Origin of the sequence: Pseudoduganella aquatica (assembly GCF_009857595.1) — a bacterium.
In the GTDB taxonomy this organism is placed as follows: Bacteria; Pseudomonadota; Gammaproteobacteria; order Burkholderiales; family Burkholderiaceae_D; genus Rugamonas; species Rugamonas aquatica_A.
In genome coordinates this window covers 1-57,671 of the sequence record NZ_WWCU01000015.1, presented here as the reverse complement: position 1 = coordinate 57,671, position 57,671 = coordinate 1, and the positions used below count along the sequence as shown (strand labels likewise).

Genomic DNA, 57,671 nt, shown 5'->3' with positions numbered 1-57,671 from the left:
CGTTTTCAGGGCGGAAGCCAGATCGCCCTGGCGAAGATGATTCACGCGCAGATCCATCAGTTGCACCCTGCCTTCTTCCGCTGCAGCGTCCGCTGCATCAAGCGCGTCGTCGATCTTTTTCTGAACCGCGTCGTCTTTCGGCAACTCGGCCTTGATACTTTGGAAGCGAAGGCTTAGGCCGTGCACGCTTTGCAGGAAAGTGTCGTGCAGGGTGCGGGCAATGCGTTCCCGCTCCTCGATGCGCGTGCTTACGCGTTCGATCACGCGTGCAGTCATCCGTTCCAACCGTCGCAGGTATAGCAGGTAGACGCCAGCAGCCAGCATGGACAAACACAGCAGTTTGAACCACGTGGTCTCGTAAAATGCTGGCGCAATCTGAAAGCTCAGACTGGCGGGGGCATCGCTCCAGACACCGTCTTCATTGGCAGCCATGACTTCAAAGCGGTAATCGCCCGGGCCAAGATTCGTATAAAAGGACTGGCGCAAGCCGCCCGCGTCGCGCCATTCATGGTCCTGGCCTATCAGTCGCGTGCGGAAGCGCGCCCGTTCCGGAATCGACAGTACGGCGGCGGTAAAATCGATATGCAGGTTATGGGTATGTTCCGGGAGCTGAAGGCCGTTGCTGGCGCGGTGCCGCTCAGAGGGAGTGCTAAGCCAGGTGATGAGCGGCGTTGGCGCCACCAGATTGCGGGCGATGCGGCGGGGATCGATGAAACCGACGCTGCTGGAGGTGGCGTACCACAGCCGGCCATCATTCGACTCGACCAGTGTATTCAGCGGACGTAGCTGTGGGCCGGCACCAGCATAGCCGTCCAGATAATCGAAGCGTTCGACAGCTGCACGGCCAGTGCCGCTGCGGACAGCGGCCAACTGTGGGGCGCTAATTCGGACCAGTCCTTTGGCGCAATGCATCCACAGCTCGCCTTGCGCCGTCTCGACAATCCCGGTAACACCGGCAAACGGGCGTCCGGCATCGTCGTTGACAGCGATAAAGCGCCCTTGGTGAAAACGCGCCAGGCCTTGGTCGCCACCAATCCAGAGTGTGCCGCGTCGACTGTACATTGCAAGCACGTTGCCGACCGCCAATCCGTCGTCGGAGCCGAAGTGCTGAACTTTATCGTGCAGCAGCATTGCCATTCTATTGCCGGTGTAGCCGAGCCAGAGCCGAGCCTGTTCGTCGGCATGAAGCGATAATGCGGTACGATCGGCCAACTCCGCGTGGCCGCCGCCTGCCACCCAGGCGCCATTACTGAAAGTGTGCACCCCGCGGCGCGCAATCGACACCCACAGCAGACCATCAGCAGCGACCGCGAGGGCTTGCGTCGCTTGATTCTTCAACTCCGCCGGCCGCAACCAGCGGCGCACCTTGCCGTCGCGCCGGGACCATATGTAATGAGGATCACCGAACCACAGGGTGCCATCCGCCGCGCGCGCGCCGGCGGTGGCAGACTCCATGTCGCTGGCGATGCGCCGGCCATCGGGCGCGATGGCGAATGTCGGGGGAGAGATCGGATCCTTGGAGGAGTGGCTGCTGATCCAAACTTCGCCGTCCGGACCAGGCATGATACTGAAATCCGTGCTGCCGGCAGGCATGTCCTGCACTAACAAACGTGTTTCCCGTATGCGGTCAACCCCATTCTCGGTGATGAACCAGAGATTGCCTTCACGGTCGTTAACCGGCGGCCGATAGATGCGCACAGCGCTGAAGTCGTGCGGCGCCAGAAATTGCTTCTTCAGTTGCAGGTCCGGGGTGTACAAGCGCATGCCGTCCCCCTGGCCTATCCACCATGCGTTACGGTTATCGCGATGAACGCTGTACGGCATGCCGCCGTTCGTGGGGAGCGTCTGCGGCATCAGGCTTTCGGTCGCGGGGTCATACACGCGTAGCGTCTCGCCAAATTTGAATATATTCAGTTTGCCGTCAGCCTGGACCTGGCTGGGCTGCATGCTACCAAAGTCACCTACGCGGAGGAAGCGGTGCGTACCGCGGACGTTGCGATACAGGCCGGCCATGTGCGTGACCATGAGCCCGCCATCTTGGAGCACGTTGAGGGTGGACTGATCACCTTGCGGCAAACCATCAGCCGGCAAAACTTGTCGCCAGCGTTGGCCATCCAGCCAATATATGCCGGCAGAACTGGAAAACCACGTCATGCCATCGCTGGTTCTCCCAAACTGCGAGATCGCGCTGGGGGGAACGCCCTCCGCTTCGCGGTAGTGCCGCACCGCGCCATGATCGAACACCGAGATTCCACCATGTTCGTACCCCACCCATAGCGCGTCATCGAACAAGGCCAGCGAATACACATTAGGGGACAGCAATTGATGACCGGCGATATTGTCCATGCGTTCAAACCGCACGCCATCGAAGCGGAACAAACCATCGACTGCACCAAACCACAGCATGCCAGTGCGGTCCTGCACCATGGCTTTGGCATCGGACGGTGCTCCGTCGCGGTCGATCCAGGCCTGGTGCGACAGGGCGGATCGCCAGAAAGGCAGCGGCTCAGCTGCCGATATGGCGGACGCAGGAAATGCACAAAGTACCCCCAACATACGGAGCAAGACTAGCCATGGCTTAGGCAAACGGAAAACCAAATAGCCGGTGCGGCGTGGAACAAATGCATAGTTCAATAACAAAGACCGCATCCTTTCATGCAATTATAAAAATGATTATAGCTACATTTTTGATAATGAATGAAAGCAGGCGATGGCGGCATGCCATCGCCACCCAAGACAAGCTTAGGCAGCGAGTTACATGATCTCCTATCCCGGTGGCGCGCCTCCAGGGCCAAATCTCGCCTGCAATGCGGCGTTTTCCCGCTCCAACTGCGCAATGCGCTCACGGAGCGGTTGAGCCACGGCGGCAATCTGCGTTTCGGTGTAACGCCTGGTGATGTGCTGGGGGCAGTTCCAATCGAATGCCTGCAGCCGCAATCTGAATAGCCGTTCCGGCTTCGCCCCGTAACCCTTGTCTAGCACGCGTTCTGTCAATTGCGGTTCGGCATCCAGCGCCAACGTCTCCGCGTGGACGTAAATTTTAAGCCGGGCACGCCGGGCGTAGTCGACCAGTATCATGCAGGCACGGTCATGGGCTTTGACATTCCCCGTGCTGATGTATTGCCGGTTGCCCCGGTAATCGGCGAAGGCCAGGGTCTGGTTGTCGATCATCTTCAAGAAACCGGGAGGGCCGCCGCGGTGCTGGACGTAAGGCCAGCCGGTTTCCGAGACCGATGCCAGGTACAAGGTATCCTGCTGCGCGATGAACCCGGCTTCCTGCTCGGTGAAGCGATCGAAGTCGCGGTGTCCTTCGAAGTCCGCCCAGAGGTGATCCGCACCCATCTCGGCCTGCGCAGCACGCACCGCCGGCGTGCGCGCGATATCCATAAATCCGTATGCCATGGCGGCCGCCTCCCTAAGCATTGTCTCTGGCGGCTTGCTGCGCGCGCGCATAGCTCTCCATCACGGCCGCATAATTGGGCGCGGCCAGCGCGTACAACTGCGCCAGCTCGGCCGCCTCCGGACGCGCCCAGGTACGATGCATTTCAGACAGCAGGGCGTTGGTACTGGTTGGCTTGACGCCGCCCTGTACGAAGCGGGCCAGCGAGACGCGGGACGCCATCTCGCTGGGGTCGCCGGAGGCGTCGATGACGGCGTATACATCGTAGCCCGCAGCGACGGCGTCGAGCGCGGGAAACATCACGCAGACACTGGTCCATACGCCCGCCATGACCAGCGTCTTGCAGCCGGTCGAGCGGACCCGTTCAACGAAGTCTTCATTGTCCCAGGCGTTCACTTCGCACTTGCGCGGTACGTAGACGGCGTGCGGCGCCAGCTCGTGGATCTCCGGCATCAGCGGGCCGTTGCTGCCTGCGGGCTCCGAAGCGGTGGTGATGACCGGGATCTTCAGCAAAGTGCACAGCCGGGCGATCATTGCCACGTTGCGCCGCAAGTCGGCCACCGGGATATCCTTGACGGTCTGGAACAGGCCGGACTGGTGGTCGAGCAACAGCACCACCGTATCGGCGGGATTGAGGAGGCGGGCGCCGCCGCCAGTGGCCCGCACGCTGGTTTTTTCGGTTGAAATAGCTTGCATGTGATTCTCCTTAGTTGGGTAAGTGCCTGTGTAAGTGCCGTCCGAGGAATTGGCGGATGAGCGGTACCATCTCGTCCGCCTTGTCTTCCAGGGCGAAATGCCCGGTGTCGAGGCGATGCAGTTCCGCCTGCGGCAAATCGCGCCGGAAGGCTTGCGCCCCTTCCGGCAGAAAGATGGGATCGTTGATTCCCCATAAAATCAGCGCGGGCGGTTGAAAGTTCCGGAAGTAGTCGTGGAACGCGGGATACAAGGCGACGTTGGTCCGGTAGTCGTACATGATGGCGAACTGGATCTCCTCGTTACCCGGACGGTCAAGGAAAAACTGGTCATGTATCCAGGCCGCTGGATCGATGCGGGCCACGTCCCGCACCCCCGCCACATACTGGAAGCGGGTGGCCGCCAGCTTCAGGAAGGGCCGCATCGCGTCGCGATTCGCCGCGCTGTTGTCGGCCCACAGCGCACGTGTCGTGGCCCAGAAATCTCCCATGCCGGCCTCATACGCGTTGCCGTTCTGTATCACCAGCGCCGACACGCGTTCGGGATGCAGGAGTGCCAACCGAAAGCCGACCGGCGCACCGTAATCCATCACGTACAGGGCGTACTGCCCGGCGCCCAGCTGCACCAGCAGCTGATCGATAATGTCCGCGAAGGCTGCGAAACTGTACGGGAACTCCGCCGGCGGCGGCATGTCCGACAGGCCGAAGCCTGGCAGATCCGGCGCAATCACGCGATATTGGTCGGCCAGCGCCGGGATCAGGCGACGGAACATATGCGACGAACTTGGGAAGCCATGCAGCAGGACCACGACCGGCGCATCGGCAGCCCCGGCTTCACGGTAGAAGACCGTGAGGTCGCCGACCTTGTTCGAGCGGTGGTAAGTCACTGGAGGGAAGTCCGGGGAGGCGCTCATATCAGGCCTCCGGCTTGGTGGCGCACTCGATGAACGCCGCCACTTCGCTTGGCCGCGCCAGCATCACCGCGTGACTGCTCTCCAGCTCCACCACCCGGGCACCGGCCCTGTCGGCCATCCGGCGCTGCGCGCTGGGCGGTATCATCAGGTCATCCGTGGCGATCAGATAATGGACCGGCTTATTGCGCCACGCCGCAAGCGTCACTTGCCCGGTGACGGCGCCGAGTCCCCACGGCACTTGCGAGGCCGCCATGAAGCGCGTGCGCTCCACACCGACGTCCGCGCCAAAGGCCGCTGGAAAGCGCGCGGGGTCGACCATCAGGAAGCCATCCTGCGGCGCCAGCACCGGCGCCGTGGCCTCGCCAGCCTCGACCGGATGCTGGTTCAGTGACGCCACCGACTCGCCCACGTCCGGGACGAACGCCGCGAGGTACACCAGCGCCAACACGCTCGGATTGGCGCCGGCCTGGGTGATGACGGCGCCACCGTAACTATGGCCAACGAGCACCACCGGGTGGCGCGCCTGTCCAATGACGCGCTCGGTCGCGGCCACGTCGCCCTCCAGTGTGATCGTCGGGTTTTGCACCACCAGCACCTCGTAGCCGCGCGCCGAAAGGATCGCGTGGACCGCCTGCCAGCCGGAGCCATCGACGAAGGCGCCGTGCACCAGCACGATCGACACAGGTGCCGCCGGCGTTACGCCGGGCGATGAATTAATCGCGCCGCCCTGGCTCATTTCGCATCCTTGCAGACCTTGCGGTCGAGGAAATTGTGGATCAGCGGCGCCATTACGTGCAGCTGGTCTTCCAGTGCAAAGTGGCCACTGTCCAGGATGTGCATTTCAGCCGCGGGCAAGTCGCGCAAGTAGGGATGGGCGCCTGCTTCGGGGAATATCTTGTCGTTCTTGCCCCAGACGATCAAGGTCGGCGGCTTGCGCGCACGGAAGAAGGCCTGGAAGTCCGGATACAGCGGCAGGTTGGTGCCGTAGTCGAGGAACAGGTCGAGCTGGATCTCGCGGTTGCCGGGCCGGTCCAGCAACGCTTGGTCCACCATCCAGTTGTCGGGGCTGATGCGGGAGACATCGCTCATGCCGTCGGTGTACTGGAACTTGGTGATCGGCAGCGTCACCAGGTTAGCGATCGCCTCGCGGCGGGACTGCGAGCCATCGGCCCAGTAGGCCTTGATCGGATCCCAGAATGCACCCAGGCCCTCGACGTAGGCATTGCCATTCTGGACGACCAGCGTCTGCACGCGCTCGGGATGCTTGATCGCCATCCGGTAGCCGACCGGGGCGCCGTAGTCCATCATATACATGCTGTATTTCTTGACGCCGAGTGCCACCGTCAGCTTATCGGTAACATCCGCCAGGTTGGCGAAGGTGTATTTGAACTTCGAGCGGTCGGGCGAGTCGCTTTGGCCAAATCCGGGAAAGTCCGGCGCGATTACGTGGTAGCGGTCGGCCAGCAGCGGGATCAGGTTGCGGAACATGTGCGACGATGTCGGGAAGCCATGCAGCAACAGCAGCACCGGTGCGCCGGCTGGCCCGGCTTCACGGTAGAACACATTGATACCGTCGATATTTGCCGTCTTGTAGTGAATCACGGGCACCGCCCGCGCAGCCGTAGCCGACGCTACTTTTGGGCAGGCGTCCTGTGCAAATACCGGGTTGCCCGATACCAGGCAAACAAGGGCCAACAAGCTGAGTTTGTTCATGATTTCTCCAAAGTGGGGTGGGGGAGTAGTGCACGAAAGCAGGCAGCGGGAGCCGCTTTCAGATAATCAGCTTGCCTGATTTAATTGCCGCCGGACCGTGCCGGGGAAAAGATTGCGCCGCGTTTCCCCCCCGAAAAGGGGGGCCTTCGGCGCAGGGCGCGCAGCGCTACCTCGATGGAGGTAGGTGCGCCTACCGCATTGTGCAGAGGCACGCGGTCAGAGGCTGAGGATGCCCCGTTCCAGGGCGATCATCACCGCATGCGCGCGGTCGCGCGCCTCCAGTTTAAAAAGGATGCTACTCATGTGGCCCTTGACCGTTTCGCAGGATAAGCCCAGCGCCGCAGCAATCATTGGATTGGAGTTGCCACGTGCCACCAGCTTGATGACATCGACTTCGCGCGAAGTGATTGCATTGCCGCCGCGCGTGCCGGTCAGCGCGTCCTGCAGCGACTGCGGAATGCAACGCCCGCCACGGTGGACGCTACGTAGCGTTTCAAGCAGGTTCTTGCGTACCGTGCTCTTGTAGATGACGCCGACCGCGCCGGCCTTGATGGCGCGTGTCGCATGCATATCGCCGTCCAGCGTGGTCAGCACCACGATGCGCGCGGCCGGAAATTCAGCACGGATGGCGGAAATGACTTCGACCCCGCCCATGTCTGGCATTTGCAAGTCCATTAGCGTGACAGCAGGGCGCAACTGGCGGTACATTGCGATCGCGTCGGCACCGCTGCCGGCTTGCCCGACCAGATAAAGATCGGGTTCGGCGTTAATAACGCTGGCGATACCCTGTTGGAACAGCGGGTGGTCGTCCACGGTCAGGATCGAGATCGGCAGCGGATGAATGGGAGTGGTCGGGGTCAAGGTAGACGTAGTTAGTTGATACTAAAAGCAGCCTACAACAGGGCTGGTTTTGTTTCAATCTCTCGAATGCCTAGTTGAAAAGCCGATGGCGGACTGCGTATCCAGGGAAGGCCCCAACCGATCGCCGAACATGACATTTGACATAATATAGATTATGCGAATTATCGGATCAGCACACCCGGTGGTTTATGCCGCTTGAAATCGATGCGGACTTCCGGATTTTCATCGCATTTTTGTTGTCCGCAATAGCAACCGCAGGTTAAATACGTGATAACGTTAACACTCCACCTTAACCAAACCAAACGACTCATGGACTTTTCCCAACGCCTACGGCTGGGGGCCGCCTTGCTTTGCTGCGGCCTGAGCGCCGCCAACTCCGTCCACGCCCAGATCACCGATGCCAAAGCCCAGCATGGCGCGATCGGCATCGTTGAAGACTTCAATCCGGCCCCGCACTCCAGCCATCCCGATGCACAATGGTTCGGGCAAGCCGGTTTCGGCCTGTTCCTGCACTGGGGCGTCAGCAGCGTCTTCGACGCGCGCGGACAGCGAGTCGGCGACTTGTCGTGGCCCATGATGGTCGGCGCCTGGAAGAACAAACAGTTCAACGATCCAAAGGATCAGGAACGCATCATCCGCGAAGCCGACTGGAACTTCGACGGCAAGCCGCCCGTCATTACGCCCAACGCGTATTGGGCAGCGGCCAGGGACTTCAATCCGGACAGATACGATCCAGACAAATGGGTCGCTGCGGCGAAAGCGGCCGGATTCACCTATGTGGTGCTGACCACCCGCCATCACGAAGGCTTTGCGCTGTGGCCCAGTGCGTATGGCAATTTCAACACTAAAAACTACATGGGCGGACGCGATCTGGTGCAGCCCTTCGTCGAAGCCTGCCGGAAGTACGGACTGAAAGTCGGCCTCTATTACTCTCCCCCGGATTGGTATTTCGACCGCGAGTTCACGAATTTCATGTACTACGGCACCGCGCGCCTGAATCCCTGGCTGCCTGAACTCGATGCGGATCTCAAGCCGCGCAAAACAATCAAGACCAAGGAAGAAAAAGCCCGGCACCTGGTGGAATACAACGCCATGGTCAAAGGCCAGGTTGAGGAATTGCTCACGCGTTACGGCAAGATCGATATGCTGTGGTTCGACGGCGCCATTCCCGCGCCTGAGGGCGACGCACCGCGCCTGACGCAGGCACGTGTGCGCGAACTCCAGCCCGGCATTGTGCTTTCGCCGCGCTACTTCCACGACGGCGACTTCGTCACTTTCGAAGGCCCCACGCTCAAAACCAGCCAGATCGCGCGCAAGCATTGGGCCGAATGGTGCACGACATGGACCAAGGGGTGGGCCTATAACGACGCGCCGTTCTACGCCAATGGCTACGAACTGGGCAATCTCGCGCTTGCCAGGTCGCTCAATATGAACTTCCTGATCGGCGTTGGCCCGGATGCGCGCGGCGAACTGCACCCTGAGGCATACCGGAGCATGGCCGAGGTCGCTGGATGGATGAAGCTGAACCGGCCAGCCGTGCAGGCCGCCGCATTGCCGGAGGGCGAAAAGGCCAATGTGCCCGCCACCGCCGCCGGCAAGCAGCGCTTCCTGTTTGCGGTGCCCGAGTTCAAAAAGGAAGACCGCGCGCTCGATTCCGACCTGGTCCCGGCGGTTGACAAGGACCTTGTGCTGAATGGCCTGGCCGCCGCGCCGCTCACCGTGGTGCTGCTAGGCGACGGAAAGCCGGTAAAAAGCGCGTTCAAGGACGGAAAGCTCACCGTCCACCTGCCCGCAACCCGCCGCAGCAAGTTGCCGGACGTGGTTGCGGTGCAGCTGCCTTAACGCGATGCTGCCGCCGCCTTGGCGCGGGCGGCGTGCAGCTTTTTGTAGCTGTCGATCAGGCGCTCGTGGCGCTCCAGGCCTTCCAGCTTCATGCTGGTTGGCGTCAGGCCGTAGAAGCGCACGCTGCCGTCCACCGAGCCCAGCACCGCGTCCATGCGCTCGTTGCCGAACATGCGGCGGAAGTTGACCTCGTAGTCTTCCAGCTCAAGGTCGTCGTCCAGCTCGAGTTCCAGCACTACGTTGAGCGCCTGGTAGAACAGCCTGCGCTCGACCGTGTTGTCGTTGTACTGCAGGAAGGCTTCCACCAGTTCCTGCGCTTCCTCGAACTGCTGCAAGGCCAGATGGATCAGCAGCTTCAGCTCCATGGTGGTTAGCTGGCCCCAGACCGTGTTTTCGTCGAACTCGATGCCGATCAGCGTCGCGATGTCGCCGTACTCGTCCAGTTCACTGTTCTCCAGGCGGTCCAGGAGGGCTTCCAGGCTGGCTTCGTCCAGGCGGTGCAGGTTCAAAATATCGGAACGGAACAGCAGCGCCTTGTTGGTGTTGTCCCAAACCAGGTCTTCCACCGGGTAGATTTCCGAATACCCTGGCACCAGGATGCGGCAAGCCGTGGCGCCCAGGTTGTCGTACACCGCCATATAGGCTTCTTTGCCCATGTCCGCGAGGATGCCGAACAAGGTTGCGGCCTCTTCGGCATTCGAGTTCTCGCCCTTGCCGGAAAAATCCCATTCCACGCAGTCGTAGTCGGCTTTGGCGCTGAAGAAGCGCCACGATACGATGCCGCTTGAATCGATGAAGTGTTCGACGAAGTTGTTCGGCTCGGTCACGGCGTTGCTGGCAAAGGTAGGCCGTGGCAGATCATTCAGGCCCTCGAAACTACGGCCCTGCAGCAATTCCGTCAGGCTGCGTTCCAGCGCCACTTCCAGGCTTGGATGCGCGCCGAAGGAGGCAAACACGCCGCCCGTGCGCGGGTTCATCAAGGTGACGCACATGACCGGGTAGGTGCCGCCCAGCGACGCGTCCTTCACCAGCACAGGGAAGCCCTGTTCTTCCAGGCCGCGTATGCCGGCCAGGATGCCGGGGTATTTCGCCAGCACTTCCTGCGGTACGTCCGGCAGCGCGATTTCGCCTTCCAGGATCTCGCGTTTCACAGCGCGTTCGAAAATCTCGGACAGGCATTGCACCTGCGCTTCGGCCAGCGTATTGCCGGCGCTCATGCCATTGCTGACGAACAGATTTTCGACCAGGTTGGACGGGAAATAGACTTCCTTGCCGTCGGAAATACGCACATACGGCAGCGAACAAATGCCGCGTTCCGTATTGCCGGAGTTGGTGTCGATCAGGTGCGATCCGCGCAGTTCGCCGTCCGGGTTGTAGATTTCAAGGCTGTATTCGTCCAGGATTTCCGGCGGCAGCGCATCTTTGCGGCCAGGTTTGAACCAGCGCTCGTTCGGGTAATGCACAAACTCCGCGTGGGCAATGTCTTCGCCCCAGAACGAGCCGGCGTAAAAGTGGTTATTGTTCAGGCGTTCGATGTATTCGCCCAGGGCCGACGCCAATGCGCTTTCCTTGGTTGCGCCTTTGCCGTTGGTGAAGCACATCGGCGAATGCGCGTCGCGGATATGCAGCGACCACACATTGGGAATGATATTGCGCCACGACGCGATCTCGATCTTGATGCCCAGGCCAGCCAGCACCGACGACATATTGGCGATGGTCTGCTCCAGCGGCAGATCCTTGCCCAGGATGTAGGTGCTGGCGTCGGTATCCGGCTTCAGCGTCAGCAGGGCCTGCGCATCGGCGTCCAGGTTCTCGACTTCTTCAATGATGAATTCGGGGCCTTGCTGCACCACTTTTTTCACGGTGCATCGGTCGATGGAGCGCAAAATGCCCTGGCGGTCTTTGGCGGAAATATCCGCCGGCAGCTCGACCTGGATCTTGAAAATCTGCTGATAACGGTTTTCCGGATCAACGATATTGTTCTGCGACAGGCGGATATTTTCAGTCGAAATATTGCGCGTGTCGCAGTACAGCTTCACGAAATAGGCGGCGCACAGCGCCGACGAAGCCAGGAAATAGTCGAACGGGCCAGGTGCGGAGCCATCGCCTTTATAGCGGATGGGCTGGTCGGCAATCACCGTAAAATCATCGAATTTGGCTTCCAAACGAAGCTTATCGAGAAAGTTGACCTTAATTTCCATGGGGGAGTTCCAATAGTGTTCTGTGAATTGGGCACCATTATAGGCTGCCGGCCGGTTTGCGGCTAAGGCTGCTCGGCCCTTTGGCCGCTCACCGAGGCCATGATTTCGTCGTGGCGCTGGTTGTCGGTCTTGTGCAGATAGGCTGCGGTGGTGGCGATGCTGGCGTGGCCGGCCGTGTCCTGCAGGGTCTTGAGCTGCACGCCGTTGTTGGCGTGGTTGGTCAGCATGCTGTGCCGCAGCCAGTGCGCGGACGCCTGCCTCAGCGTGGCCGCCATGTCGCTGTCGCCTTGCGCCGCCGCCGCGCCGGCCGCCGCTGCGAACACGGCTTTGAGCGCGTTGGATGCGGCTTCGTCGGTCAGACGCGCCGGCTCGCGGCTGCGGCTGGACAGCACCAGCGGCGTGGTGTCGGCGCGGCCGGATTGCGGCAGCATGCCGTAGGCCTGGCGGTAGGCGCGGTAGGCGTCCAGCAGCTCGGGCGGCACTGGCACGCGGCGCGGCTTGTTGCCTTTGCCGAGCAGGTCCAGCCACCAGCGGCCGCCGCCTTCGGTGTACAGGTCGCCCATATTCGCGCTGACGATTTCGTTCAGGCGCGCGCCGGTGTGCGCATAGGCCAGCAGCAGGAACAGGTCGCGCGCGCGGCGGCGCATTTCGGACGGCAAATCGGCGGCGCGGCTGGCCACGGTCGACAACGCCAGGCCGATCGCATCCTGGCTCAGATAGCGCGTAATCCGGCTGCCGCCGCGCGTCTTTACATGCTTGACCAGGGCGCCGGGATCGCGCCGCAGATAGCCTGTTTGTTCGGCAAACGCCATCAGCCCCTTGACGGCGATCATGGCCTGGCGCCGGCTTGGGTCCGACAACGGCCCGGTGAACGGCCTGTAGCGCGGGTCCGTGCGTGGCCATTTGGTGGTGGAAATCCAGTCCGGCGGCGGCTCCCGCAGGAATTCCTTGTAGGCGTTCAGGTCCGCCACTTGCAACTGCCGCAGCGACTTGCCGGCTTCCTCGCGGCACCAGGTCAGGAAGCGGAACAGCTCTTTTTGCGTGTTGGTGCGGGATTTGGCGCTGAGCTCACCGTGGCCGATGAATTCGCGCGCAATTTCGCTGTCCGTGCGCGCGTCCGTCAGCGCATCTTCCGGCATTTCACGGTAAGGATACAAATCCGTTCGCGGGGCCTGCCCGGTCAGCGGTTCCAGGTTGATCAAGGAAAATTTACTGGTCATAAACACAGTATAACATACAGTATTTTGTACAGTATTCTTACTCGACAATATAAACAGTAATCTCGAGTTTAATATTTTCCGAAATCGGACCGGAAGCCGTGGCCTCCGGTCCGGGCATGCATCAGGCCAGCGTGGTCTTTACATTGGTGCTGGCGTACAGCGCTTTCGAGTACGGGCAAGTCGCGTGCGCGCGGTCGATAATCTTCTGCGCCACTTCCCTGTCCACGCCCGGCAGGCTCACGTGCAGGCGGGCTTGCAGCTGGAAACCTTCATCGCCCTTGGCCAGGTCTACTTCCGCGTCGACTGCGGCGCCGGCCGGCACGGCCAAGCCCAGCTCGGCGCTAGCCTTCCCTATCGCGCCCAGATAGCACGCGGACCACCCCGCCGCCAGAAGCTGCTCGGGATTGGTCCCCTCCCCCTTGGACCAGGGCGCGCTCAGCTTCACGTCCAGGCGGCCGTCTGAGCTGCGCGAGGCGCCGTCGCGCCCGCCGGTGGTGCGGGTCTTGCCGGTGTACAGTACTTCCTGAATCTTGTTGCTCATGGTGATGTTCCAATATTTTGAAAGTTAAGTGGATGCTGCTTATTCCGCAGTGGGTTTATCCCTGCGTGAATTCTTTTGCGTGGCTGCGGACAAAGTCGCGCGCGCCCATGGGCTCCTGCCCTGTCAGCTGGAAGAAGTCGCCGCTCATGCGGTCATAGCGCCCTTCCAGATGCAGTTCGGCCATCACGCCCAAGTGGCTCAACAAGTGCTGCGGCACGCCCAGGCCGCGCAGTTTGTCGGTCCACGCCGCCACCGGCACGTTCACATAGCTGATGGTGCGGCCCAGCGCCGCGCTGAATTCGTGCGCGTACTGCTGCAGATCCAGCGATTCGGGGCCGGTCAGGTTGTAGATGCGGCCGACGTGGGGCGCAGGGTCCGCCAGTATCACGGCGGCGGCGCGCGCCACGTCCACGGCGGAAATGGGCGAGGTTTTGCTGCTGCCCAGAGGCAGAACCAGCTGGTCGCGCTCTTTCACGCCGGCCGCTGCCAGACGCAGGAAGAATCCCTCGAAAAACACCGTCGGCCGCAGCGTCACCACCGGCAAGCCGGACCATGCCAGCGCCTGCTCTGCCAGCCAGTGCAGCTTGTGCTGCGGGCTGCCGGTGGTTTCGGTGATGCTCATCTGGGATACCGTCATCTGCGAAATATTGACAACGGCTTCCACGCCGTGATGGCGCGCCACCGCAGCCAGGTTGACCGTCGCTGCCAGGTAGTCCGCCGAAACCGACATGCCGAAGTAGATGCGCGCGCAGCCTTCCACCGCGCGGTGCATGTCGTCCAGGCTGGTCAGGTCTCCCACCACCACTTCGGCGCCGAGCTGCCGCAGGGCTTCCGCGCGCTCGTCTTCCCGCCGCACCAGTGCCCGCACTTTGTGGCCCTGGGCCAGCAACATGGCCGTGAGATGGCGGCCAATGGCGCCGACGTCGCCCGCAGCGCCTGTTACCAGTATGGGTTTGCCCTGCTGCGCTTGCGTGTTCATGACTGCTCCTTCCTTATGGTGTAGATACACCATTGTGGGTAAAAAATGAAAAACTACTCCGGCGGCAGGCTGTCCGCCACGCTAACCAACGACGCGGCCCCCTCCTCGCCCAGCAAACGCCGGGCCTTTGCCTGCGCGGCTCGCCAGGCCGGGCCTGCCGCATGCAGGAGCGCGCGGCCCGCCGGGGAGATCAGGATGGGCCGGCTACGGCCGCTATCCGGCGTCACCTCCTCCGCCCAGCCCTCGTTCAACACCACTTGCAGGTTGCGGGTGGATGTGGAGCGCTCCTGGTGGCTGGCGCGCGCCAGGTCCGCCCTGCTCGCGCCCTTCATGCGCGCAATCCGCACCAGCAGGGAAAACTGCGACGAAGTCAGGCCATGGGGCCGTAACTCGCTGTCGTAAATACTCGTGATGACGCGGGAAATCGTCCGCGTCCGCGTCAACAGGCAATGGGCGACCACGTCTTCCATCAGACTGGCGTCGGCTTGCGGTGTGGAGGCGGTGTTTTTCATCATGAAAACCAGTATGGTGCAGATACACCATACTGTCAAGCGAATTTAGTTGGGCGACGATTCGGTCATCAGCTCGGCCACCCAGTCGATAAAGGCGCGCACCGTGGGCGACAAATGGCGGTTCTGCGGATACATGACGGAAATGGGCACGCGCGGCGACTGGTAGCCCGTCAGCAGCGGCATCAGCGCGCCGGACAGTATGTGGGGCCGCAACAGGTAGGATGCAGTGCAGATCAGGCCCAGCCCCTGCAGGCCCGCCTGCACATAGGTGCTGGTGTCGTTGGTGGACATGCGGCTCTTCACCGGAACGCTGATGGTGGAATGGCCCTCGCTGAACACCCAGTCCATCTCCCGGCCCGTTCGGCCAAGCAGATAGCCCACCGCATGGTGGTCCTGCAGGTCTTCCAGCGTCTGCGGCGCGCCGTATTGCGCAATATAGGACGGCGCGGCGCACACGGTCCAGCCGAAGCTGGCAATCCGGCGTGCCACCAGTGACGTGGAATCCTCGGGCTGGCCGGCGCGGATCACGCAGTCTATGCCCTCTTGCACCAGGTCCACCGGCCGGTCGCTCACGGTGACGGCGATCTGCACCTCCGGATAGCGGTCCAGGAATTGCCCTACCGACGGAATCACGAAGTTGCGCGCGAAAGACGGCGTCATGTCCACCCGCAGCTTGCCGCGCGGCCGGCCCACATTGCCCGCAAAGCCGGACTCCACTTCATTGAGTTCATCCAGCAGGCGGCGGCAATGGGCGTAGTAGATGCTGCCGTCGGGCGTGAGGCTGAGGCGGCGCGTGGTCCTTTGCAGCAGGCGCACGCCCAGGTGCGACTCCAGTTCCTTCAGCGCGCGCGTGACTGTCGACGGCGGCAGAGACAAGCCCTCGGCGGCCTTGTTGAAGCTGTTGACTTCCACAACCCGCACAAACATGCGCATGGCTTCCAGCCTGTCCATTCCCGCTCCCGCAATACTGGTTTATCGGCTGCGCCGCTTGATCAGCGCTCGATCAAAATAGGCACTTGCTTGAAGGCTGGCGTGTTCGAGCCGCGCGCAGTCAGGTCCGGCGAGGACAGTGGCGTCAGCTCTGGGAAGTAGCCAAACACATCGTCGCCCCGGATAGGATACTCGACCAGGCGGTAGCCTTCCACCACGCGTTCGATTCCGTCGACCGACGCGGCGCGCAGATTGACCGTGTCTCCGTCCTTGAAGCCCAGCCGCGCCAGCGTGGCCGGGCCGATGAACAGCACCTTGCGCGTGCCGTGCACGCCACGGTAGCGGTCCACTTCCCCCGTGGGGTCGTGATACACCGTGGTGTTGTACTGGCGGTGCGCGCGCACCGTGGCCAGGCACACTACCCTGTCGCCATGCACGGCGCGGGCGCGCTGCATGATGCCGTCCTGCGGCAGCGCGTGCGGCGCGAAGTTGGCCTTGCCGCTGTCCGTCTTCCATTCCCTCAGCGCCGCCGTATTGGGCAGGTGGAAGCCACGCTTGCGGCGGATGTTGGCGTTGTACTGCTCAAAGCCCGCCACCGCGCCTTGCGCCACGCGCTCGATCAGCTCGCGCGTCAGGTCGTAGTCGCGGCCCATGCCGGCCCAGTCTATGGTGGAGCCGGGCAGCGTGTGGCGCGCCAGTTCAGTCACGATATGCGGCTCCGAGCGCAGCTTTTCGCTGGCCGGGCGGTTGCGCCCGGTGGATGCGTGCACCATGCTTGCCGTGTCCTCCACGCTGACGAACTGCTGGCAGCCGGCCTGATCGTCATGTTCAGTTCGGCCCAGGCAAGGCAGCAGCAGGCCGGTCTGGCCGGGGTACAAATGGGTGCGATTGAGCTTGGTTGCGATGTGCACCGTCAGCTTGCAGCGCGACAGCGCGTCCAGCACGCGCGGGCTGTCCGGCCCGGCCACGGCGAAGTTGCCGCCCAGGCTGGTGAAGGCATGCACCGAACCGTCCAGCAGGCCACGAATGACGGACACCGCGTCCAGTCCCGGTGCGGACGGCGGCGTGAAGCCAAACACGCGCTCCAGGCCTTGCAGCCATTCGGCTTTGGGCCGGCTGGTCACGCCCACCGTGCGGTCGCCTTGCACATTGGAGTGCCCACGCACAGGCATCAGGCCTGCACCGGGCTTGCCGACGTTGCCGCGCAAAAGCATCAGATTGGTCAGCATCTGGATGGTCTCGACTGCGTACTCGTTCTGGGTCAGGCCCATGCACCAGGTGCTGATGGTGGCGTTCGAGGCCGCGTACAGCTGCGCGGCCTGCTCCATCTGGGCGCGGGACAGGCCGCTGCTGCGTTCAATCTCTGGCCAGTCCTGGACGCGCACCACGGCTTCCAGCGCTTCAAAACCTTGCGTGTGGTCGGCGATGAAAGCGCGGTCCAGCAAGCCGGGCGCGCGGCTGTCCGCCTCCAGCAGCGCCTTGATGATGCCGGTGATGGCCGCCAGGTCGCCGCCCACGCGCACCTGGTAGTACTCGTCCGCGATGGGCGTACTGCTGCCGGTCAGCAGTTCGCCTGCCGCCTGCGGGTCGGTGAATTTCTGCAGGCCGCGCTCCAGCAGCGGGTTGAACACGACGATTTTGCAGCCGCGCAGCTTGGCATGGCGCAGGTCGCCGAGCATGCGCGGGTGGTTGGTGGCAGGGTTCTGGCCGAATACGAAAACGGCCTCCGCATGCTCGAAATCCTCGCGCGTGACAGTGGATTTTCCCACGCCGATGGACAGGCGCAGTGCGTCGCCGGAAGCCTCGTGGCAGTAATTGGACGAATCCGGCAGATTGTTGGTGCCGAACGCACGCGCGAACAGCTGGTACGGGAAGGCCGCTTCATTGCTGCTGCGGCCGGACGCGTAGAACACGGCACGGTTCGGACAGTCCAGCGCACGCAGGGAGGCGCCGGCCAGTTCGAAAGCCTGTGCCCATTCAATTTCACGGTAAGTGTCGCTGGCGCGGTCGTACAGCATGGGCGCGGTCAGGCGGCCGAGCGCTTCAAGCTGCCATTCCTCGTTCTTCCGCAATTCGCTGACGGTATGCGCAGCGAAATGCGCGGGCGTAGCGCGCTTGGGCGTAGCTTCGTGCGAAATCGCCCAGGCGCCCTGCTCGCAGAAATCCACCGCCTTGTCGGTAGGCGAATCCGGATAGGCGCAGCCGGGGCAGTCTATCCCCTGCGGCTGGTTCACGTGCGCCAGCGTTTGCAGGGCGGGGAAAGGGCCATAACCGGTGAGCGCGCGGGCCGTGCCGCGCAGGGAGCCAAAGCCGCCGGCAGGCTTGCCGTAGGCTTGAATGGGAATGAATTTGTCCGACAAAGCAGAAACTCCAGTGACGCCGAAAGCCGCGAACTTTACCACAGGGCCGCGCGCGCACAAATACGTGCGCGGCGCCCTGCCCTGCGTCCGCGTTTCCGTGTCAGCGCAGCACGCGCTGCACCGCCATCAGCAGCCCGGCGGCCACGGCGAAGACAGCCAGGAAGCCGAAGTAGTCCAGTGCGGACAGCATGGCGGCTTGCTGGTTCAGCTGCTGCGCCAGCGTGGCCACCGCCATTTGCGCGGACTGCGCGCCGTGGCTGGCTGCGAACTGCCCGCCAAGCTGGTCCACGGCTTCGCTGAACGCCGCGCCGCTGCTGCCGAATTGGCGCGCCAGCACCGCCACATGTTCGCTGGTGCGCCATTGCAGCGAGAGCGCAGCGCCGGCCGTTCCGGCGGCGAGGCCGAATTGCGACAGCATGTTTTTCAGTTGCTGGCCGTGTGCAAAAGCCAGTTCGTCGCGCTGCAGGTCTACAAAGGTCTGGATCGCCGTGGTAGCCATGACCAGGATGATGAACACGCCATACGCTGCAATCGCAGGCGCCACGTGTGTCCACAGCCCCGCCTCGCCGCTCAGGCGCGCCAGCAGTATGCCGCAGGCGGCCAGCGAGGCGAAGCCCGCCACGTAGAACTTCTTCGGCGACGGGAACTTGGGCAGGATGGTGGCCATGATCCAGAACGCGGGCAGCGCGGCCATCAAGCCGGTGGCCTGGACCTGGCCGATCACTTCCCAGGGGAAGCCGAGCGCGCGCTGCATAAGCACGGGCAGCATGGTGTTGTTTGCGCCCAGCACCACGTAGCACAGCGTGAACAGGCCCAGTCCGGCCAGGTAGCGCGGCTTGAACAGGCGATTCAGCACCAGCAGCGGGCTGGCGTGCTCGTACTGGTGGCGCGCAAAGTACAGCAGCGCCGCGCTGCCGGTCAGGATGGCAAGCACCAGCGGCAACGCATCGGCATAGAAGTCATACGTGGCGCGCTGCAGGGCGTACAGACTCAGTAGCGCCCCGCCCAGCATCACCACCAGCTGCAACGGATGCGCTTCCGTGCGCTGGGCATCCGGCGCCGGGTCGGAAGGCAGGCAGAAGCCGGCCAGCAGCGCCGCCAGGGATGCGAGCACGGACAGCAGCACGAAGATGGCGGGCCAGCTGTCCTGCGCCACGGCGATGGAGGCGAACCACGGCGCCAGCGCATTACCGATGGCGAGCGCGCTGGCGAACACCTTGATACCGAGGAAGCGGCGCGGGCTGGGCGGCATCAGGTTGATCATCAGGCGCGCGCTGGTCATGAAGGCCGCACCGCCCATGCCCATTACCGCGCGGCCGAGCAGGAATTGCGGGAAGGAGCCGCTGCTGGCGCAGACCGCCGCACCGGCGACGAACAATGCCGCCGACACCTGGATGAACAGCCGCCAGCCCATGCGCTCCACTAGCCAGCGCTGCTTGGAGATCGCGGCGATGGCCACCACCGCATACACTGCCGTGACGATGGTGAATTCCTCCGGCGTGGCGCCTATGCCGCCCATGATGGGGCCTGCGCCAAAGGCGATCATGCCGGCCTGGAGAAATTCAATCGCGTTCAGCACGAAGATGGTGGCCAGCAGCGTGCGCTCGTGGGGATGCCGGGGCGGTGCGGGCTGCATGTCAGTCCACCAGTGCCAATGCTGCAGGACGTGCGGCTGGGCGGGCTGCAGGCGGCACCGCGCCGCCCGCATTGGCGGCGATAATGCGCTGAACCAGTTGGTCCGCCTGTTCCAGCTCGTGCTCGAATACGCCGGTCTTGTAGGCCGCGCGGCGGGTGGCCGTGCTGGTGGCTACCGCGCCGCTGTGGTCCGCCGTATCCACCGACACATGCATGGACAGGCCCAGTTTAAGCGGGTGTGCAGCCAGCTCCTTGGCGTCGAGCGCAATGCGGATGGGCACGCGCTGCACCACCTTGATCCAGTTGCCCGTGGCGTTCTGTGCCGGCAGCAGCGAGAAGGCATTGCCGGTCCCCGCGTCCTGGCCGATGACGCGGCCCGTGTAGCGCACCTCCTTGCCGTACACGTCCGCGCTCAGCACCACCGGCTGGCCTATCCGGATATCGCGCAGCTGCGATTCCTTGAAATTGGCGTTCACCCACATCTGCTCCGGCGGCACGATGGACATCAGCGCCGCGCCCGGCGCCACGCGCTGGCCGAGCTGCACATTGCGCTTGGCCACCAGCCCGCTGACCGGTGCGCGCAGCGTGGTGCGGGCCGAGGCGACGTAGGCGTCGCGCAGCTGGGAGCTTGCGGCCTGCACGTCCGGATGATTAGAGATGCTGGTCTGGTCCACCAGCGCGCTGGTGCCGGCAAGCTGCTGCTCGGCCACCGTCAGGGCGGCGCGCGCCGTCTTCACGGCGTCTTCAGCGTGTTCTATGTCCTCGCCGGATACGGCGCCGCTGTGCGCAAGCGCTTTGCGCCGGGCCAGGTCGGCGGTGGCGCGCGCCAGGTCCGCCGCGCGCAGCGTGACGTTGGCGCGGCCCTGGCTGGCGTTGGCGAACTGCGCCCGCACCTGCCGCACGGCCTTGGACAGCTGCGCTTCGGCGCGTTCCAGCGCAAGCTTGGCGTCCACTTCGTTCAGCTGCACCAGCACCTGGCCGGCCTGCACATAGTCGGTATTGTCGGCGCCGATCTCGGTCACGCTGCCGGACAACTGCGGTGTTACCTGCACCACGTTGCCTTCTACGTAGGCGTCCTCGGTCACCTGATGGCCGTTTGGCGCCAGCATCAGCCATGCGGCGCCAGCGGAACCGGCCAGCAGCGCGGCTGCGGCGATATTGGTGAAGGTTGCGCGCTTGGCCGGAGCCGGAGCGGTTTGCGCTGGGGGAGTTGCTTGGGTCATGATGATCACCGCGAAGTCAGAGGAATGGAGTCCTGGCGGTAGCCGCCGCCAAGGGCGCGCGCCAGTTGCATGTCGAGGTCGAAGGCGCGCGTGTCGAGTTCTATCTGCGCGCGCTGCTGCGCCAGCACCTGGATTTGCGCCGCCAGCACCTGCAGATAATTGCCGACGCCCGCGCCGTAGCGCTGCACCGACAAGTCGTAGGCCTGCTGCGCCGTGGCGAGCGCCTCGGCCTGCAGGGCGTTGCGCTCGCCCAGCCACTGGATGGACACCAGCTGGCTGACCACGTCGCGCAGCGCGTCGGCCAGGGTCTGGTTATAGGCTTCCACCGCCAGGTCGTAGTCCGCGTTGCGCAGCGCGAGATTGCCGCGCAGGCGGCCGCCGTCGAAAATGGGCAGGCTCAAGCCCGCGCCCGCGCTGGCGATGCTGCTCCCGCCTTGCAGCAAGGCGCTGAAGCCCAGGCTTTGCAGCCCCACCAGCGCGTTCAGGTTGATCGTGGGGTAAAACTGCGCCTTTGCCACGGCGATGTCGCTGCCCAGGGCTTCCACCCGCCAGCGCTGCGCCACCACGTCCGGGCGGCGCGCAATAAGTTCACTCGGCAGCGTGCTGGGCACGGCGGCCGGACGCATCTTCAGCAACTGCGGACGTGCAATGGCCAGGCCACGGTCCGGCCCAGCGCCCAGCAGCGCCGCCATTTGCGCGCGCACCAGGGCCAGTGCTTCGTCGGCCACGGCGATGTCGGTGCGGGCAACGGGGATGGCCAGTTCGGCCTGTTTCAGCTCGGCCTGCGAGTCCAGCTTGGCCGCCACGCGCTGGCGCGTCAGTTCCAGCACGTGCTGGCGCTGTTTCAGCACCGCTTCGGCCAGGTCGCGCTGGGCGTAGAGCTGCGACAGCTTCAGGTAGGTTTGCGTTACGCCCACCGTGAGCAGCAGGCGCGCCGCCTCGTTTTCCACTTCGGCGGCTTTCTGCCGGCCCAGCGCCGCGTCCACGGCGGACTGGTTCTTGCCCCAGAAGTCCAGTTCATAGGAAAAATTCAGCGTGGCCTCGTTGCTCCACTTCCACGATCCGGCAAGCGGCTTGGGCACATTGCTGTTTTCGCTGAACTGCACGCGGTTGCTGCGCGCAGCGCCGCCCACTTGCGGCGACAGCGACGCCTCCGCGATGCCGGCCGCGGCCGCGGCTTGCCGCACCCGCGCGTCGGCCATGCGCATGGTGGGGCTGGAGGCCAGCGCTTCGTCCACCAGGCGGTTCAGCTGTTCGTCACCGTAGCGCTGCCACCAGTCATAAGCGGGCCAGGCTGCCGGTGACAGCGAAACAGGCATGGGCGCCAGCGTGGCGGCGGCCTTGAGCTGGTTCGCCTCGTGCAGCCGCGCCTGCGGTTTCAGGCCGCCGTCGCTGGCGCATCCCGCCAGCAGTGCCAGCGTGGCCGCTGCGACCAGTTCCGGCATACGTAGAGTGTTCATCTTGGCATCCTTGAAAAGTACTTGCCTAGGCAGGCAAATCCGTAAAAAAATTTCAACGGCGGTTAGAGGCGATAATTCTTTGCAAAAAACCTTGCAGCTGGGTCGCCTCTTCCGGCGTAAAACCCTCCAGCGAGCGGGCGTGCACCTTGCGCACCGCCTCCATAATCTGCGGATACAGGGCAACGCCCTCCTCGGTCAGTTCGAGGATCTGGCTGCGGCGGTCCTCCAGCGAACGCACGCGGCGGATAACGCCCTTCTCCTCCACCCGGTCCAGCAGGCGCTTCATGGCGCCGCTGTCGTAGCCCATGAAATCGCAAAACTCCGTCAGCGTGCTGGCGCGCTCGTGGGCAATGCCCACCACCACCATGAACTGCGCCGATGTGATGTTCAGCGGCGCCAGCTCGCGCTCCATATCGGCCAGAAAGCCGCTGCGCGCCTGGGTCAGCAAAAAGCCGAGGCCACCGCTAAACATCTGGTTCCAGGCTTTGGATGTGTCGAATTTCATGCCGCTTGCTCCTGTTTGAAATTACCTGCCTAGGCAAGTAACTGTATTATACGAGAACTTTCGCCAGACGCAAGCGGCCAATCAACTCAGCTTACAGGAGGCCAATCAGGCGACGACGGAGCGCGCCGGGTCGGCGCCGGTCAGCTTCACTTCGCGATGCCAGCCTTCGGTGTACACCGCCCCTGCGCCGCCCAGGTCCAGGCAGGTCACGTAGAACGGCTGCTGGTACGGCATGGTTGGCAGGCCCAGCAGATCCGCCGCGACGTTGTGGCCCGCGTAGCGCCCCATGTCGATGGCGTGCTGGCAGGCCATCATGGCGTGATTGCCATGGTCGTCGGTGGCTGCCAGGGTTACGTCGCCTGCGGCGTAGACGTGGGCTGCGCCGGTCACGCTCAGGTCGAGCGCGACGTGCAGGCGGCCGAGCGGATCGCGCTGCCCCGACCCCTGCTCGGTCAACGCGCTGGCGCGCATGCCGCCGGTCCAGATTACCGTTCCTGCGGCAATGCGGCTGCCGTCCGCCAGCTCCACGCCGGAGCCGAGCAGGCGTGTGACCTTCATTTCATTCAATCACGGGACGCGGACCCGCGCCCAGTTCCGGGCCGATGCGCCGTGCTGGCGCAGCACACGCTGGCCGACCTCGCGCGCCGCGTGGAAACAAAAACGCCGCCCGGTTACGGGGCGGCGACGATACAGTGGCTCGGCAGCCGGACGGCAAGCCGCCGCCCGGGCCGGGGCTCGTAGCGAGCCGCCGGATTACTGCAGCGCTTCGGCCGGGCCGAAGAACTCGTAGTAGGTCTGCGCTTCCGGCACACCCAGTTCGCGCAGGTGCGTCTTCATGGCCTTCATGAAGGGCGTCGGGCCGAGGAAGTAGGCTTCCACGTCGCGCGATTCCGGCAGCCAGTCCGCCAGGTGCTCCTTGCCGATGTAGCCGGTGGCGTGCGCCTTGACGTCGCTGCCGTGGTCCTGCTCGTACACATAGTAGCGGCTCAGCTGCGGGTGCTTCTCGGCCAGTTCGTCGATATGGCTGCGGAAAGCATGCACGCCGGCGTGGCGCGCCGCGTGGATGAAGTGCACCGGACGGCGGGTGCGCAGCGCCGCGCCCAGCATGGCCAGCGTCGGGGTGATGCCCACGCCGCCGCTGATCAGCACCAGCGGCTTGTCGCTCTCGGCCAGGGTGAAGGCGCCCGACGGCGGGAACAGGGTCACGCTGTCGCCCACGTTGACGGCGCCGTGCAGGTGGTTCGAGACCTTGCCGTTCGGCTCGCGCTTGACGCTGATGCGGTAGGTGGCGCCGTTGCTTTCGGCCGACAGCGAGTACTGGCGGCGCATTTCCGTGCCGTCCACCGTCACCAGCAGGCCGATGTACTGGCCCGGCAGGAAGGACACCACTTTGCCGCCGTCCGCCGGGGCGAACACGAAGGACGTGATCTCGTCGCTTTCCACGGTCTTGGCCGCCACCTTGAATTCACGCGCGCCGCGCCAGCCGCCTTCGGCCTGCTCGTTCGCGGCGTAGATCTGCTCTTCGGCGCCGGTCAGGATTTCCACCAGCTGGCCGTAGGCCGAGGCCCAGGCGTCGATCACCGCGTCGGTGGCCACTTCCGCGCCCAGCACTTCACGGATGGAGCCCAGCAGCGCTGCGCCGACTTTCGGATAGTGCTCGGGCAGGATTTGCAGCGAAGCGTGCTTGTTGATGATGGTGTTCACCAGCGGGCCGAGTTCCTGCAGGCGGTCGATATTGGCCGCGTACATCAGGATGGAGTTGGCCAGGGCGCGCTGTTGGGTGCCGCCGTGCTGGTTGGCCTGGTTGAAGAACGGAATCACTTCCGGGAAATCGTTGAACAGCTTCAGGTAGAAGTGGCGCGTCAGCGTCTCGCCGCCGGTTTTCAGGATGGGCACGGTGGCGGTGATGATGGCGCTGTGTTCTGGGGTCAACATATTGGTTTGCCTTTGCTAGTGGTTGATCAGGTGAGTTGGGGAGTCAGGCGGCCAGGCGCTCTGCTTCGAGCGCTTCCACGGCCGGATAAAATTCGTGGTCTTCCTTCTTCATGCGGTCGTAGACGCGGCGCAGCACCGCGTTGGCCTGGGCGCGGAATTTTTCCGGCTCGGCCAGCAGATGGGCGGCCGAGTTCCAGGTAGTGGCGAAAGCCATGTAGGCAGCCACAATGCCGTTCATCTCGAACTGGTACAGATTGCTCATGCGGGCAATGGCGGCGTCGCCGCTGGCGCGCAGCGTGGGGTACAGCACCTTGTCTTCCACAGACAGATGCAGCTTGATGTTGCCGCTCATGCCGATAATGCGCGCCGCAATGCGTTCGGCGTTCGCTTCGATGCCGCCGTGGACCAGTTGGCGCAAGGCGTCGATGTCGGCGAGAATGTCCTCGTGCTGGTGCTTGAATTTGTCGATGTTCATGGCTTTCGCTCCGGATTTCGCTATCAATGTGACTGAACTATAGCCGGTTTTCCATAAACATGCAATCTATCTACATCTTTAAATTTGGAGCGCTGGTTTTCGGCGGAACAGCATGGTGGCGGCGGCCGCCCCCGCGATTTGCGCAAGGATGCAGGCTGGGGCATCGGCCAGGCGCAGGCCGCCGCTGCCCAGGGTGCGCGCAAGCGTCATGGCCGGGTTCATGTGTGCGATCGAGGGGCTCCAGCTGCAGGCCGCCATGACGTAGGCCGCCACGGCACACGCCGCGACTGCGGCACGGCAGCGTCCGCAGTTGATGAAGACGGCCAGCAGGCCGAATGTGGCGGCAAATTCGCCCAGCAAGGACGCCGCGCCGCTGTGGCCCTGGCTGGCGGCCACCAGCCAGGGCATGCCGAAGATGGCGTGCGCGCAGGCCGCGCCCAGCATGGCGCCGGCGCCCTGCGCTGCGGCGTAGGGCAAAGCCAGTTCCGGTTCCAGGCTGCCGCGCCAGGCTTGGCTCAAGGCCAGCAAGGGGTTGAACAAGCCGCCGGAGACAGGGCCGAAGAGCAGTATCAGCAACGCCAGGCCCGTGCTCGATATCGCCGATGCTATTGCCGGCGCCCATGCGGCGTCGGCGCCTGCCAACCGCGCCGCCGCAAAACCGGCGCCGCAGGAAATTGCCAGCAGCAAGGCCGTGCCGGCGAATTCGGCGGCCAGGCGCCTGGCGATGAGCGCGCCCCGCCCTGCGCCGGCCGCCATGCATACTTTTGATCCGGCTGCTGCCGAACGCTTGTTTGTCACCGCCATCATTACACTTCTCCCTCATCGAACGAACCCTCCAATGTACGGAGGGCTGGCCGGGACGAGGTCTGCGCGCGGCGATAGCTGCTATAGCGCCGAGGCCTTGCCGTTGCTGCGCACAATGGCCAGTGCGGCGTCGAGCCCGTCTTGCAGGGCGTTGATGTCGATGGGCTTGGTGAAGTAGCGGAAGAAGCCCGCGTCCAGCGCGGCGTCGATGTCCTTGCGCATGGCGTTGGCGGAGATGGCCAGGACCGGGATGGACGCCGTGGCCGGGTCCTCGCGCAGTTGGCGCTGGATCTCGCGGCCGCTCAGGCCGGGCAGATTCATGTCCAGCAGTAAGATGTCCGGAAGCTGGCGGCGTGCCATGTCCAAGCCTTGCACGCCATCCGTGCACGTGATCAGCCGCAGGTCGCTGCGGAAACTGAGCACATCTTCCACCAGGCGCAGATTGGTTGGGTTGTCTTCCACATACAGCAGCAGCGGCAAGCCGCCGCGCTGCTGGGCCGGCTGCTCGGCCGCAGGCATGGCCGCTGCGGCAATGGCGGCGCGGGCGCTTTCCGGCGCCGCCGTCGCCGGCAGCTCGACCCAGAACATGCTGCCCGCTCCCGGGGTGCTCTGCACGCCGATGGCGCCGCCCATCAGCTCCACCAGCCGCTTGGTCACCACCAGGCCGATACCGCTGCCCTCCTCCGTGCCGCCTTCCTGGCCCAGCCGGTTGAAGGGCTGGAACAAGGCATCAAGCTGCTCGGGCTTGAGGCCGGGGCCGGTATCCTGCACCGACACGCGGATTTTATCCACGCCGGCTTCCGCGCAATCGACCACGACAGCGCCGTATTCGCGGTTGTATTTGATAGCGTTGGACAGCAAATTGAGCACGATCTGCTTGAGCCGCGTGCGGTCGGCTTTCACATACATGTCCACCGAAGGCGCCACGATAACGCGCACGCCGCGCTTGTCGGCCGCCACGTCCACCATGCGGTGAGCCTCCTGCAGCAGTTCGGCCAGGCCCACCGGTTCGATCGAGAGCATCACCGTACCGGATTCGATCTTGGCCAGGTCGAGGATCTCGTTAATCAGCGTCAGCAAATGCTCACCGGCCTTCAGAATATGTCCCATGAAAGTCTTGCGCTGCAGCTCGGTGACGGGCAGCTTCTCGTTATTGAGCAGCTGGGCAAAGCCGAGGATGGCGTTGAGCGGCGTGCGCAGCTCGTGCGACATGCTGGCCAGGAACAGGTCCTTGGCCTTGTTGGCCCGCTCCAGCTCCAGCTTCTGCTGCTGCAAGGCGCGTTCGATGCGCTTGCGCTCGGTAATGTCGCGGATCGCGCTCGAGACCAGGATCTCGCCCTCGGTTTCCAGCGGGCTGAGGCTGATTTCGACGGGGAATTCCGTGCCGTCGCGCCGCAAGCCGTACAGTTCCAGCCCGGCGCCCATGGCGCGCGGACGCGGCGCGTGGAAGAAGCTGCTGCGCTGTTCCGGGTGGCCGGCGGCAAAGCGCTGCGGGATCAGGACTTCCATGCGCTTGCCCAGCAGCTCGCGCCGCTCGTAGCCGAACAGCTGCTCGGCCTGCGAGTTGACCAGCACGATGTCGCCCTGGCGGTTGACAATGACGATGGCGTCCGGCGCCGACTCCAGCAGACCCCGGAACTTCTGCTCGGCCTTGCGGCGCTCGCTGATGTCGCGGATGGCGCTCATCACCAGCTTGCCTTCCTCGGTGGTGATAGGGCTCAGGCTGATCTCGACGGGAAACTCCACCTTATCCTTGCGCAGCCCATACAGCTCCAGCCCGGCGCCCATGGTGCGCGAGCGCGGCTGCACGAAGTAGTTGCTGCGGTGGCTGATATGGCCGTTGCGGTAGCGCTCCGGGAGCAGCACTTCGATGGGCTGTCCCTTGAGCTCGCCCGGTTCATAACCGAACAGCCGCTCGGCCTGGGTGTTGGCCAGCACGATCAGGCCGGTGGAGTTGGCCATGACGATGCCGTCCGGCGTGGACTCAAGCACGTCGCGGTATTTTGCCTCCACATGCTTGGCGTCGCGCAAGGCTTTCTGGCGCGTGATGTCGTTTTTGGAAAGGAGGATGAACTCCTTGCGCTCGGGGCCATCCTGCACGATCTTGCTGGCCACGTTGACGAAGATAGGTGCACCGCTTTTCTGGCGGCGCAGACCCTCGTAGTCATAGGCGCCGCCGTTCCTGGCCAGTTCGGCCAGGAAGGCCTGCCAGTCTGCGGTGCTCTCGCCGGTCAGCTCATAGATATAGCGCCCTATGGCCTCGTTGGCCGTGTAGCCAAATAGTTGCTCCGCCCCGCCGGTCCAGTGCGCCACCTTGCCGTGGCGGTCGGTAACGATCACGCCGCCGGGCGCCTTGTCCAACACCAGCTGATCGAAATCGGTTGTCATCACACGTCCCGAAGCAAGAAGTGGCCCTGAGTATAGGACTGGACGCTCGGTGGCACAAGCATTGTGACATGTCATTTCACTACCATTTTGGTAGCGATGCCGCTCTGCGCCGGCAATCCTTGACTTTCGGCGGCGCAATTGCTCCAATGCCAAGATGCTTGTACCTTTTACCATTTCGCAATTCGCCCACGTAGTCCTGCTGCCGCCGATGAGCCTGTTTCTCGCCATGCTGGCGGGCTGGCTGCTGCGCCGCCGCTGGCCGCGCACCGGCCGCGCATTGTGGGGCGGCGGACTTGCCGCACTGGTGGTGCTGAGCACGGACGCGGGCGCGCGCCTGCTGGTGCGCCCGCTGGAAAACCTGACCGCGCCGCTGGCGGCCGGGGCAGAGAAGCAGGCGCAGGCGGTGGTGGTGCTGGCCGCCGGCAATATGGAGCATGCGCCCGAATACGGCGGCAACAGTCCGGACAGCATTGCGCTGGCGCGCCTGCGCTACGGCGCCCACTTGCAGCACAGTAGCGGCCTGCCGCTGCTGGTCACGGGAGGCAACGCGATTCCAGAACGTGGCGTGCCGCCCAAGGCCGAGGCCATGGCGCGCGCGCTGCGCGAGGATTTCCGCACGCCGGTGCAATGGGTGGAGTCCGCTTCCGCCACCACGGCGGAGAACGCCGAACTGTCGGCCCGGCTGCTGAAACCGGCCGGCGTGCGCACCGTGCTGCTGGTGACCGACGCCATGCACATGCCGCGCGCTCGGCGCGTTTTCGAACGCGCCGGCCTGCAAGTGGTGGCCGCGCCCACCGTATTCCGTGCCTGGGGGCCGCTGTCGGCGTCCTCCTTCCTGCCGAGCGCGGACGCGCTGGCATCGTCCTATTACGCCGTCTATGAATGGATAGGCCTGGCGTGGTACCGCATTAAAGAATAACCCTCTATCGGAATTTTATGTCCCGCACTAAACGTTCATCGTCCCGTAAATCCTCCAGCCGCCTGTTGCCGCTGGCCATAGTCGCCCTGCTCGGACTGGGCGTGGGCGCCGCTGCCGCCTTCTACGCCGTCAACCAGGTGGGCATGGCGCCGCGCCAGGTGGGGCCGTATGTGGAGCGCCGCGCAAGCGGCCACAACAATATTGTGGAAGGCCTGGGCCGCAAGCTTGCCGCTACGCTGGCCGGACTGGACGGCGGCGCCGCCAGCGCGCCGCCGCTGCCGGCCTGGAGCGCCGGTGCACAGGCCGCAGGCACGCAAGTCGCCCCGTCCGGCAATGCGGTGCCAGTGTCCAATCCCGGCGCGCTGGTGCAGGCCATGGCGCAGGCCCGCGCGGGCGATGTGATTACGCTGCAGCCGGGCACCTACAGCTTCAGCGGGGTGAACTTCATCGCGGCAAGCGCGGCGGGATCGAAGGAGCGGCCCATCACGGTGCGCGCGGAGCGCCCGGGCACGGTCCATATCGAGTTCAAGCTGAGCGAAGGCTTCCTGGTCAGCGGGCCTTACTGGGCCTTTGAAAACCTGGCCATACGCGGCGCCTGCACCGATACTGCGCAGTGCCAGCACGCCTTCCACATTGCCGGCCGCGCCAATGGCTTTGTGGCGCGCAACAACACCATCAGCGATTTCAATGCGCACTTCAAGATCAATGCCCACGGCGGCAGCGCGCCCGACGACGGCGTGATTGAAGGCAATACGCTGAGCAACACCGCCGCGCGCAAGACCAGCGAACCGGTGACGCCCATCGACCTGGTGGCGGGCAGCCGCTGGGCCATACGCGGCAATCTGATCTCCGATTTCATCAAACAGGGTGGCGACGGCATCAGCTATGGCGCCTATGCCAAGGGCGCCGGCTCGGCCAATCTGTTCGAACGCAACGTGGTGCTGTGCGAGCACAATCTGCGCGGCTACAGCGGCCAGCGCGTGGGCCTGTCGCTGGGCGGCGGCGGTACCGGACTGCCCTATTGCCGCGACCAGCGCTGCATTACCGAACAGGACGGCGGCGTTATCCAGTCCAACCTGATCGCCTCCTGCTCCGACGAAGGCATTTATTTGAACCGCGCCGCCACCAGCAAGGTACTGCACAACACGCTGATCGACACGGCCGGCGTGATGGTGCGCTACCCGGAAAGCAGCGCCCAGGTGGAAGGCAACATTATCGACGGCCGCGTGCGGGCCGACCGGGGCGGCATTATCCATGCCGGAGACAACCTGGAAACCGGCCTGACCCGCCTGTTCATGGGTTCGCATCCGCAGCGCGCCCTGTTCCGCGACGCGCTGGGCCTGGACCTGGCCTGGGCCGGCGAGGCCCCGCGCCGTGTTTCGGCGGCGGAGCCAGCCGCGGCCCCGGCGGACCTGTGCGGCAAGTCCCGTCCCGCGCAGCCCGCTTACGGTGCGGTGGAGAACTTCGCGGCCTGTTTGAAGCGCTGAAGCTGCACTAAAGCGGTGCAACCGCTGGCGCATCCGCGCTTGTAATGCTGGCACGTTTCTTGTTACTACAAGTTTATCGCAGCCACGGAACAAGCAGATGCCTACCTTCTTCAATGAAATGCATGCCGACGGCGGATTGGAAGTGCGCGAGCACTACCGCGAATTCTGCCGCTGGCTGGCCCAGCAGCCGCCCGAAACCATAGAGCGCAAGCGCGCCGAAGCGGATTTGATGTTCCGCCGCGTCGGCATCACTTTCGCTGTCTACGGCGACGACGCCGGCACCGAGCGCCTGATTCCCTTCGACATTGTGCCGCGCATTATCCCGGCGGCCGAATGGAGCCAGCTGCAAACCGGCCTGGTTCAGCGCGTCAAGGCGCTGAACATGTTTATCCACGACATCTACCACGGCCAGAACATCATCAAGGCCGGCATTATTCCCGCCGAGCAGATCTACCGCAACGCCCAGTACCGGCCTGAGATGCAGGGGATTTCGGTGGCTTCCGACATCTACGCCCATATCGCCGGGGTGGACATCGTGCGGGCCGGCAAGGGCGAGTTCTACGTGCTGGAGGACAATCTGCGGGTGCCGTCCGGCGTGTCCTACATGCTGGAAGACCGCAAGATGATGATGCGGCTATTCCCCGAGCTATTCGCCCGCAACAAGGTGGCGCCGGTGGAGCACTATCCCGACCTGCTGCTGGACAATCTGCGCTCGGTTGCCCCCATGGGCGTGGACGACCCCACCGTGGTGGTGATGACGCCCGGCATGTACAACTCGGCCTACTTCGAGCACGCCTTCCTGGCGCAGCAGATGGGCGTGGAGCTGGTGGAGGGCAAGGACTTGTTCGTGGCCGACAACTCGGTCTACATGCGCACCACGCACGGCCCCAAGCGCGTGGACGTGATCTACCGCCGCCTGGACGACGACTTCCTCGACCCGCTCGCCTTCCGGCCCGATTCCTCGCTGGGCGTGCCCGGCCTGCTGTCGGTCTACCGCGCCGGGCGCGTCACGCTGGCCAACGCCATCGGCACCGGCGTGGCGGACGACAAGTCCATCTACCCCTACGTGCCGGACATGATCCGCTTCTACCTGTCCGAAGAGCCCGTGCTGAACAACGTGCCCACCTACCAGTGCCGAAAAAAGGAGGACCTGCAGTACACGCTGGCCCACCTGTCCGACCTGGTGGTGAAGGAAGTGCACGGCGCGGGCGGCTACGGCATGCTGGTGGGGCCGGCGTCCACGCGCGAGCAGATCGAGGACTTCCGCCGCCGCCTGATCGCCAAGCCGGACGGCTATATCGCCCAGCCCACGCTGGCCCTGTCGAACTGCCCCACGTTCGTGGAAAGCGGCGTGGCGCCGCGCCATATCGACCTGCGGCCTTTCGTCCTGTCCGGCAAAACCATCTCCATGGTGCCGGGCGGCCTGACCCGCGTAGCCTTGCAGGAAGGCTCGCTGGTGGTGAATTCGTCGCAAGGCGGCGGCACCAAAGACACCTGGATACTGGAAAAGGATCAACCATGCTGAGCCGCACCGCCGACCATTTGTTCTGGATGGCCCGCTACACCGAGCGCGCCGAGAACACCGCCCGCCTGCTGGACGTGACGGTGCAGACCTCCATGCTGCCGCTGTCCGAGCAGGACGCCGCCCAAGGCTGGCGCGCAATGCTCGGCATTTCCGAACTGCAGGCCGCGTATGACCGCAAGCACAACACGGTGGATGCGCGCTGCGTGATCGATTTCATGGTGCGCGACCCGTCCAACCCGTCCTCCATCGCGGCCTGCCTGAAGGAAGCGCGCGAAAACGCCCGCGCCGTGCGCGGCACGCTGACGACCGAGGTGTGGGAGATCCAGAACCAGACCTGGCTGGACCTGAACAAGCGCCTGGGCAACGGCGTGCTGGACCACGATCCCAGCCAGTTCTTCGAGTGGGTGAAGTACCGCTCCCATTTGTCGCGCGGCGTCACGCTGGGCACCATGCTGCGCGACGACGCGGTGCATTTCATCCGCCTGGGCACCTTCCTGGAGCGGGCCGACAACACGGCGCGCATCCTGGACGTGAAATTCCACGGCGCGCGGGATGCAAGCGAGGGCGGCGAGTCCGGAAGCGAACAGACCCAGCGCGACTTCTACTACTGGGCCGCGCTGCTGCGTTCGGTATCCGGTTTTGAAATCTACCGCAAGGTCTACCGCGACGTCATCACCCCGGCGCGCGTGGCCGAACTGCTGATGCTGCGCGCCGACATGCCGCGCTCGCTGCTGGCCTGCATGGATGAAGTGGTGCAGAATCTGCAGCATGTGCGCAACGACCTGTCCCGGGATACCGAGCGTTTTGCGGGCAAGCTGCACGCTGAACTGCAATTCGCCCGCATCGACGACATCCTGCAAGCCGGACTGCACGACACGCTGACCGAATTCCTGCAACGCATATACGAACTGGGCAACCGCATCAGCCGCGATTTCCTGGTACCGCTGGCCGCTTGAGCGTACGCCTGAAAGAACACTATGCAACTATCGATACGGCATGAGACGAGCTACAGCTACACGGCGCCGCAGGCTTATTCCATCCAGCAGCTGCACCTGACGCCGCGCGCCGAGGCGCACCAGCACGTGCTGAACTGGCACTTGAGCACGGTGGGCCAGATCCACGGCTATACCGACGCCTACGGCAACCTGTCGCACATGCTGACCATTAACGCGCCGCACTCGGGACTGGCCATTATCGCGCAGGGGCTGGTGGAGACCACCACGCCGCCCGGCGGCCGCATTCCCAACGGCGACACGCTGTCGCCGCTGATCTACACGGTGCCGACCCGGCTAACGGCGGCCACGCCCGGCATCCTGGAGCTGGCAGCGGCCGCCCTGCCGGACGGCAAGGCGCAGACGCGGCAGCTGATGCAGCTGGCCGAGCATATTTTTGGTGCGGTGACCTATATCACCGGCTCCACGGAAGTGAGCACAACGGCAGGTTCGGCCCTGGCGCAAGGCAGCGGCGTCTGCCAGGACCATGCGCACATCTTCCTGGCCTGCTGCCATGCGCGGGGCATACCGGCGCGCTATGTGTCCGGCTACATCGACCCCGGCAACACCAGCCACGCGGCCAGCCACGCCTGGGTGGACGCCTGGGTGGAGGATGGCGGCTACAGTGGCTGGATCAGCATCGACGTGACCCACGCGCGGCTGATGGACGACAGCTATTGCCGCCTGGCCATCGGCCGCGACTATGACGCGGCCGCCCCGGTGCGTGGCATGCGGCGCGGCGGCGGCGGCGAAACCATGTCGGTCCAGGTCAGGATTGTGCCGCAATAGCACGCCGGCGGGCTGATGATAAAATTGATTCCTTGAACCAATACATTGTTATCAAATGACTTATTGCGTAGGAATGCGCCTGGATGCGGGCCTGGTGTTTTTGTCGGACTCGCGCACCAACGCGGGCGTGGATCAGGTCAGCACGGCGCGCAAGCTGAACGTGTTCGAGCTGCCGGGCGATCGCATGATGGTGCTGATGACGGCGGGGAATCTGTCGATTTCCCAGTCGGTGCGGCAACTGCTGTCCGAGCACGTCGGCGCGTCCGGCTACAGCATCTGGAACGCGCCCAATATGCACGAGGCGGCCCGCCTGGTGGGCGAAGTGGTGCGCCTGGTGCACGAGCGCGACGCGAAGGCGCTGGCCGAATTCGGCATCGATTTCAATGTGAGCCTGATTTTCGGCGGCCAGATCAAGGGCGAACGCTGCCGCCTGTTCCAGGTCTACTCGGCCGGCAACTTCATTGAGTCGCACAACGAGAACACCTATTTCCAGATTGGCGAGGCCAAGTACGGCAAGCCGATTATCGACCGCGTGGTCACGCCGGAAACCGCGCTGGACGAAGCCGCCAAGTGCGCACTGATTTCCATGGATTCCACGCTGCGCTCCAATGTGTCGGTGGGCCTGCCGCTGGACTTGCTGGTCTACGAAAACAATGCACTGGCGGTGACGCGCTTTGTGACCATCGACGAGCGCAACGAATACTTCCAGATGATACGCAGCACCTGGGGCCAGCAGTTGAAGACCATCTTCGAAGGCATCGCGGCGCCGGTGTGGGACAGCTCGCCGCAGGCGCGGGTGAGCAAGCCGGTGCGGGTGCCGCTGCCGGAAAGCCTGGCGTCCGGCACGCAGCCGCCCGCCGCGCCGCAATCGTTTGCGCAGCAGTTCGACAACAAGCAACAGTAAGTTACAGCGGCCGCCAGCGCTTCAGCAGCAGCGCGTTGCTGATGACGCTGACTGAGCTGAATGCCATGGCCGCGCCCGCCACCACAGGGCTGAGCAGGCCAGCCGCCGCCAGCGGTATCCCCACCAGGTTGTAGATAAACGCCCAGAACAGGTTCTGGCGGATTTTGCTGTAGGTACGGCGCGAGATATCGATGGCGTCCGCCACCAGCGCGGGCTCGCCGCGCATCAGTGTAATGCCGGCCGCGTGCATGGCGACGTCGGTGCCGGTGGACATGGCGATGCCCACGTCCGCCGCCGTGAGCGCGGGCGCGTCGTTGATGCCGTCGCCGACCATGGCCACGGTTTCGCCCGCCGCCTTCAGCCGCGCCACTTCCTGCGCCTTCGCCCCCGGCAGCACGTTGGCAATAATCCGCTGGATGCCCAGCGCGCCGCCAACCGCTTGCGCGCTGCCCTGATTGTCGCCCGTGAGCAGCACGGTCTTGATTCCGAGCGCATGCAGCTTGTCCACGGCGGCGCGGGCGTGCGGCTTGACCTCGTCGCCAAAGCCGAGCAGGCCGAGCAGGCGCGGCGGCGTGCCCGCAGCCGCTATCCACGAAACGGTATTGCCCGCGTCTTCCAGTGCCTGCGCCCGGTCTTGCAGCGGCGCCAGGTCGACGCCGGACTCCTGCATCAGCCGCGTGCTGCCCAGCAGCAGCGGCTGTCCATCGACAGTTCCCGCCAGACCACGGCCCGGCAGGGCTTGCAAGTCCGTCGCCGGCGCGGGCGCCACGCCGCGCGCTGCGGCCAGCACTTTGACGGCGCCGGCCAGCGGATGCTCGCTGCCCTGCTGGAGCGACGCGGCCAGGCGCAGCAAGGCTTTCTCGTCCTCCACGCCGGCGGCGGCCGCCAGTCCGGTGACCACAGGCTGGCCCACCGTCAGCGTGCCCGTCTTGTCGAACACCACCGTGCTGACGCGATGGGCGATTTCCAGCGCCTCCGCGTCCTTGATCAGGATACCGTGCCGAGCACCGGCGCCGGTGCCGGCCATCATCGCCGCCGGCGTGGCCAGCCCGAGGGCGCATGGGCAGGCAATGACCAGCACCGCGACGGCATTGATGATCGCTGTGCCCGCCTCAGCTCCCGCCAGCCACCAGCCGGCAAAGGTGAGCGCCGCGATGACCAGCACAACGGGCACGAACACGCTGCTGACACGGTCCACCAGCCGCTGCACCGGCGCTTTTTCCGCCTGCGCGCTTTCCACCAGGCGGATAATGCGCGACAGCGTAGTTTCCGAACCGACCGCGTCGGTGCGCACCAGCAGCAGCCCTTCGCCGTTGATGGCGCCGCCGGTCACCCTGGCGCCGGGATGCTTGGCAACCGGCAGGCTTTCGCCGGTCAGCATGGATTCGTTGACATGGCTGGCGCCCTCGGTGACGGTGCCGTCGACAGGCACGCGCTCGCCGGGCCGGACCACGACCACGTCGCCCACGCGCACCGCGCTGATGGGCATGTCCTGCTCCACGCCGTTGCGGCGCACGCGCGCCACGTCCGGCCGCAGCGCTTGCAGGGCGCGGATGGCGTTGGTGGTCTGGCGCTTGGCGCGCGCCTCCAGCCATTTGCCGAGCAAAACCAGGGTGATGACGACCGATGCGGCCTCGAAATACAGGTGGGGCATGGCGTTGCCGGAAGCGAGCAGCTGGTAGACGCTCAGGCCGAAGGCGGCGCTGGTGCCGATGGCGACCAGCAGATCCATATTGCCTTCCCCTGCCCGCGCCGCCTTCCAGCCCGCGATGTAAAAGCGCGCGCCCAGCCAGAATTGGACCGGCGCGGCAAGCGCCAGTTGCAGCCAGCCCGGCAGCATCCAGTGCAGGCCGAACAGCTCCGCCGCCATGGGCACGATCAGCGGCAGCGATAGCAGCGCGGCGATGCCGACGCGCACGCCGTCGCGGTCGATTTTGTCCGCTTTGGCGGCATCGGGCGCGGTGTCAGCTGCGGCATCGGGTGCGGCCTCCGGCGTGGCTTGATATCCAGCAGCTTCGATAGCGTCCAGCAGCAGTTGCACGTCCACGCCCTCGCCCGCCTCCACGCTGGCGCGCTCGGTTGCGAGGTTGACGCTGACGCTGTCCACTCCCGCCACTTTCCTGATTGCTTTTTCTACCCGGCCCACGCAGGACGCGCAGCTCATGCCTTCAATGTCGATGGAGTGTGTTGCCATGATAAAGTCCTTATCCCTGATCTGGCCTCCAGTGTAGGCCTTCCCATGATGGGAAGGTCAAGCGCAATGTCAGCGGCGCCGCAGGCCGTACCATGCGCAGGCGGCCACGGGCGCGCCCAGCGCCGCGGCGGACAGGTAATCCCATACGCCGTCCCCCACCAGCGCGGAGACCAGCCCCATCGTGGTCAGCACGCCGAACAATATCGGCGCGCCCCACATGCGCATGAACGGTCCCTTCATTTGGACGCCCCCTCGCCGGCGAGCGCCAGTTCTTGTGCTTCCTCCGCCGGCGCGGACTGCGCGCTCGCCCTGGCCGTATTGCCGCGCTTAAGCCACAGATACAGCCCGCTGCCCAGCACGACAATGGTCGCGATATCGAGCATGGCCCACAGGAATTGCATCCATGCGCCGCCGTAGTCGCCGAAATGCAGCGGCTGCGAGATCAGCAGCGCCGTCAGGTACCACGGCAGCTCGCGGCGGTCGGTGATCTGCGCTGTTTGCGCGTCCACCAGCACCGGCTTGTACAGGCGCGAGGTCAGCGCCTCGTTACCGCGCATGAAGATACCGTAGTGGTGCGCGCTGGTGAACGGCGTGCCAGGGAACGCGACAAAGCCTATCTTCATGCCTGGCTCGGCGGCCAGCGCGCGTGACATGGACTGTTCCATGGATGCCAGCGTGGTCGGCGGCGGCAAGCCCTTGTAAGGCGCCACCATTTCCGCCATCTCGGTGTACTGCCAGTATTTCAGCAGCAGGTCCGCCCAGGTATTGATCATGCCGGTGGCGCCCACCACCAGCGCCCACACCAGCGTGACGATGCCCAGCATATTGTGCAGGTCCAGCCATTTCAGGCGGGGCGCGCGGTCGCGGCGCACGGTGCCGAAGTCCAGCTTGCGCATGAAGGGCGCGTACAGCACCACGCCCGACACAATGGCGATCACCAGCAGCAGCCCCATAAAGCCCAGGAACAGCTTGCCCCACAGGCCGGCGTACAAGTCCACGTGCAGGTGGAACATCACGCCGATGAAGGAGTCCTCGAAATTCGGCTGGGCCAGCACCTTGGCCGTGCGCGCGTCCACCGCGATGGGCTTGTATTCGGGATCGTTCGGATGGTCGCCCATCGTCAGGTTCCAGATATTCGGCTCGTCCGCTTCCTGGGACATATACATCATGACCTTGCCCGGATACAGCGCTTTGCCGGCCGCGATTACCCGGTCCAGGTCCGCCTTGGGCGTACCGGGGGCCATGGCGGGCGCTTCCACGTCGTTGCCCAGCAGGTGGCCAATCTCATGATGGTAAATCAGCGGCAGGCCGGTCAGGCAAAGCAGCAGCATGAAGATGGTGCAAACCAGGCTGCTCCATTTGTGTATCCATGCCCAGCGGCGGGTAGTGGCGGGTGTCATTGCAATGCGGCACTTCTATCGTAAAGATTGAATAGTAATGCAAACCATTCTCATTTACTAGACAAAAACCATCTCTCAGTCCCATAATATTTGCTTCGACGACCAAATGTAACGCTCTCCAAGACCTATGCCTCAATTCCAGCTCACCCCTTTCGCCCTCGCAGCCAGCCTTTTTGCCTGCCAATTTGTAAGCGCTAGCGCAACTGCGCAGACCACGGACAGCGCGCAGCCGGCCGCTCCGCTTGCCACGGTCGTCATCAGCGCCTCGGCCGATGCGTCCGCCGAAGGGCTGCCGAAAGCCTATGCGGGCGGCCAGGTGGCGCGCGGCGGCCGCCTGGGCCTGCTGGGCAATGTGGACATGATGGATACGCCCTTTAACACCACCAACTACACCCAGTCGCTGATGCAGGACCAGCAAGCCCGCTCGGTGGCCGATGTGCTGCAGAACGACCCGTCGGTGCGCGTGGCGCGCGGCTTCGGCAACTACCAGGAGCTGTACGTGATACGCGGCTTCGCTGTGAACTCGGACGACCTGGCCTACAACGGCCTGTACGGGCTGTTGCCGCGCCAGTTCGTGGCGACCGAGTTGCTGGAGCGCGTGGAAGTGTTCCGTGGCGCGAATACCTTTATCAACGGCGCCCAGCCCGGCGGCGGCGGCATCGGCGGCACCATCAACCTGCTGCCCAAGCGCGCCGGCGCGCACGACCTGACCTCGCTCACGCTGGGCACCGAAAGCGGCGGCCTGGGCTACGCCGCGCTGGACCTGGGCCGCCGTTTCGGCCCGGACAAGAACACCGGCATCCGCATTAACGCCGTGCGCCGCGACGGCGACACCGCCGTGGACCGCGAAGGCCGCGAAATGAGCTTGCTGTCGGTCGGCCTGGACTTCCACGGCGAGGGCTACCGCCTGTCCGCCGACGTGGGCTTCCAGGAGCACAAGCTGCAAAACGCGCGCCCCAGCGTGACGGTGGCCGGCGGCATCGCCCTGCCCTCCGCGCCGGACGCCAGCCGCAATTTCGCCCAGAACTGGACCCACTCGAACGAGCGCGACACTTTCGGCACGCTGCGCGGCGAGGCCGACCTGGGCTCCGGCGCCGTGGCCTGGGCCGCGCTCGGCGCCCGTTCCGGCAAGGAATCGAATGTGCTGGCGGCGCCCACCGTCTCCAACACCAAGGGCGACGCCATCATGTACCGCTTCGACAATGAGCGCAAAGACAGCGTGCGCACCGGCGAGGTGGGCGTGCGAGGCAAGCTGCGCACCGGCAGCGTGGGCCACAGCCTGAGCGCCACCCTGTCCGCCTTCCACGCCGAGTCGCGCAATGCGTATGCGATGAGCGACTTTTCCGCCATCGCCACCAATATCCACGCACCGGTGGACAAGGCGGCTCCCCCCACCATCTACTTCGGCGGCAATCTGGGCGATCCGGGGCTGACGCGCAAGAGCGAGCTGTCCAGCTACGCCGTGGCCGACACCATGGCCTTTGCCGACGACAAGGTGCTGCTGACTGTGGGCGTGCGCCGCCAGACCATCAAGGACTATGGCTACGACTATGGCACCGCCGAGGAGAACGCCTCCTACAACCAGAGCGAGCTGACGCCGATGGCCGGCCTGGTGTACAAGCCGTATAAGGGCGTGTCGCTGTACGCGAACTACATCGAAGGCCTGCAGCAAGGCGCGGTGGCGTCCGGCGCGGACGTGCTCAACAAGGGCGCCATTTTTGCGCCGTACAAGTCGCGCCAGAAGGAAGTGGGCGCGAAATACGACACCGGCTCGCTGGCGTTCAGCGCCGCGCTGTTCAGCACCGGCCAGCCGTCGGGCTATGTGGAGAACGGCTACTTCGGCGTATTCGGCGAGCAGCGCAACCGGGGCCTCGAGCTGTCCGTGCTTGGCCAGCCGATGCGCGGCCTGCGCCTGCTGGGCGGCCTGACGCTGCTGGACGCGGAGCAGAGAAAGACCGAAGGCGGCAGGAACCAGGGCAAGGATGCCATCGGCGTGCCTGATACGCAGCTCAATATCGGCGCTGAATGGGATGTGGCCGCCGTGCCGGGCCTGAGCGTGAACGCGCGCGCCCTGCACACCGCCAGCCAGTTCGCCGACGGCGCCAACCTGCAGCGGCTGCCGTCCTGGAACCGCCTGGATGCCGGCGTGAGCTACGCCACCCGTATCGCCGAGCGCAACGTGACGCTGCGCGCCCGCATCGACAACCTGACCGACAAGAACTACTGGGCTTCGGCCGGCGGCTACCCCGGCTCGGGCTACCTGGTGCTGGGCGCGCCTCGCACGGTGACCGTGTCGGCCACGGTGGACTTCTAAACGCGGTTCAGCGCTTCTCCATGCCGCTCGGCAGGGTCATGGTGAAGCGCGTCCCTTTGCCCAGCTCGCTCTTGACGTCGATCTTCCCGTCCAGCACGCCGTACACGATGTTGTAGACGATGTTAAGGCCGAGCCCGGAACCGCCCCTGCCCAGCTTGGTGGTGAAGAAGGGGTCGTAGATGCGGCTCATGTTTTCCGGCGCGATGCCGCCGCCGTTGTCCACCACGCATACTTCCACCTTGCCGCCGTCCACACTGTGCGCGCTCACCACCACTTCGCCCTCGCCGCGTCCGTCAAAGCCGTGGCTGAGTGCGTTCGTGATGAGGTTGATGAGCACCTGGCCGAAGGGGCCGGGGTAGCTGTTCATTTCTATTTCTTCCGGCACGTCCTGGCGCACCGTGATGCCGGACTTCTTGAAGGTGGGCATCAGCACCAGCAGGATTTCGCTGACCAGCTCGGCCAGCAGGAAGACCCGGCGCTGCGAGGTGGTGCGGTCCACCGCCACCTGCTTGAAGCTGGCCACCAGGTCGACCGAGCGGTGCAGATTGCGCAGCACGATTTCTGCGCCGGCATTGATATCCGTGACAAAGGTATCCAGCGTGGAGCGCTTGAGGCCTGCGGCGGCCAGCTTCTGGAAGTCGCGTGTCTGGTCCATCAGCGTGCTGACGGCCAGCAGGCTGTTGCCAATGGGCGTGTTCAGCTCGTGCGCCACGCCTGCCACCAGCGCGCCCAGCGCGGCCAGCTTCTCGTTGCGCACCAGGTCGTCCTGCGCGCGCTGCAGCGTTTCCAGCGAGGCGGCCAGGCCACGGTTGGCCTCCACCATCTGCCCGGTGCGTTCGGCCACCTCCAGCTCCAGCCGGTCGCGGTACTCCAGCAGCTCCAGTTCGCCGCGCTTGCGCTCGGTGATGTCGGTGGACACGCCGCCCAGCGCCCAGGTGTGGCCTTGTTCGTCTATCAGTGGAAATTTCTCCGACAAATAGGTGCGTTCCTCGCCGTGGTGGTCGGGCAGCGTCTCCTCATAGGCTTTGGCGTGGCCGGTGCTCAGCACTTCGTGGTCGTTGGCGCGCAGCGGACTGCCCGGGCTGGCGCCGAACAGACGCACATCGTCCTGGCCGATCGGATCGGGCGCACCAGCCGGCAGCGTGACGCGGAAGCGCTCGTTGACCAGCATGTAACGCCCTTCCAGGTCCTTGATGAAGATAATGGCGGAGGACTTCTCCACGATGTTTTCCAGCTGCGACTGGCTGCGGCGCAGCGCGGCGTCGCGCGCGGCCAGGGTGCCCAGCATGGTGTTGATGGCCTCGGCCAGCTGGCCTACTTCGTCGTGCCCGGCCACTTCGGCGCGCAGGTCGTAGCGCTGCTCCTGCGTGACGCGGTGCGCCACCGCCGAGAGGGCCAGCAGCGGCCGCGTGACCAGGCGCAGCACGATGATGGCCTGCAGCAGGCCGCCCACGGTGAGCGTGAGCAAGACCACGGCCAGCACCGGGCTGTAGCGCTGCAGCCGCTCGGCCAACGCCGGCAGCGTGTATTCCACCTGCAGGTAGCCCACGGTCTCGTGCCCGAAGCGCACCGGCGCCATCATGGCCAGATAGGGGCCGGCGAGCTGCTGGCCGGATGGCGAGGGAGTGGCGGGCCAGGCGCAGTTGGTTGTGCCATTGCGCCGGTAGTGCGCAAAAGGCTGGTGATGGGCGTCGAACAGGCAGGCGCTGTGCAGGTCGGGCGTGCCGCGCAGGGCGGCCAGCGTGCGGGTGGCGGCGTTGCGGTCGCCGAAGTTCAGGTCCGCGTCCAGGTTGAGCGCAACCAGCTCGACACGGCTGGCCAGTTCCGACACCAGCCTGGGCTTGGCCACCGCCACGTCATAGGAAGCCAGGGCCACCAGCGCCGCCAGCAGCGAGATGCCGGCCGTGATGACCGACACCAGCAGCAGCTTGCGCTGCAGCGCCATATCCGTGAGCGCGCCGCGCAGCGCCGCCGCCCAGGATACGCCGAAGCCGGGCATCTTCCTCATGCCCGGCCAGTCCCGGCCTGCTGTTTCGTGCCCGCCATCACTAACCTCGTATCGGTAGGAAACATCTTTGATTCTAGCGCAAGCTATCCCGCCTCCTCCAATATTCCGGCGTTCAAAACAACAAATGAAAATCCGCGTTCGTTTGATCTTGCGCAAAGCCGAAATCCGGGCGGCTTTCTAGCATCGGAACTCCGGTGCGCATGGCGCGCACTTCCACTGCAAGGAGGCCGTATGCAATCGCTGGATCCCACCCGCCGGGTGTTTGTACTCAAGCTGCTGTCCGCCACGCACGACTTGACGCTGGCCACGCTGCGCCCGGACGGCTATCCGCAGGCCACCGTGGTGAGCTACGTCCACCAAGGCCTGATTTTGTACGCCGGCATCGGCCTGGACAGCCAGAAGGCGCATAACATCCGCCAGAACAACCGGGTCTCGGCCACGGTCACGCCGCCCTATGCGGACTGGCAGCATATCCGTGGCCTGTCGCTGGGCGGCCTGGCGGAGATAGTCGGCGATGCCGACGAATCGGCGCACGCGGCCGACCTGATGCTGTTCCGCTTTCCGCAGTTGCGCCAGATGGTGCATGCGGGCAGCGCAACATGGCCGGGTTCGGTGTTTGTGCGCATCACACCGTCGGTGATTTCGGTGCTGGACTATGAGCAAGGCTTCGGGCATACCGAGCTATATGAAGTGCCAAGTAGCATGCATGGCACTTATTGATGTGCACTTGATACATGCACCCTATGAATAATCCGTTCACAATAGGGGAATGATGTAGGTCTATTCCTACGGTGCGTTGAGAAATTTCACATGTGGTTACAATTGTTACCCTGATTTGTGGGAATGTGTGCTTTTTGCGCAAAATGAGCATGCTAATATCCCCTTCGCTTTGCATGCAGCCTCAGAAAAGAGGATGATGTAATGCACTGCACCAAATAGCAAAAGCACACAATATTTGTTGTCTTTTGGAAATAAGTGGTATCATAGCGTCCCCGTTGTCCGATCGAGCGACACGCATAAAGGTTCTCAAAGATGGAATTATTCAACAAGTCCGGCGTTTTGGTAGCAACGGTCCTGGTTACCGTGGGCGTACTGATCGGCGTACAGGCTAAAGACGACATGGTCCCGCCTGCACCGGTTATCGAAGCGACGGCACTGCAAATGAATAAAAACGGGAATTTTGCTGCGGAGCGGCGACTGCGCGAATGGGCTGAACAGGGTTCCGCCGTGGCGCGCCGCGAACTGGCCCGCCAATACCAGGCGGACAGCAACCGCCGCGACGAAGCCATCAAATTATTCGAAGACGCAGCCCGCGCCGGCGACAGCCAGGCCGCCACCAAACTGGCCGAAATGCAGCGCGAAGCGCGTGATGCCGAACTGAGCAATATCAAGGAAGCGGCCGCCACCCGCACCGCCGCCAACACCTGGAACCGCTACTAAGCTGCGCCCCTGTCCATGGATAGACTGCGCGCACTGGAAGTGTTCGTCGAGGTCGTCCGCAAGGAAGGCTTTGCCCGCGCAGCCGAAGCCCTCGACACCTCCCCCGCCAACGTAACCCGCTATATCAGCGACCTGGAAGCGCACCTGCACACGCGCTTGCTGAACCGCAGTTCGCGCCGCATGTCGCTCACCTCCAGCGGCGAGGCGCTGTTTGAACGCGCCAAATCCATCCTCGACGAAGTGGCCGAGGCGGAAGCCATCGTGTCCTCCGCCACCATGCAGCCGCGCGGCTTGCTGCGCATTAACGCGCCGCTGAGTTTCGGCGTGCTGCAGCTGGCGCCGCTGTGGCCGCGCTTTATGGAGCTGTATCCGGACGTGCAGCTGGAGGTGGCGCTGATCGACAGGGTGGTCGACATCGTCGAGGAAGGCTATGACATGGCCATCCGCATTTCACGCGCGGGTTCCACCTCCCACGTGGCGCGCAAGCTGGCCAGCTCGGTCAACATGCTGTGCGCGTCGCCGGCCTACCTGGCCAAACACGGCGCGCCCGCCACGCCGGCCGATCTGCCCAAGCACCACTGCATAGGCTACAGCTACAACGCCACGGATGAATGGCAGTTGCTGGATGCGGACAACAAGCTGCATACCGTCAAGATTCCTTTCATGATGCGCACCAATAACGGCGATACCGCGCGCGCCGTGGCGCTGGGCGGCCAGGGCATCATCTGGCAGCCCACCTTCCTGGTTGGCGCGGACGTGCGCGCGGGCCGCCTGGTACAGGTGCTGCCCGACTACAGCCTGCCGGATATCGACATCCAGGCGGTCTATCCCAGCCGGCGCCACCTCAGCGCCAAGGTGCGGGTCATGATCGATTTCCTGGTCGAACAGTTCAAGGACACCCCGCCTTGGGACCGCCCCTAGGGCATAAGAGAGAGCGCGTTTGCCGGTGCACTGCGCTAAAGTGCCTCCATTTACAGGATGGAGCATGACAATGGCAGACAGCGTGGCAGACAGCAGCACTGAATTACGGGCATCCCGGCAAGCAGTTGCACTGGGTTTTTTAGGTGGTTATGTGGACACGCTGGGCTTTGTCGCCCTGTTCGGCCTGTTCACCGCCCACGTTACCGGCAACTTTGTGCTGATCGGCAGCGAGCTGGCCCGCCCCAGCGGCAACAGCGTGCTGATCAAGTTCCTGGCCTTCGGCGCCTTTGTTGCGGCCGTAGCCTTTACCCGGCTGTACATCCTGTCGCTGGAACGGCGCGGCAAGGCGCCGCTGCGTTCGGTTTTCTCGCTGCAACTGATCTTGCTCATTGGCTTTATGCTGGCCGGCCTGGCCGCCGTGCCGCTGACCACGTCGGACGCGCCGCTGGCCCTGCTCGCCGGCGCGATAGGCGCGGCCGCCATGGGCGTGCAGAACGCCGCCGCCAAGCTGCTGCTGTCCCATCTGACCCCAACCACCGTCATGACGGGCAATGTCACCCAGCTGGTGATCGACCTGGTGGACATTGTGCGCGGCGGCGCGGACGCATCCGTCCATCGACGCTGCGCCAAATTCCTGTGGCCGATACTGGCCTTCGGCGCCGGCGCCATAGGCGGAGCGTTTGCCTATATTTACGTTGGATTCTACGGTTTGCTGCCGGCGATAGCGCTGCTGGCCTGGCTCGCGTGGGGCGCCAGGCCGCAGCCAGCCTAGCTGGCGCGTGCTTGCAAAATTGGTGTTAACCGCGTTTAACATCTCTTAACTTGATCTGCCTACCTTGTCCGTACATCATAAATGTATGAGAAGCAACAGCGCTCGCTGCTGCAGTACGTAGGAGATCCACCATGCAGCCAAACACCATCAACATCCACATCATGCATGAAGACCCCGTCATGGCGGCGGGGTTGCGCGCCATCCTGGGCGAGCATGCAGAGTTCGCCGTTTCCACCCACGCCGCCTGCCCGCAGGCGCTGAGCGTGGCGCATGTGGTGGTCGCAGACTACCAGAGCGGTATTGCCGCCGCCCGCCAGGCGCCCCAGGAACGCTACAGCCCCGCCCGCCGCGTGCTGATCGTGACCCAGTTCGACAAGGAATGGGAAGTGCGCATGGCCATGGACAGCGGCGTGCACGGCTATCTGCTGCAGGGATGCAGCGCCGAGGAGCTGGTGAAAGCCGCCCGCTTGCTGAGCCAGGGCCTGCGCTACCTGAGCGAGTCCGTCACACGCTGCGTGGCGGACAGCCTGAGCCGCGAGTCGCTGACCGGCCGCGAAACCGACGTGCTGCGCCTGCTGGCCCAGGGCTGCTGCAACAAGTCCATCGCGCGCGAACTGGGCATAGGGGTGGGCACGGTAAAGACCCACGTCAAAGGCTTGATGAGCAAGCTGGACGCCACCGCCCGCACCCACGCGGTGGTGGTGGCCACGCAGCGCGGCCTGATCAGCGCCAGCCAGCGCGCCATGGCCCGCCCCCAGAACAATGGCTTTCACAACGCAGCATTTCAGTAAGGATCTACAATGAACAAGCTGACCACCGCTTTCGGTGCCCCCGTCCCTGACAACCAGAATATCCAGACCGCCGGCCCGCGCGGCCCGGCGCTGCTGCAGGACGTGTGGTTCCTGGAAAAACTGGCCCATTTCGACCGCGAAGTCATCCCCGAGCGCCGCATGCACGCCAAGGGCGCAGGCGCTTACGGCACCTTCACGGTAACGCATGACATCACCAAATACACCAAGGCATCGCTGTTCTCCAGCATCGGCAAGCAGACCGAGTTGTTTGTGCGCTTCTCGACCGTAGCCGGCGAGCGCGGCGCGGCCGATGCCGAGCGCGACATCCGCGGCTTCGCCATCAAGTTCTACACCGAGCAAGGCAACTGGGACCTGGTGGGCAACAACACGCCGGTGTTCTTCCTGCGCGACCCGCTCAAATTCCCCGACCTGAACCACGCCATCAAGCGCGATCCGCGCAGCGGCTTGCGCAGCCCCAACAGCAACTGGGACTTCTGGACCCTGCTGCCCGAAGCGCTGCACCAGGTGACCGTGGTGATGAGCGACCGGGGCATTCCGCGCAGCTATCGCCACATGCACGGCTTCGGCAGCCATACCTTCAGCTTCATCAACGCGCAGAACGAGCGCTACTGGGTGAAGTTCACGCTCAAGACGCAGCAGGGCATCGCCAACCTGAGCGACGAGGAAGCGACCGCCAGCATAGGCGGCGACCGCGAAACCCATCTGCGCGACCTGTACGAGAGCATAGAAGGCAAGGATTTCCCCAAATGGAAGCTGTTCGTGCAAGTGATGCCGGAGAAGGAAGCCGCCACCGCGCCATACAACCCCTTTGACCTGACCAAGGTCTGGCTGCACAAGGACTACCCGCTGATCGAAGTGGGCGTGCTGGAGCTGAACCGCAATCCCGAGAACCATTTCGCCGAAGTGGAACAGGCCGCGTTCAACCCCGCCAATATCGTGCCCGGCATTAGCTTCTCGCCGGACAAGATGCTGCAGGGCCGCCTGTTCTCCTACGGCGACGCGCAGCGCTACCGTCTGGGCGTGAACCATGCGTCGATTCCGGTCAACGCGCCGAAATGCCCCTTCCACAGCTACCACCGCGACGGCCAGATGCGGGTGGACGGCAACCAGGGCGGCGCCACGCCGTATGAGCCCAATAGCTACCAGGAATGGGTGGAGCAGCCTGATTTCCGCGAGCCGCCGTTGTCCATCGAGGGAGCGGCCGACCACTGGAACCACCGCACGGACGACGACTATTTCAGCCAGCCGCGCCTGCTGTTCCAGCTGATGACGCCCGCCCAGCAAACGCTGCTGTTTGAAAACACCGCGCGCGCCATCCATGGCGCGTCCCAGCAGGTGATAGACCGCCACGTGGCCAATTGCACCGCGTGCGATCCGGCCTACGGCGCGGGTGTGTCGGCCGCCATCGCGCGCATCCACAACGTAAAATAGACGACGCCCCGGCGGGTTACGCGGGCAGAGCCCGCTAACCCGCCCCACGCGAAACTACCCATGCGGCGCCGTAGGGCGGGTTAGCGCGCAGCGCGTAACCCGCCAGCACCGCAGCTGCAAAAAGTTCCCCTCCACTCCTTGACGCGCCTCATTCCGCACATCTCCCCCGGGCAGATACTGTAGCCAACCTGAGGAGAACGCCGTGCGCGCGCATCAGCAATTCCTGGACAGCCTGCAAAGCTACACCCGGCAGCATCGCGCCGAGCCCTGGCGCGGCCCCTTCGCCCAGTTTCTCGGGCAGATTTTGCCGGCCGCCCCCACCCTGCTGGCGCGCAACGCCCACCAGTACATCTGGGACATGCTGCGCTGGAGCCGCGCGGGCGCCGGACAGGATTTGTTTGCGGGCGAACTGTTCGGCCTGGACGACGCCCTCGCCCGCGTATGCGCCTACTTCCAGGCTGCGGCGGCGGGCTCCGAGGTCGGACGCCGCTTGCTCTTGCTGCTCGGCCCGCCATCCGGCGGCAAGTCCACGCTGGTGATACTGCTCAAGCGCGGCCTGGAGGAATACAGCCAGACCGACGACGGCGCGCTGTACGCCATCGCAGGCTGCCCGGTGCACGAGTCCCCGCTGCACCTGCTGCCGCACAGCATGCGCGGCCATTTCCGCGACACTTACGGCGCCGTGGCCGAGGGCGAACTGTGTCCGCACTGCAGTGCCCGCCTGGAGCAGCAGCATGGCGGCGACTTTCTGCAGATGCCGGTGGAGCGTCTGTTCCTGGCCGAGGCGCAGCGCTGCGGCGTGGGCACATATGCCCCGCACGACCCCGCCACCGCCGACATGGCCGACCTGGTCGGCTCGGTCGACCTGTCCAAGGTGGCCGAGGTTGGCGACGAAGGCGATCCGCGCGCCTGGTCCTGGTCCGGCGCCGTGTACGCGGCCAGCCGGGGCGTGCTGGAGATGATAGAAATCCTGAAGGCCAAGCGCGAGTTCCTGCATCTGCTGCTCACGCTGACGCAGGAGAAGAACGTGAAGGTGGCGCGCTTTCCGCTGATCCATCTGGACCTGGCCATCGTGGCGCACACCAACCTGGCCGAGTTCCGCCGCTTTGTACTGGAAAGCGAAAACGAGGCGCTGCTGGACCGCATGGTTATCGTGCAGGTGCCGTACACGCTGGACTACCGCGCCGAAGCGCGCATTTACGCCAAGCTGATCAAGTCGGCCGCACCGGCTTTCCGCGACGCGCATCTGGACCCGCACGCGCTGCACGCCGCGGCCGTGTTTGCCGTGCTGAGCCGCCTGCCGGACAGCGAGGGCAAGGACGACGAGCTGGTGCGCGCGGTGCGCCTGCACGCTGACGAAGACGTGGGTGGCATGCTGCGTCCCGAAGCGGCGCGCACGCGGGAGGGCGCGCCGGGAGGGGAACAGGATGCGGCGCTGGCGGGCGTTTCGCCGCGCTTTGTGGTCAACGCGCTGTCCCACGCCATCATCCACGCCAGGCAGTGCGGCCATGCCAGCCTGGGCGCCATGGAAGTGCTGCTGGCGCTGAAGGATGCGATCGAGAGTGACGCACGTATCGAGGCCCGCAAGAAGCGGCGCTGGCTGGAGCACCTGGCGCTTGCGCGCAAGGCTTTCTACAACGTGTGGGTGAAGGAGGATGTGCACCGCGCGCTGTTTGTGGCCTTCGAGCGCGAGGCCGACGAGCTGCTGGAGAAGTACCTGGACGAAGTGGAGGCGATGCTGGACAACCGCCAGGTCAGCGATCCCATCACCAGCGATGAGCGGCGGCCGGACGAGCGCTTTCTGCGCGCGGTGGAGGAGAAGATACACGTGAGCGAGGCGGGCAAGCAGTCCTTCAGGCAGGAGGTGGTGCGCAAGGCGATGGGCGCTTACAAACGCGGCGAACAGTTCAACCTGGCCAGCCATGCGCCGCTGCGCGAGGCGATACAGCAATACCTGTTCGAGCAGCGGCGCGATGTGCTGCGGCTGGTGAGTTCGGAGCGGCGTCCGGACGAGGCTGTGCGCGGACGGCTAAGCGCAGTGGAGCAGCGCCTGGTGGACGAATACGGCTACGACGCCCACAGCGCGCGCGAGGCGCTGGCCTATGTCACCACTTTGCTGGCGCAGGAATGACGGGGGCGCCATGGCAGACCAGTCCCGATGGTATGAGCTGTTCTCGCGCGGCGAACGCGACTGGCTGCGGCACAACCAGAAAGTGCGCCAGGCGGTGCTGGCCTATGTTCCGCAATTTCTGGAATGCCCGGACCTGATTTCCGGCGACCCGCGGCGCCCGGTCCGCGTGCCCTTGCATCTGCTCGAGCACGCGCGATTTCGATTGGCGGATGCGCCCGACGGCGGCAGCGGCGCCGGCCACGGTCCAGGCAGGCCTGGCGACATGCTGCGTGCAGGGCGAGAACCGGCGTGCGCCGGCAGCGCGGAGTCTCTCGCAGGGGACGACGGCGTGCGCATGCAGCTGGAGTTCACCGCCGGCGACATTACGGACTGGCTGTGGGAGGAACTGGAACTGCCCTTGCTGGCGCCGGAAACCGGCCCCGGCAAGGAGCCGGCGAACATGCGCAGCGGCTGGAACCGGCAAGGCGCGCTGTCGCAACTGGACCGGCGCCGCACCGCCATGCAGGCAGTGAAACGCCGAGCTGCCCAAACGACGCGGCCCTCCCCTGCACCCGGCCTCGCCTACATCAACGATGACTTGCGGTTCCGCCAGCAGCAGCCCCGCCGCCATGCGGCCAGCAAGGCAGTGGTCCTGTTCGCGCTGGACGTGTCCGCCAGCATGACGCTGCCCGAACGCAAGCTGGCCAAGACCTTCTTCCATTTCACGCTGCACGGCCTGCGCCGCCGCTATCAGGACGTGGCGGTGCGCTTCCTCGCGCACGCCACCCGCGCCTGGGAGTTCTCCGAACAGGAGTTCTTCCAGATTTCCGGCGAAGGGGGCACGCAGGCATCGTGCTTGTTCCAGCTTGCGCACGACATCCTGCGCGCGGACTACGGGGGCGGGCACCACAACGCCTATCTGTTCTACGCGTCCGACGGCGAAAACTACAGGGAAGACCGCGCAGCCGCCAGCACCGCGCTGGCGGCCCTGGCGCCGTCGCTCAATTTCATGGGCTACGCGGAAACCGTAGTCGGCGCATCACGCGCCAATGCGGCCCAGGGCAGCGAGCTGCAGCGCCTGTTCGCCGCCCGCCAGCATGCCGGCGACGCGGCGGCAATCTGCACGCTCGCGCAGCCGGACGACGCATGGAACGCCATCCGCAGCTTCTTTGGCCACGGCGCCGCGCGCAAATGAGCCGCCATCTCGCCGCCATGGAGGCGCTGGCCGCCGAACTGGGCCTGGAATGCGGACCGGTGGATTTTGAGCAGGTGCCGGAAAGCTTCATGCTCGAAATCGCCATCTACGGCTTGCCCGTGCGTATGCGGCACTGGTCGTTCGGCCTGCGCTACCTGCGCCAGATGACGGCGCGCCACATGGGCCAGTCCCGCATTTATGAGGTGATGTTTCCCGGCGCGCCATGCCGCGCCTTCTTGGCGGACAGCAACACCGAAGCCGAGAATGCGCTGGTCGGCGCCCATGTGCTGGGCCACGCCGATTTTTCCCGCCGCAATGCGCTGTTGCGCGGTTTCACGGATCCGGGTGGCAGCGGCATCCTGGAGCGGAGCGCCGCCCATGCCAGGCTGGTGGAGCGCGCGGCGCTGCTGCACGGCCAGGCGGCGGTGGACACGGTGCTGGATGCGGCCCTGGCGCTGGAGGCCCAAGTCGACGTGCACGCCGGCGTGCCGGAGCGTGACCTGCTGCTGTTCATCGCGCGGAACGCCCCGGAACTGCAAGACTGGGAGCGCGGCATTCTGCTCGCGGTGCGCGAAGAGGTGTGCTATTTCCATCCGGTGCACGCATGCCAGATCATGAACGAAGGCTGGGCCTGCTATTGGCATGCGCGCCTGCTGCGCGAAGCGGGCTTCCTGGCGGCGCCGCTGTACCTGGAAGCGATTCGTGTCCATTCCGACATCGTGCGCCCATGCGGCGACGGCCGCCTGGCTTTGCAGCTGAATCCCTACCACCTGGGATACGCGCTATGGGACCACATTATTGAACGCCGCGGCTTGGCCGAAGCACGCCGCATCTGCCGCGACGAGGACGATTTCGGCTTCATCCGCAATTACCTGGACCGCGACGTCGCCGCGCAGTTGCAGCTGTTCGCCTACATGCAGGACCGCGACGGCGCCGCCTGGCTCGCGAGCCGGGACTTGCCCGCGCTGCACGAAGCCATCCTGGCGCCGCGCTACAACTATGGCGCGCCGTCGATCCGGGTGGCGGGCGTGGGCGCCGGCGGCAGGCTCGCGCTGGCGCATGACCACGACTGCGACGGGCGCGGCCTGGCCCAGCCGCAAGCGGAACGGGTGCTGGACTATATCGCCCGCGTGTGGCGCCGCCCGGTGGAGCTGCACACCGTGGACCAGCGCGGCGCGGCCCTCTGCCTGCAAGCAAGCCCGCAGCCTGATGCAGTTCATTGAGGCCGATCAACAAGCCCCGGGCCGCGAACGCCTACGCTGGAACTCTACGCCCGTCCCCCGGAGAGATCTATGTCGAATTCGTCCCTGCCCCGCGCCAGCCGTGCCGCCGGCGCCATCCTGGCCGCCGGTCTGCTTGCCGCCAGCCTGCCCGCCTGCAAGCACAAGCCGGATGCGCCGGCCCTGATCGCGGAAGCGCAAGCCTACCAGAAGAAAGGCAATACGCGAGCCGCCGTTATTCAACTCAAGAACGTGCTGCAAGCCAACCCCGAGCACAGCGCCGCGCGCGCCTTGCTGGGCGATTTCTATCTGGAATCGGGCGATGTGCAGTCGGCTGAAAAGGAATACCGGCGCGCCCGCCAGGCCGGCATGGCGGAGGTCGAGATCCTGCCGCGCATTGCGCGCGTGATGCTGCTGCAACAGCAATTCGACGGCTTGCTGGCCACGCTGCCCGCGCAGGCGGCCACCGCCGATATGATGGCGCTGCGCGCCTACGCGCTGCTCGGCCTGAACCGGCGGGCCGAAGCGGAACAGCAGCTCGACGCCGCGCTGGCCAAGCAGGACGGCAACAGCCTGGCGCTGCTGGGGCGGGCTCGCCTGGCCCTGCTGGACAGCGAGCAAGCGCGCGCCCTGGCGCTGGCGGACCAGGCGCTGGCGCTGCATCCCGGCGACGTGGACGCGCTGCGCTTCCGCGCCGACCTGCTGCGCGTGCAAGGCAAGCCGGCCGAGGCGCGAGCCAGCTACGAAAACATCCTCAAGCTGCGCCCGGCCGACCTGCAAACCCGCATCGACATCGCCAGCCTGTTGATCCAGGCCGGCAAATTCGCCGACGCCAAGGCCCAGCTGGCCCTGGCCCGGGCCGCCGCGCCCGCCAGCCTGCCGCTGGTGTTCACGCAGGCCTTGCTGGACTTCCGCGAGCAGCGCTATCCGGCGGCACTGGAACAGCTGCAGCTGGTGCTGCGCGCAGCACCGGACTATATGCCCGCCGTGCTGCTGACCGGGGCCGTGCAGTACGAACTGAACCAGAACACCCAGGCCGAGCAGCAGTTGCGCCGCTTCCTGGAAAATCTCGCCGGCCACCTGTACGCGAGCAAGCTGCTGGCTGCCACGCTGTTGCGCAACAACAAGGCGGTCGACGCGATTGCGCTGCTGAAGCCGCTGATCGAAAAATACCCCGGGGATGCCGAGCTGCTGGCCACGGCAGGCGACGCCCATATGCGCTTGCAGCAGTTCGGCCAGGCGGCCGACTATTTCCAGAGGGCGGTGGAATTGGCGCCCGGTACGTCCGCACTGCATGCGGCGCTGGGCGCGAGCCGGCTCGGCCTGGGCGACAGCCAGCGCGCAATCAGCGAACTGGAGCGCGCAAGCACGCTGGACGCCAAGGCGCCGCGCGCCGGCATCATGCTGGTGGTGGTGCATCTGCGTAACAAGGACTACGCCAAGGCGCTGGCCGCCGTGGCGGCGCTGGAAAAACAGGGCAACAATCCCGCCGTGCAGAACCTGAAAGGCGGCGTGCTGCTCGCCAGCAGCGACTTCTCCGCCGCGCGGACGGCGTTCCAGGGCGCGCTCTCGCTCGATCCGGCTTACTTGCCCGCACTCGACAATCTGGGCCAGCTCGATGTGCTGGAGCACCAGCCCGAACGCGCGCGCCAGCGCTACGAGGCGGCGCTGGCCAAGGATAAGAAAAACATCGCGGTCATGACGGCGCTGGCGCGGCTGGCCACCGGCCAGGGCAAGACCGCCGAGGCGATAGGCTGGCTGGAGCGGGCGCAGCGCGAAAATCCGGACGCCCTGCCCCCGGCGCTGCTGCTGGCCAACTACTACCTGCGCGCGGGGGAAACGCCGAAGGCGCTGACGCTGGCGCAAAAGCTGCATGGTAGTAATCCCGATAACGCGGACGTGCTGGCCGTGCTGGCGCAGGCGCAAACCGCCGGCAACAGCCACGAGGCCGCGCTGGAGAGTTATACCAAACTGGCCGTGCTGCAGCCCGATTCGCCCATGGTGCAGATGCAGATCGCCGGCGCCAACCTGGCCTTGCGTCAACTGCCGGATGCCTTGGCCGCGGCGCGCAAGGCGCTGGCGCTGCAGCCGGACAACGGCCTGGCCCAGCTGACCACGGTGCGCCTATTGACCGAACAAGGCAGCTGGACCGAGGCCTTCGCCATCGCGCAGCAGGCGCAGAAGCGCAATCCGCAGCTGCCGCTGGGCTACCGCCTGGAAGGCGACATCCTGATGGCGCAAAGCCGCGCCGTGCCGGCGCTCAAGCTGTACGAGCGCGCCTATCTGCTGGAACCGAGCGGCCCGGCCGTGATCGCCATCCACCGCAGCCTGGCGGCGCAGGGGCGCAAGCAGGAGGCCACCGAGCGCGTGCTGCACTGGCTGCAGCAGCATCCGCGCGACGCGACCGCGCGCCTCTACCTGGCCAGCGCGCTGATGAGCGCGCAGGACTACGCGGGGGCGGCGGCGCAGTACGAGAAAGTCATCGAGGCCGACGCCGGCAACGTGGTGGCCCTGAACGACCTGGCCTGGACGCTGCAGCAGGTGAAGGACAAGCGCGCGCTGGCGTACGCCGAACGGGCGCACAAGCTGGCCGGCGGCAATCCGGCCGTCAAGGACACGCTGGGCTGGGTACTGCTCGAGCAAGGCCAGGCCGCGCGCGCCGTGCCGCTGCTGAAACAGGCCAGCGACGCGGCGCCGCAGGCCAGCGAGATCCGCTACCACTACGCCACCGCGCTGATGAAGACCGGCGACAAACCCGGCGCGCGCCGCCAGTTCGAGCTGCTGCTGGCCGACAAGACCTTCACGCGCCAGAGCGAAGTGCGGGCACTGCTGCCGCAACTGTGAGTTCGGCCGTGGGCTCGGCTGCACAGCGTCGCTTTTGCTTACACGCATGCCCAGCGCCGGACCGGCAATCCGGTCCCTGCCCCGCAAACCGCCGCGTGGCCCGCATATTGCTATGTGTGTAGTGAGCAACCCAACCACAGGAGTTCATCATGCAGAGCTTGACCGTATTGCGCCGCACGCTGTTTTGCCTGGCCGCTGTTTGCGCGCCGCTGGCCATGGCGGCGCCGCTGGCCCCCTTCGTCCTGAGCAAACCGGGCCTGGTGGAAATCAAGTACACCGGCTACCAGGCGCGCAGCAGCGACGCGGGCAAGGCCGGCACGCTGAAGGAGTCCACTTTCGCGGCCGGCTATATGACCTCGATCAACGAGGTTGGCAACGCCTCCGACAGCTACTGGCAGCAGGGGCTGAACAACCAGAGCATCTCCTTCATGATGTATGGCGCAGGCGACGCCAGCACCGCTGCCGGCACCGGCGGCGTGGGCAAGCGCATCTTCAGCGCCGGCTGCACCAACGCGGCCTTTGGCTGCGACGGCAAGATACACCTGGACTTCTACATCGATAAACTGAGCGGCGGCACCAACCCCGGCTTTGGCACGGGCGGGCTGAAAGCGAGCGACCGCACTGCCTTCAACAAAATCAAGGGCATCACCGACGGCGAATTGCTGATGAGCTGGGAGTTCACGCCCGGCATGGTGACCGGCCCGGTAGCCGGCATGAGCAATGTGGCGTTCAACCCGCTCAACACCACGCTGTTCCAGGAAACCGACGGCCTGCCCACGCCGGCCTTCGGCACCGGCACCTATTTGGCCAATTGCATGTCCGGCCCGGCCTGCATTTACTTCCGCAGCGCCAGCCAGGCCGGCGGCAGCGACTTCTTCGGCATTAACACCATGACCAGCATACTGGCCACTTCGGCGGTGGGGAAAAACGGCTGGGGCTGGCGTCTGGCCGACCCCGTGGTCGCCCTGGTGCAACTGCCCGAGCCCGGCGTTCTGGCGCTGCTGGCCGCAGGCCTGCTCGGACTGGCCGGCCTGCGCCGGCGCGGCAGCGCCTGATGGATGCCCCCATGCCGCTGCAGCGTATGCCAGGTCCGGCGCTAAACCCGCGCCGGCGGCTGGTAGCGGCCGGGCGCGATAATGCCTTGCGGGTCCAGCGCGGCCTTCAGGCGGGCGGCCACGCGCCAGTAGCTGTCGCCGCCGCTGTCGAGATCGGCCATGGACTGCAGGCCGACGCGGTAGGGAATGTAGCCGGCCTCCATGACGGTGTCGAACAGCTGGCGGTAGCACATCATGGCGCGCGCGGTCTCGTCCGGGCTGTCCTTGTCGTAGGCCACGGTGATCACGCCGCCCAGCGCCCGCTCGTTGATCATGCTGAAGGTGGCGAACAGGTCGAAGCCGTGCAGGCGGAAGATCGGCTCGGCCAGCGCATGCACGCGCAGCAGGTCCTCGCCGCACATGGGCAGCACGGGCGACACCCACAGCAGGCCGCAGTTGTCCAGCGCCGGGTTGGCGCCGCCGGGAAAGCCCGGCGGCAGGCCGCCGCGCCTGCGCCAGTAGGCGCCGGCCAGGAAGCGTCCGTTGGGTATGCCCTTGTTCATGTCGAACAGGGAGCGGCCCAGCGCCACCTTGGCGCGCAGCCGCCGGCCGGCCGGCCGCTCGCCCAGCAGGCCGGCCATCCAGCCGGCCACGGCCAGCTTGCGCTCGTCGATGAACTGCGGCCTGGCGCCGGTGTGGCGCAGCACCTGCCGCACCGCGCGGCGCGCGCACGCCACCTGGCAAGCGCTGCCGTACAGCGCGCCGGACAC

The 57,671-nt window shown here is 65.0% G+C and carries 46 protein-coding genes and 1 pseudogene (1 of these 47 running past the window's edge); 19 read left to right on the top strand and 28 right to left on the bottom strand.

All coding sequences use genetic code 11. From position 1 onward, the window contains the following. From GTP77_RS14735 to GTP77_RS14705, 7 genes are all read right to left on the bottom strand, one after another. Nucleotides 1-2,640: the 5' portion of a ligand-binding sensor domain-containing protein gene (locus tag GTP77_RS14735; protein WP_161072911.1), read on the bottom strand. The gene continues 417 nt to the left of window position 1, outside the view; only the first 2,640 of its 3,057 coding nucleotides appear in the window; its start codon is at nt 2,638-2,640; its stop codon lies beyond the left edge, outside the window. 126 nt (nt 2,641-2,766) lie between these two features. Beyond that, nucleotides 2,767-3,402: a pyridoxamine 5'-phosphate oxidase family protein gene (locus tag GTP77_RS14730; protein ID WP_161072910.1), complete on the bottom strand. Its 636-nt coding sequence runs from the start codon at nt 3,400-3,402 to the stop codon at nt 2,767-2,769. Between the two features lie 13 nt (nt 3,403-3,415). Then, nucleotides 3,416-4,096 carry an isochorismatase family protein gene (locus GTP77_RS14725; protein WP_161072909.1) on the bottom strand — a complete coding sequence of 227 codons (681 nt, stop codon included), beginning with the start codon at nt 4,094-4,096 and terminating at the stop codon, nt 3,416-3,418. 10 nt (nt 4,097-4,106) lie between these two features. Then, nucleotides 4,107-5,006 (bottom strand): alpha/beta fold hydrolase, encoded by a 900-nt coding sequence (locus tag GTP77_RS14720; RefSeq protein ID WP_161072908.1) that lies wholly within the window; start codon nt 5,004-5,006, stop codon nt 4,107-4,109. A gap of 1 nt (nt 5,007) precedes the next feature. Beyond that, nucleotides 5,008-5,742 carry an alpha/beta fold hydrolase gene (locus tag GTP77_RS14715; protein WP_161072907.1) on the bottom strand — a complete coding sequence of 245 codons (735 nt, stop codon included), beginning with the start codon at nt 5,740-5,742 and terminating at the stop codon, nt 5,008-5,010. Beyond that, nucleotides 5,739-6,719 carry an alpha/beta fold hydrolase gene (locus GTP77_RS14710; protein WP_161072906.1) on the bottom strand — a complete coding sequence of 327 codons (981 nt, stop codon included), beginning with the start codon at nt 6,717-6,719 and terminating at the stop codon, nt 5,739-5,741. Before GTP77_RS14710 ends, GTP77_RS14715 begins: the two co-directional genes overlap by 4 nt. Nucleotides 6,720-6,935: 216 nt before the next feature. Then, nucleotides 6,936-7,580, bottom strand: a complete 645-nt coding sequence (locus GTP77_RS14705) for a response regulator (protein ID WP_187358728.1) — start codon at nt 7,578-7,580, stop codon at nt 6,936-6,938. Between the two features lie 309 nt (nt 7,581-7,889). Between GTP77_RS14705 and GTP77_RS14700 the strand changes: the two genes are divergently transcribed. Next, on the top strand, nt 7,890-9,422 hold the full coding sequence (locus GTP77_RS14700; RefSeq protein WP_161072905.1) for an alpha-L-fucosidase: 1,533 nt from the start codon (nt 7,890-7,892) through the stop codon (nt 9,420-9,422). Here the strand turns inward: GTP77_RS14700 and GTP77_RS14695 are convergent. The 16 genes from GTP77_RS14695 to GTP77_RS14620 all read right to left on the bottom strand — a co-directional run bounded on the left by GTP77_RS14695 (nt 9,419) and on the right by GTP77_RS14620 (nt 28,590). Further along, nucleotides 9,419-11,623: an OsmC domain/YcaO domain-containing protein gene (locus tag GTP77_RS14695; protein ID WP_161072904.1), complete on the bottom strand. Its 2,205-nt coding sequence runs from the start codon at nt 11,621-11,623 to the stop codon at nt 9,419-9,421. The genes GTP77_RS14700 and GTP77_RS14695 overlap by 4 nt on opposite strands. Nucleotides 11,624-11,685: 62 nt before the next feature. Beyond that, nucleotides 11,686-12,825: a tyrosine-type recombinase/integrase gene (locus GTP77_RS14690; RefSeq protein ID WP_228892530.1), complete on the bottom strand. Its 1,140-nt coding sequence runs from the start codon at nt 12,823-12,825 to the stop codon at nt 11,686-11,688. 139 nt (nt 12,826-12,964) lie between these two features. Further along, nucleotides 12,965-13,384, bottom strand: a complete 420-nt coding sequence (locus tag GTP77_RS14685) for an organic hydroperoxide resistance protein (RefSeq protein WP_161072902.1) — start codon at nt 13,382-13,384, stop codon at nt 12,965-12,967. A gap of 55 nt (nt 13,385-13,439) precedes the next feature. After that, nucleotides 13,440-14,363 carry an NmrA family NAD(P)-binding protein gene (locus tag GTP77_RS14680; protein ID WP_161072901.1) on the bottom strand — a complete coding sequence of 308 codons (924 nt, stop codon included), beginning with the start codon at nt 14,361-14,363 and terminating at the stop codon, nt 13,440-13,442. Nucleotides 14,364-14,416: 53 nt separating this feature from the next. Beyond that, the gene (locus GTP77_RS14675; protein ID WP_229202197.1) at nt 14,417-14,878 is read right to left on the bottom strand and encodes a MarR family winged helix-turn-helix transcriptional regulator; all 462 of its coding nucleotides are present in this window, start codon (nt 14,876-14,878) and stop codon (nt 14,417-14,419) included. Nucleotides 14,879-14,920: 42 nt separating this feature from the next. Beyond that, on the bottom strand, nt 14,921-15,826 hold the full coding sequence (locus GTP77_RS14670; RefSeq protein WP_161072900.1) for a LysR family transcriptional regulator: 906 nt from the start codon (nt 15,824-15,826) through the stop codon (nt 14,921-14,923). Between the two features lie 41 nt (nt 15,827-15,867). After that, entirely contained in the window at nt 15,868-18,165 is a 2,298-nt protein-coding gene (locus GTP77_RS14665) for an FdhF/YdeP family oxidoreductase (RefSeq protein WP_161072899.1), read from the bottom strand. Nucleotides 18,166-18,265: 100 nt separating this feature from the next. After that, nucleotides 18,266-19,801: an MFS transporter gene (locus tag GTP77_RS14660; RefSeq protein WP_161072898.1), complete on the bottom strand. Its 1,536-nt coding sequence runs from the start codon at nt 19,799-19,801 to the stop codon at nt 18,266-18,268. A gap of 1 nt (nt 19,802) precedes the next feature. Further along, a complete protein-coding gene (locus GTP77_RS14655) occupies nt 19,803-21,023 on the bottom strand; it encodes an HlyD family secretion protein (protein ID WP_161072897.1) in 1,221 nt (406 codons plus the stop codon). A gap of 5 nt (nt 21,024-21,028) precedes the next feature. Next, complete coding sequence (locus GTP77_RS14650; protein WP_161072896.1) at nt 21,029-22,483, bottom strand: efflux transporter outer membrane subunit; 1,455 nt, start codon at nt 22,481-22,483, stop codon at nt 21,029-21,031. 52 nt (nt 22,484-22,535) lie between these two features. Continuing rightward, nucleotides 22,536-22,988 carry a MarR family winged helix-turn-helix transcriptional regulator gene (locus GTP77_RS14645; protein WP_161072895.1) on the bottom strand — a complete coding sequence of 151 codons (453 nt, stop codon included), beginning with the start codon at nt 22,986-22,988 and terminating at the stop codon, nt 22,536-22,538. 105 nt (nt 22,989-23,093) lie between these two features. After that, on the bottom strand, nt 23,094-23,546 hold the full coding sequence (locus tag GTP77_RS14640; RefSeq protein ID WP_161072894.1) for an FAD-dependent oxidoreductase: 453 nt from the start codon (nt 23,544-23,546) through the stop codon (nt 23,094-23,096). A 195-nt stretch (nt 23,547-23,741) separates the two neighbouring features. Next, nucleotides 23,742-24,923, bottom strand: coding sequence for an NO-inducible flavohemoprotein (gene hmpA, locus GTP77_RS14635; RefSeq protein WP_161072893.1), 1,182 nt, complete (start codon nt 24,921-24,923; stop codon nt 23,742-23,744). Between the two features lie 43 nt (nt 24,924-24,966). Continuing rightward, nucleotides 24,967-25,398 carry a hemerythrin domain-containing protein gene (locus GTP77_RS14630; protein ID WP_161072892.1) on the bottom strand — a complete coding sequence of 144 codons (432 nt, stop codon included), beginning with the start codon at nt 25,396-25,398 and terminating at the stop codon, nt 24,967-24,969. A 78-nt stretch (nt 25,399-25,476) separates the two neighbouring features. Next, entirely contained in the window at nt 25,477-26,205 is a 729-nt protein-coding gene (locus tag GTP77_RS14625; RefSeq protein ID WP_161072891.1) for an aquaporin, read from the bottom strand. A gap of 78 nt (nt 26,206-26,283) precedes the next feature. Continuing rightward, entirely contained in the window at nt 26,284-28,590 is a 2,307-nt protein-coding gene (locus GTP77_RS14620; RefSeq protein WP_161072890.1) for a PAS domain S-box protein, read from the bottom strand. Between the two features lie 208 nt (nt 28,591-28,798). Here GTP77_RS14620 and GTP77_RS14615 point away from each other — a divergent pair, with 208 nt between their 5' ends. The 6 genes from GTP77_RS14615 to GTP77_RS14590 all read left to right on the top strand — a co-directional run bounded on the left by GTP77_RS14615 (nt 28,799) and on the right by GTP77_RS14590 (nt 35,206). Next, nucleotides 28,799-29,509 (top strand): YdcF family protein, encoded by a 711-nt coding sequence (locus GTP77_RS14615; RefSeq protein WP_228892522.1) that lies wholly within the window; start codon nt 28,799-28,801, stop codon nt 29,507-29,509. Nucleotides 29,510-29,526: 17 nt separating this feature from the next. Further along, nucleotides 29,527-30,996 carry a chondroitinase-B domain-containing protein gene (locus tag GTP77_RS14610; protein WP_229202196.1) on the top strand — a complete coding sequence of 490 codons (1,470 nt, stop codon included), beginning with the start codon at nt 29,527-29,529 and terminating at the stop codon, nt 30,994-30,996. Nucleotides 30,997-31,093: 97 nt separating this feature from the next. Next, nucleotides 31,094-32,521: a circularly permuted type 2 ATP-grasp protein gene (locus tag GTP77_RS14605; protein ID WP_161072888.1), complete on the top strand. Its 1,428-nt coding sequence runs from the start codon at nt 31,094-31,096 to the stop codon at nt 32,519-32,521. Continuing rightward, entirely contained in the window at nt 32,515-33,477 is a 963-nt protein-coding gene (locus GTP77_RS14600; RefSeq protein ID WP_161072887.1) for an alpha-E domain-containing protein, read from the top strand. The genes GTP77_RS14605 and GTP77_RS14600 overlap by 7 nt, the downstream gene beginning before the upstream one ends. 21 nt (nt 33,478-33,498) lie before the next feature. Then, nucleotides 33,499-34,302, top strand: coding sequence for a transglutaminase family protein (locus tag GTP77_RS14595; protein ID WP_161072886.1), 804 nt, complete (start codon nt 33,499-33,501; stop codon nt 34,300-34,302). 73 nt (nt 34,303-34,375) lie between these two features. Beyond that, complete coding sequence (locus GTP77_RS14590; protein WP_228892520.1) at nt 34,376-35,206, top strand: proteasome-type protease; 831 nt, start codon at nt 34,376-34,378, stop codon at nt 35,204-35,206. Between the two features lies 1 nt (nt 35,207). Here GTP77_RS14590 and GTP77_RS14585 read toward each other — a convergent pair whose 3' ends face one another. The 3 genes from GTP77_RS14585 to GTP77_RS14580 all read right to left on the bottom strand — a co-directional run bounded on the left by GTP77_RS14585 (nt 35,208) and on the right by GTP77_RS14580 (nt 38,800). Next, nucleotides 35,208-37,400 (bottom strand): heavy metal translocating P-type ATPase, encoded by a 2,193-nt coding sequence (locus tag GTP77_RS14585; RefSeq protein ID WP_308807725.1) that lies wholly within the window; start codon nt 37,398-37,400, stop codon nt 35,208-35,210. 69 nt (nt 37,401-37,469) lie between these two features. After that, a complete protein-coding gene (locus GTP77_RS30215; protein WP_187358727.1) occupies nt 37,470-37,640 on the bottom strand; it encodes a hypothetical protein in 171 nt (56 codons plus the stop codon). Further along, nucleotides 37,637-38,800 (bottom strand): PepSY-associated TM helix domain-containing protein, encoded by a 1,164-nt coding sequence (locus tag GTP77_RS14580; protein WP_161072884.1) that lies wholly within the window; start codon nt 38,798-38,800, stop codon nt 37,637-37,639. The genes GTP77_RS30215 and GTP77_RS14580 overlap by 4 nt, the downstream gene beginning before the upstream one ends. Before the next feature lie 127 nt (nt 38,801-38,927). Here GTP77_RS14580 and GTP77_RS14575 point away from each other — a divergent pair, with 127 nt between their 5' ends. After that, nucleotides 38,928-41,114, top strand: a complete 2,187-nt coding sequence (locus GTP77_RS14575) for a TonB-dependent receptor (protein ID WP_161072883.1) — start codon at nt 38,928-38,930, stop codon at nt 41,112-41,114. Nucleotides 41,115-41,121: 7 nt separating this feature from the next. Here the strand turns inward: GTP77_RS14575 and GTP77_RS14570 are convergent, their stop codons facing one another. Continuing rightward, nucleotides 41,122-43,122, bottom strand: coding sequence for an ATP-binding protein (locus GTP77_RS14570; protein ID WP_228892517.1), 2,001 nt, complete (start codon nt 43,120-43,122; stop codon nt 41,122-41,124). Between the two features lie 231 nt (nt 43,123-43,353). On the opposite strand from GTP77_RS14570, the gene GTP77_RS14565 reads away from it, so the two are divergent. From GTP77_RS14565 to GTP77_RS14515, 11 genes are all read left to right on the top strand, one after another. After that, entirely contained in the window at nt 43,354-43,842 is a 489-nt protein-coding gene (locus GTP77_RS14565) for a pyridoxamine 5'-phosphate oxidase family protein (protein ID WP_161072882.1), read from the top strand. A gap of 312 nt (nt 43,843-44,154) precedes the next feature. Further along, a complete protein-coding gene (locus GTP77_RS14560) occupies nt 44,155-44,562 on the top strand; it encodes a hypothetical protein (protein ID WP_187358726.1) in 408 nt (135 codons plus the stop codon). Between the two features lie 15 nt (nt 44,563-44,577). After that, nucleotides 44,578-45,483 carry a LysR family transcriptional regulator gene (locus GTP77_RS14555; protein ID WP_161072881.1) on the top strand — a complete coding sequence of 302 codons (906 nt, stop codon included), beginning with the start codon at nt 44,578-44,580 and terminating at the stop codon, nt 45,481-45,483. Nucleotides 45,484-45,547: 64 nt separating this feature from the next. Next, complete coding sequence (locus GTP77_RS14550; RefSeq protein WP_308807724.1) at nt 45,548-46,255, top strand: YoaK family protein; 708 nt, start codon at nt 45,548-45,550, stop codon at nt 46,253-46,255. Nucleotides 46,256-46,386: 131 nt separating this feature from the next. Then, nucleotides 46,387-47,046 carry a LuxR C-terminal-related transcriptional regulator gene (locus tag GTP77_RS14545; RefSeq protein ID WP_228892514.1) on the top strand — a complete coding sequence of 220 codons (660 nt, stop codon included), beginning with the start codon at nt 46,387-46,389 and terminating at the stop codon, nt 47,044-47,046. A gap of 9 nt (nt 47,047-47,055) precedes the next feature. After that, nucleotides 47,056-48,498 (top strand): catalase, encoded by a 1,443-nt coding sequence (locus GTP77_RS14540; RefSeq protein ID WP_161072880.1) that lies wholly within the window; start codon nt 47,056-47,058, stop codon nt 48,496-48,498. 202 nt (nt 48,499-48,700) lie between these two features. Beyond that, nucleotides 48,701-50,629, top strand: coding sequence for a serine protein kinase (locus tag GTP77_RS14535; RefSeq protein ID WP_161072879.1), 1,929 nt, complete (start codon nt 48,701-48,703; stop codon nt 50,627-50,629). A gap of 10 nt (nt 50,630-50,639) precedes the next feature. Continuing rightward, nucleotides 50,640-51,803 (top strand): DUF444 family protein, encoded by a 1,164-nt coding sequence (locus GTP77_RS14530; protein WP_161072878.1) that lies wholly within the window; start codon nt 50,640-50,642, stop codon nt 51,801-51,803. Then, on the top strand, nt 51,800-53,026 hold the full coding sequence (locus GTP77_RS14525) for a SpoVR family protein (protein WP_187358725.1): 1,227 nt from the start codon (nt 51,800-51,802) through the stop codon (nt 53,024-53,026). The genes GTP77_RS14530 and GTP77_RS14525 overlap by 4 nt, the downstream gene beginning before the upstream one ends. Nucleotides 53,027-53,095: 69 nt before the next feature. After that, nucleotides 53,096-55,867, top strand: a complete 2,772-nt coding sequence (gene prsT / locus GTP77_RS14520; RefSeq protein ID WP_161072876.1) for an XrtA/PEP-CTERM system TPR-repeat protein PrsT — start codon at nt 53,096-53,098, stop codon at nt 55,865-55,867. Between the two features lie 149 nt (nt 55,868-56,016). After that, nucleotides 56,017-56,922, top strand: coding sequence for a PEP-CTERM sorting domain-containing protein (locus GTP77_RS14515; RefSeq protein WP_161072875.1), 906 nt, complete (start codon nt 56,017-56,019; stop codon nt 56,920-56,922). Nucleotides 56,923-56,963: 41 nt separating this feature from the next. Here GTP77_RS14515 and GTP77_RS14510 read toward each other — a convergent pair. Next, nucleotides 56,964-57,671, bottom strand: a pseudogene (locus tag GTP77_RS14510) (FAD-linked oxidase); the annotation flags it as partial.

Bases quoted from the DNA above. Each gene is read 5' to 3' on its own strand.
- GTP77_RS14730 (WP_161072910.1), bottom strand. From the start codon at position 3,402: ATGGCATACGGATTTATGGATATCGCGCGCACGCCGGCGGTGCGTGCT.
- GTP77_RS14725 (WP_161072909.1), bottom strand. From the start codon at position 4,096: ATGCAAGCTATTTCAACCGAAAAAACCAGCGTGCGGGCCACTGGCGGC.
- GTP77_RS14720 (WP_161072908.1), bottom strand. From the start codon at position 5,006: ATGAGCGCCTCCCCGGACTTCCCTCCAGTGACTTACCACCGCTCGAAC.
- GTP77_RS14715 (WP_161072907.1), bottom strand. From the start codon at position 5,742: ATGAGCCAGGGCGGCGCGATTAATTCATCGCCCGGCGTAACGCCGGCG.
- GTP77_RS14710 (WP_161072906.1), bottom strand. From the start codon at position 6,719: ATGAACAAACTCAGCTTGTTGGCCCTTGTTTGCCTGGTATCGGGCAAC.
- GTP77_RS14700 (WP_161072905.1), top strand. From the start codon at position 7,890: ATGGACTTTTCCCAACGCCTACGGCTGGGGGCCGCCTTGCTTTGCTGC.
- GTP77_RS14695 (WP_161072904.1), bottom strand. From the start codon at position 11,623: ATGGAAATTAAGGTCAACTTTCTCGATAAGCTTCGTTTGGAAGCCAAA.
- GTP77_RS14685 (WP_161072902.1), bottom strand. From the start codon at position 13,384: ATGAGCAACAAGATTCAGGAAGTACTGTACACCGGCAAGACCCGCACC.
- GTP77_RS14680 (WP_161072901.1), bottom strand. From the start codon at position 14,363: ATGAACACGCAAGCGCAGCAGGGCAAACCCATACTGGTAACAGGCGCT.
- GTP77_RS14675 (WP_229202197.1), bottom strand. From the start codon at position 14,878: ATGATGAAAAACACCGCCTCCACACCGCAAGCCGACGCCAGTCTGATG.
- GTP77_RS14670 (WP_161072900.1), bottom strand. From the start codon at position 15,826: ATGGACAGGCTGGAAGCCATGCGCATGTTTGTGCGGGTTGTGGAAGTC.
- GTP77_RS14660 (WP_161072898.1), bottom strand. From the start codon at position 19,801: ATGCAGCCCGCACCGCCCCGGCATCCCCACGAGCGCACGCTGCTGGCC.
- GTP77_RS14655 (WP_161072897.1), bottom strand. From the start codon at position 21,023: ATGACCCAAGCAACTCCCCCAGCGCAAACCGCTCCGGCTCCGGCCAAG.
- GTP77_RS14650 (WP_161072896.1), bottom strand. From the start codon at position 22,483: ATGAACACTCTACGTATGCCGGAACTGGTCGCAGCGGCCACGCTGGCA.
- GTP77_RS14645 (WP_161072895.1), bottom strand. From the start codon at position 22,988: ATGAAATTCGACACATCCAAAGCCTGGAACCAGATGTTTAGCGGTGGC.
- GTP77_RS14640 (WP_161072894.1), bottom strand. From the start codon at position 23,546: ATGAAGGTCACACGCCTGCTCGGCTCCGGCGTGGAGCTGGCGGACGGC.
- hmpA (WP_161072893.1), bottom strand. From the start codon at position 24,923: ATGTTGACCCCAGAACACAGCGCCATCATCACCGCCACCGTGCCCATC.
- GTP77_RS14630 (WP_161072892.1), bottom strand. From the start codon at position 25,398: ATGAACATCGACAAATTCAAGCACCAGCACGAGGACATTCTCGCCGAC.
- GTP77_RS14625 (WP_161072891.1), bottom strand. From the start codon at position 26,205: ATGATGGCGGTGACAAACAAGCGTTCGGCAGCAGCCGGATCAAAAGTA.
- GTP77_RS14620 (WP_161072890.1), bottom strand. From the start codon at position 28,590: ATGACAACCGATTTCGATCAGCTGGTGTTGGACAAGGCGCCCGGCGGC.
- GTP77_RS14615 (WP_228892522.1), top strand. From the start codon at position 28,799: ATGAGCCTGTTTCTCGCCATGCTGGCGGGCTGGCTGCTGCGCCGCCGC.
- GTP77_RS14610 (WP_229202196.1), top strand. From the start codon at position 29,527: ATGTCCCGCACTAAACGTTCATCGTCCCGTAAATCCTCCAGCCGCCTG.
- GTP77_RS14605 (WP_161072888.1), top strand. From the start codon at position 31,094: ATGCCTACCTTCTTCAATGAAATGCATGCCGACGGCGGATTGGAAGTG.
- GTP77_RS14600 (WP_161072887.1), top strand. From the start codon at position 32,515: ATGCTGAGCCGCACCGCCGACCATTTGTTCTGGATGGCCCGCTACACC.
- GTP77_RS14595 (WP_161072886.1), top strand. From the start codon at position 33,499: ATGCAACTATCGATACGGCATGAGACGAGCTACAGCTACACGGCGCCG.
- GTP77_RS14590 (WP_228892520.1), top strand. From the start codon at position 34,376: ATGCGCCTGGATGCGGGCCTGGTGTTTTTGTCGGACTCGCGCACCAAC.
- GTP77_RS14585 (WP_308807725.1), bottom strand. From the start codon at position 37,400: ATGGCAACACACTCCATCGACATTGAAGGCATGAGCTGCGCGTCCTGC.
- GTP77_RS30215 (WP_187358727.1), bottom strand. From the start codon at position 37,640: ATGAAGGGACCGTTCATGCGCATGTGGGGCGCGCCGATATTGTTCGGC.
- GTP77_RS14580 (WP_161072884.1), bottom strand. From the start codon at position 38,800: ATGACACCCGCCACTACCCGCCGCTGGGCATGGATACACAAATGGAGC.
- GTP77_RS14575 (WP_161072883.1), top strand. From the start codon at position 38,928: ATGCCTCAATTCCAGCTCACCCCTTTCGCCCTCGCAGCCAGCCTTTTT.
- GTP77_RS14570 (WP_228892517.1), bottom strand. From the start codon at position 43,122: ATGAGGAAGATGCCCGGCTTCGGCGTATCCTGGGCGGCGGCGCTGCGC.
- GTP77_RS14565 (WP_161072882.1), top strand. From the start codon at position 43,354: ATGCAATCGCTGGATCCCACCCGCCGGGTGTTTGTACTCAAGCTGCTG.
- GTP77_RS14560 (WP_187358726.1), top strand. From the start codon at position 44,155: ATGGAATTATTCAACAAGTCCGGCGTTTTGGTAGCAACGGTCCTGGTT.
- GTP77_RS14555 (WP_161072881.1), top strand. From the start codon at position 44,578: ATGGATAGACTGCGCGCACTGGAAGTGTTCGTCGAGGTCGTCCGCAAG.
- GTP77_RS14550 (WP_308807724.1), top strand. From the start codon at position 45,548: ATGACAATGGCAGACAGCGTGGCAGACAGCAGCACTGAATTACGGGCA.
- GTP77_RS14545 (WP_228892514.1), top strand. From the start codon at position 46,387: ATGCAGCCAAACACCATCAACATCCACATCATGCATGAAGACCCCGTC.
- GTP77_RS14540 (WP_161072880.1), top strand. From the start codon at position 47,056: ATGAACAAGCTGACCACCGCTTTCGGTGCCCCCGTCCCTGACAACCAG.
- GTP77_RS14530 (WP_161072878.1), top strand. From the start codon at position 50,640: ATGGCAGACCAGTCCCGATGGTATGAGCTGTTCTCGCGCGGCGAACGC.
- GTP77_RS14525 (WP_187358725.1), top strand. From the start codon at position 51,800: ATGAGCCGCCATCTCGCCGCCATGGAGGCGCTGGCCGCCGAACTGGGC.
- prsT (WP_161072876.1), top strand. From the start codon at position 53,096: ATGTCGAATTCGTCCCTGCCCCGCGCCAGCCGTGCCGCCGGCGCCATC.
- GTP77_RS14515 (WP_161072875.1), top strand. From the start codon at position 56,017: ATGCAGAGCTTGACCGTATTGCGCCGCACGCTGTTTTGCCTGGCCGCT.